The sequence below is a fragment of the Prevotella sp. BV3P1 genome (assembly GCF_000479005.1).
Lineage (GTDB): Bacteria > Bacteroidota > Bacteroidia > Bacteroidales > Bacteroidaceae > Prevotella.
On the sequence record NZ_AWXC01000028.1, the window covers coordinates 57,050 to 104,189 of the forward strand.

Here is a 47,140-nt window from a genome sequence, read left to right on the forward strand (position 1 = left end):
TGTTGACTGGAAGTATGCTAAACATGTCTTTGACAAGTATCCCAAGGCTAAGCGCTATAACGATTATCGTAAGATGTTCGACGAGATGCTTAAAAGTGCAGATGCTGTGATGTGTGCAACGGCCGACCATACACACGCCATTATTTGCGCCGATGCCATTACAGCAGGCAAACATGTATATGTAGAGAAGCCAATGACACTCTATCCTTACGAATCCCGCTTGCTGGCTGCGCTCGCAAAGAAATATAAGGTGGCAACCCAGATGGGTAACCAAGGTGCTTCCAGTAGTGGTGCTCGTCAGGCATTGAACTGGATTTGGAACGGTGAAATTGGTGAGGTAAGGCGCATTGAAGCCTTTACAAACCGTCCTATCTGGCCACAAGGAATGCCAACTCCTACAGAGAAGATGGCTATTCCTTCGACCATGAATTGGGATGCCTTTATCGGTCCGGCGCAATACCGTGATTTTAATGCTGCCTATACACCATGGAACTTCCGTGGATGGTGGGACTTTGGATCAGGAGCCTTAGGTGATATGGCTAACCATATCTTGCAGGTTGCCTTCAAGGGATTGAACCTTGGCGCGCCTTCTGAATTGATTGGCAGCTCAACCATGTTGATGACCGACTCTTGTCCGTCTGCAGAAAAGATTACTTATCGCTTTGCTGCCCGTGAAAACATGCCTAAATTGGCTCTCCCAGAGGTTGAGTTGGCATGGTATGACGGTGGTCTTATCCCACAATATCCAGATGGAATGCCTCAAGGCAAGAAGTTAAGAGCTGACGGCTGCTGTATCTTCTATGGTTCAAAAGATACGTTGGTTGCAGAGTGCTACGGTTATGATCCTTACTTGTTGTCTGGCAGAAAGCCGGTTGTACCAGAACTAAACCGTATTGTTAAGAACGATAATCACGAGCAAGACTGGATCAGAGCTTGTAAAGAAAGTCCAGAGAACCGTATTCCGTGCGAGTCAGATTTCAAGTTCGCGGCTCCTATGAACGAAGCAATTGTCTTGGGTTGTGCTGCTGTTCGTCTGCAAGACCTTGGCCAGTGGCTGAAGTATGATGCTAAGAACATGCGCTTCACCAACATCCCGGCAAATGCAACTTTGCGTAGTGTCATTGAGGATAAGTTTGAAATTCACGACGGTCATCCTACGTTCGACCGTACATATACCAATCCGGTTAATGCTAATGAATGGGCAGAGCGCCTCATCAAACCAGTATATCGCCAAGGTTGGAAACTTCCTGAAATGCCTAACGTATAAAAGAAATAGGATTAAACATGAAACAATTGTTATGTACTGTTGCATGTTGCTTTTTGGTGTTGAACGCTTCGGCGGCAACACCAAAATCAAACTATGCCAACAAAGGAGCGGTTACATTGTATTTCTCGCAAGGCTTTCAAGGCCCTGAGAAGTGGGAAAAGCATACTTTCAAGGTTGACAAAAAAGGTTTTATCAACATCTTTGACGGCAAAACGTTGAGGGGTTGGCGTGGCTATGGCAAGACATACGTGCCTTCACGCTGGGTTGTTGATAATGGTTCCATTCACTTTATCGGCAACGAGAGTCCTGAGTCTAAAGGCAAAGAAGGTGGCGACTTGGTGTTTGCACACAAGTTCAAGAACTTTGAATTGGACATGGAATGGAAGGTTGGAAAGGGTGCTAACTCTGGAATTTTCTACTTGGCACAAGAAACTGTCAATGAGAAGGGTGAGCTACAACCTATCTATATCTCCTGTCCCGAGTGCCAAGTTCTCGATAATGAGAACCATCCAGACGCAAAATTGGGCGTTGACGGCAATCGTAAATCTTCATCGCTTTACGACATGATTCCAGCTAAACCACAGAATGCAAAACCTTATGGACAGTGGAACCATGTAAAAATCCGTGTATTGAACGGTATAGTTACACATTTCCAAAACGGCGTTCAGGTATTGCAGTACAAATTGTGGACACCCGAATGGACCGAACTCTTGCAGAAGAGCAAGTTCAGTGAAAAGGCATGGCCCATTGCTTTCAGGTTCCTCAACGACTGTGGAGGTGCTAACCGTGAAGGATTGATTGGTATACAAGACCACGGAAACGATGTTTGGTTCCGTAACATTCGTGTGAAAGAATTATAATAACCAATTAAAATACAGAATGATGAAATACACATTATCAACATTAGCAATAGCTTCTTTGCTATTCATATCTTGCGGAAATAATAAAAAGTGTAATTGTGGATGTAAGCAATGTTGTGACAATGCCGACTCTACAGCTGTCGCTGCCGGTGCTTTAGACTTTAAAGTAGCTGACAAGCAGAACGTCGATTTGAGCAAATTCCCAGTAGACAAGGATGGCTTCATCACGTTGTTTGATGGCAAAACTTTGAATGGATGGCGCGGATATGGCAAGGATACGGCTCCTGCAAGCTGGAATGTAGAAGACGGTGCTATCCACTTGGTGGGTTCAGGCACAGGTGAAGCTCAGATGGAAGGCGGAGGTGATTTAATCTTCGCACATAAGTTCAAGAACTTCGAATTTGAGTTTGAATACAAAATATCAAAGGGAGGTAACTCTGGTGTGTTCTATTTAGCACAAGAAGTTACGACGAATGTTGATGGCAAGGACGAATATCTTCCTATCTGGCAGTCAGCTTCAGAATATCAAGTACTTGACAATGCCAACCACGAAGATGCCAAACTTGGTGTCGATGGCAATCGTCAGTCGGCTTCCTTGTATGACATGATTCCAGCCAAACCACAGAATGCGAAACCATTCGGTGAGTGGAATAAGGGTAAAATCACCGTTTTCAAGGGTACTGTTATCCACGCTCAGAATGGTAAAAACGTTGTGGAATACCACTTGTGGACACCAAAATGGAACGAAATGTTGAAGAACAGCAAGTTCAAAGAGGATGGTGAATTCCCCATTGCTTACAAGCTATTGAAGAATATGGGTGGTGACAAGCATGAAGGATATATCGGCTTCCAAGATCACGGAGACGATGTTTGGTATCGAAATATACGCATTAAGATTACAGACTAAATCAAGAACGACATGAAAAATAAGATAGTTTTATCACTTATTGCCTTGATGCTTCTTGGCAGTACGGCCACTTTCGCACAGCGACGCGGTAAAATGCAGCGTCGAGTGTTACCTCAGAAAGAAATGGCTCTACAGCTTTATTCCATTCGTGAGGTGCTCGGTGACGCCGATAAGTATGCCAAAAACCATGTTGACGTGTTCAAACGTCTTAAGGCTATGGGTTATACAGGTGTTGAAGCAGCTCACTATGGTGACGGTAAGTTCTATGGAGTGTCTCCCGAACAATATCGTAAAGATGTTGAGGCGGCAGGCCTCAAGCCCATTTCTTCACATGCTACTCGTGCATTGAGTGACCAAGAATTGAAGAATCATGATTTCACAGCAGCGTTGAAGTGGTGGGACGAGGCAATCAAAGCCCATAAGGCTGCGGGCATGAAGTATATCGTAACGCCTTGGGCATCTGTTCCAAAAACACTCAAAGATGCCCAGACACTTTGTGATTATCACAACGAAATTGGTAAAAAGTGTAGAGCTGCAGGTCTTCTTTATGGTTATCACAGCCATTCACACGAGTTCACCAAGGTGGAAGGACAAAATTGGTACGAGTACTTTGTGAGCCACACCAACCCTGAATATGTGTTCTTCCAAATGGACGTGTATTGGGCCATGATGGCGCAGCAAAGTCCTACGGAGTGGTTCCGAAAACATCCTGGACGTTTTAAGATGCTCCACATCAAAGACAAGTATGTGCTCGGAGAGAGTGGCATGGTAGGCTTTGACGGTATCTTTAAATACGCAGACAAGGCCGGTTTGCAAGATTTCGTTGTCGAAATGGAAGGAACTGAGGCTGGAATGAATATCATGGAGGGTGCCAGACTTTGCGCTCGATACATTCAAAAAGCCCCGTTTGTTAAGCGAACTTATACAAAGCAATAACCTAATTGGTTATGTATCCAATAAAATCCCGGGTTCAATGAAGAATCCGGGATTTATTTTTTATCTTTGCGTTTGTTCTTGTTTGCGGATGCTGACAAATGTTCTATCCTGCACATTCTTAACAAATGAAAAAACTATTACTCTTTTTTCCCGCCTTCCTATTTGTCTTAGGATTCTCCACTTCTTGCAAGTTTGCGCCTTCACAAGATTTGGGTGACACGGTAGCAGCCGAGGTCTTCGAGCCAATCGACACGGCCGTTTTGAAACAACAGCAAAAAGAAAAATGTCGAAAGCGAAAGACAGTGTGGACATCTTCATCATCGGTGAAGGCTCAACCCGTGACAAACTACAACTCATCTCTTATCCATCGCAACGCGATACCATGCTCTTTGGCAAGAAACGGCCTTTGAAGGTAATGGGTAGCGCAGACTACGGCCGGGTGGTTCGCATTGTTTTTGTGATGGGAAAAGACAGTACAAAACTTGTTAAGAAGGTAGAAGAAATTAAGATGGATACTGCTGTTGCCGCTCCGTGATTAGGTGTCGTTGTCTGGAAGAGATTCCAACAACAGTTCGATGAGGCGTGGCAAGGCATATTGGTCCAGATCACTTTTTTCCACCCAGATGTAGTCATCGGGCAATGTCGGTTGTTCATCGGTTTCCAACAGGTAAAAGTCAGCCTGCAGGATGCGGTGCGTCAGCACATGCTTCACACCTTTTTTCAGCAGCAATAGCTGTCCGTGGAAGTCGGGTAGTTCTTCGTTTTCATAGAGCAACGGTTCCCACAGGCCCTGCCAAATGTCACCGGCCGCTCGGCGATGAATGGCTGTTTTTCCTTGCCATCGCACATATACATATACTAATTGACGCGTCTTAATTTTCAAAGTCTTCAGTTTGATGGGCAGTTCTTCAACCTTTCCTGTCCGCAGAGCTACGCATGTTTCCGCCAAAGGACATATCAAGCATCGAGGCGATGTGGGTGTACACTGTATCGCTCCGAAGTCCATGATGGCCTGGTTGTAGGCCGATGGCTCAGCTACGGGCAACAACGACTGCGCCAAAGCGGCAAATTCTTTCTTGCCTTCGGTGGTGTTGATGGGGGTAGAGACGCCGTAATGCCGTGCCAACACCCGATATACGTTTCCATCAACTACCGCCACAGGCAGTCCGAAGGCTATCGAGCCAATGGCCGCAGCCGTATAGTCGCCCACGCCTTTCAGGGCCTTCAGCCCATCCATCGTGTTGGGAAAATGTCCCAACCCCACCACTTGTTTGGCGGCATGATGTAGGTTTCGTGCCCTGCTGTAGTAGCCCAATCCCTGCCATAGACGCAGCACCTCGTCCTCGGAAGCCGCTGCCAAATCTTCCACTTTCGGGAAACGAGCCATGAAACGCTCCCAGTAGGCCCAGCCTTGCTGTATGCGCGTCTGCTGCAAAATCACCTCACTAATCCAGATGGCGTATGGGTCGGTTGTCTCGCGCCATGGCATGCTGCGCCCGTTCTCGTTGAACCAGCGTAGCAAGGCCAGTGTGAAAGGGCTGCTCCCCATGTCGTTTTCTTTCTTCATTCGTTGGTGATTTTGCTTTTCGTGCTGTTGGTGTGGCTTGCAGAGCCACAGCTTAGTGACAGAAAAAGAGATTATCATCCCTACGCAGGATTGATAATCTCTTCTATGTTACATTACATGTGTAGGGTCTACTTCACGCGTGAGCCGTATTGTTGGTCAAGGTTGAAGATGGCCGTGTCGCCCATACGCGTGATACGGTCTACGATACTGCTGGCGGTAGCTTCTTCTTCCACCTGCTCGCGCACAAACTGCCAGAGGAAATCCTCGGTGGCCTTGTCGTTCTCTTTCACAGCCTTGTCAAGCAAGGTGTTAATCAGTTCGCTGATGTGGCATTCGTGCTTGTAGGCGTCTTCGAAGGCATCCAGCGGGCTGGTCCACGTTTGCTTTACCGCGGGTATCTGGTTGACGATGGCCTCACCGCCGCGCTTGATGATGTAGTTTGCCATCTGGAAGGCGTGGTCCATCTCCTCTTCCGATTGCCTTTTCATCCAGTTGGAGAAACCGTCAAAGCCCTCTTTCTCTAAGTAGAAAGACATGGAAAGATATAGATTGGCTGAAAAAATCTCTTCAACAATCTGATTGTTTAAAGCTTCTTGCAATGTGTTTGAAATCATATTCTTTAATTATTTAGTGAAACATTCTATATGCAAATTTACTAATAAAAATGCAGAAAAGCGTGTCTTTGGTATTATTTTTATTATTTTGTCATATTTGTAAACTATATTAACATCTGTTGTGCAATGCTTTCATGACAAGATTTGTGTAGCCACCCATTTATTCCGTCAAGATTATCAAGCTGACAGGGCTTGCCGGGTACTGCTTTTTTGCGTACCTTTGTGACATTCGTAGGCATCATGCCGCATACAGCCAAAGCAGAAAATTGATAATGGAACAGAACAGAGAATTGGAACTTGCGTGGGAATTTGTGGAACATACCGCCCAGTGCATCTTCCTCACGGGAAAGGCGGGAACAGGTAAAACCACATTCTTGAAGAAGGTCAAGGAGCGCAGCAACAAGCGTATGGTGGTGGTTGCGCCCACGGGTGTGGCTGCCATCAATGCCGGAGGCGTCACCATCCACTCATTCTTTCAGCTGCCGTTGTCACCCTTCGTGCCCAATGCCGTGGTGCAAAATCGATATGATTTTGGCAGGGAGAAGCGCAAAATCATCCGTACGCTCGACATGCTCGTCATCGATGAAATCAGTATGGTGCGCAGTGACCTGCTCGATGCCATTGACGCGGTGCTCAGAAGGTATCGTCAACGCGACCGACCGTTTGGCGGTGTGCAGCTGTTGATGATTGGCGACTTGCAACAGTTGACACCCGTCGTCACGCCTGCCGATGAGGAGTTGCTGCGCCCATACTATGACACGCCTTATTTCTTTGGCAGCCATGCCCTGCAACAAACGCCCTATGTCACCCTGCAGTTGCAAAAGGTGTACCGACAGCAGGATTCGGCTTTCTTGAACATCCTCAACCATTTGCGCGACAATCAGTTGACACAGCATGACCTTGACTTGCTCAACAGCCGCTGCGACCCAACGTTCCGTCCCCGGCAGGACGATGGATACATCCTGCTGACCACGCACAACAGCATGGCCGACAGCTACAACAACCGCGAGCTGAACAGCCTAATCACCAAAACTTATCAATACAAAGCCACCGTCGAAGGCAACTTCCCAGAGTACTCTTACCCCACCAGCGAGTCGCTCACCTTAAAAGTTGGCGCTCAGGTGATGTTCATCAAGAACGACGGTTCGTCGGAACGGCGGTATTACAACGGCCGCATCGGTCGTGTCGTGTATCTGGATGATGACCATGTCGAAGTGCTCTGCCCAGGCGATGAACAGTCTATCTTAGTGGAAAGACAGACGTGGGAGAACACCACCTACCAGATCAATGAGCAGACCAAGGAGATAGAACCCAAGGTACAAGGCACCTTCAGCCAATATCCCCTGCGCCTGGCATGGGCCATCACCATCCACAAGAGTCAGGGACTCACTTTCGATCATGCCATCATCGACGCCGCTTCGTCGTTTGCCTCAGGACAGGTGTATGTGGCTTTGAGCCGTTGTAGAAGTCTGGAAGGATTGGTCTTGGCGTCGCCCATCCCCGCGCGTGCGGTGATGAACGATGAACGTGTCGCGTCGTACATCCGCCAGCAGGAGGATGAGGCGCAGAGAAGCATCGAGCAATTGCCCCAGCTCAAGGATGAGTACGAGCGTCATCAGCTCATCGAACTCTTCAGTTTCTTAGACCTATGGCGGGCCGAAGACATGCTGTGCCGCCTGTTCATCGAGTTCTTTCACGCCTATCCAAAGCTCACGCTGATACACAAGTCTACCGTCAAGGCCTTGCAAGACAAGGTGAACGTCATCGCATACAGGTGGACTTCGCATATCGGCCGGTTGACGGCAGCGCAGCTGCGTGACCCTCAATTCCTGGAAAGAGTGGTGGCGGGAGCCGGCTATTTCCGCAAGACGTTGAAGCAGTATCTGGGTGATGTCCTTGAGCAGTCGCAGGATGTCACGTCGAACAACAAGCTGGCCGTGCGCCGTCTGAACACCTGTCTCGCTGATTTGCGCGAGCAGTATCTGGCCAAAACGTTCTTGCTCGGGTACGTCGTTCAAAACGGGTTTACCGCCCAAGGCTACCTCAAGGCCAAGCAAGAAGCACTCTTGGCGGCCATGGACGAGCTCACACCGCATGCCAAAAGCCGCTCGAAGGCGCAGAAGGCACCCAAAAAGAAGAAAGAGAAAACGAAAGACGTCACCTTCCGACTTTACAAGAGTGGCCTGTCGCCTGCTCAAATAGCGGCTGAACGGCAGCTGGCCGTCAGCACCATATACACGCATCTGGGCCATTTTGTCCGCCAAGGCGACATTGAGTTGCTGCAATTGATAGACGGGAAACACCTTCAAAACATCCGGCAGGTCATTGAGAAGGTGGGGCTCGACAACGGAAAGACGGCCATCAAGGCTCTCTGCGCGCCCGACGTTACGTTTGAAGAGATTAGCCTGGTGACGGCTGCGCTCTGCGGCAAATCGTAAAGACAGACTGTCGTGGCAGCCTGACGGCGGCAATACATCAACCGTGACAGCAACATGTTGAATGCTTTGCGATGTTGCCAGCAGCTTGATTCTCGGGTGAAAATGCGTTAAACGCCTTGCCGTTTCCATGAATAATCTCTACTTTTGTACCACTTAGAAAATAATCTTTTAAACACTTGGACAATGAAAAAGTACACACTCACACTCCTGTTTCTGGCAGTAACGCTATGCGTAAGTTCGCAACACCTGTTCGTAGGAACCTACAACATTCGCTATGACAATCCCGACGACCGCAAGGATGGCAACGCATGGCCCAAGCGATGCCAGGTGATATGCGACATGATGAATTTTGAGCAGCCCGACGTCTTCGGCACGCAAGAGGTGCTCGTGGGGCAGCTGCGCGATTTGAAACGGGGACTGGACGGATACGATTGCATCGGCGTGGGGCGCGATGATGGCAAAGAGGCTGGTGAGTATTCGGCCATTTTCTACAAGAAAGACAAACTCAAGCGTCTGGACAGCGGCAACTTCTGGTTGAATGAAACGCCGTACAAGCCCGCTTTGGGCTGGGACGCGGCCTGCATCCGCATCTGCACCTGGGGTAAGTTCAGGGACGTGAAGACCGGGTTGAAGTTTTATTTCTTCAATCTTCACATGGATCATGTGGGCGTGGTGGCCCGCAGGGAGGCCGCTAAACTGGTTGTAAGGAAAATCAAAGAGATTGCGGGCAGCAACGCGCCTGTCATTCTCACCGGCGACTTTAACGTTGATCAGCATGACGAGATTTACCAAATTTTCACCCGGTCGGGTCTCCTGAAGGATTCATACACCGCCGCCAGAATGCGCTTTGCCGAGAATGGAACGTTCCAGGGTTTCAACCCTTCCTTGATGACAGACAGTCGCATCGACCACGTTTTTGTTTCCAACAAGTTCCAAGTGAACCAATATGGCATTTTGACCAATGGCTATTGGACTGAGGGAAACAGCCGTGAGGTAAGCAAAGAAGGTGCTGCGCCACAGGAGTTGAACTTCCGTCAGTATGTACATCGCTTGCCTTCTGACCATTATCCGGTGATGGTCAAGTTGAATTATCAGAAGTAGAAGCCGTTTGCTGGGGTATCTGTCACTGTCCCGCACACGATGATAACCCAGGTTGATGGTTGTTTGGTACACTGCGTGAAAGTTCTGATAGTGTTGAATAATTTCAAAATTTTGAACTTTCGAAATAGACAAAATTCTTGCGCATTAGATGGTAATTTGATGCCTTAAAAAGGAAAAATTGAGCGGTAAGAGGGACAAAAGCATGCTTATTTCTTATTTTTTTGTATGCCTTATCCCTCCAACTAACGTGCCTTATCCCTCCAAAAGCATGTGAATTGGGCGGCAATAGGCATGCTTTTGTCGCAAAAATAGTTTTTTATTGAGAAATAAAAGGCTATAAATCCTATAACTCATTAGTTCATAAAGAGATGTGAAACTTGCTCATATTTCGCTTATTTGCAACCCATTTTCCTGTTGGTTGTAAATAAGCGAGTATTGAAGGCCTATGTAAAATATTTTCCTATTTGTTGATGTTTCACCCCAATGAAATATCTTTCTACTTTATTCTTTCATCGATTGGTGCATCGTGATGATGTCGTTGCAAAATCATTTCATTTGCCTACCTCTCAAAATATCGTAATCGAAGATACGATTTTGAACAGATTTATTCATATATTTGCAGAAACGTTTTACACCATAACCATTTAATAAGATGAAACACATATTCATTGTTCTGTTAGGATTGGCCGCATCATGTGGGAATGTAGCTTGGGCGCAAAAGCCTAATCAGTATAGTGCCAAACTAAAATTCTATAACCTGCCGAAAAACAAAATCTACCACAAAGGCTGGATAGACTACAACAAGAATGGCAAAAAAGATGTGTACGAAGATCCTACGGCCGGAATTGATGATCGCATTGACGATCTGATCAGTCAGATGACGCTTGAGGAAAAGACCTGCCAGATGGTGACTCTCTATGGTTACAAACGTGTGTTGCAAGACGATTTGCCCAACGAAAGCTGGAAACAAAAGTTGTGGAAAGATGGAATTGGTGCCATTGACGAACACCTCAATGGCTTTCAACAATGGGGCTTGCCGCCTTCAGACAATCCATGGGTGTGGCCTGCCTCAAAGCATGCATGGGCCATTAATGAGGTTCAGCGATTCTTTGTGGAACAAACGCGTCTTGGGATTCCTGTTGATTTCACCAATGAGGGCATCCGAGGCGTGGAGAGTTTCAAGGCTACCAACTTTCCTACGCAGTTGGGATTGGGTACGACATGGAACCGAAAGCTCATTCATCAGGTAGGCTATATCACAGGGCGTGAGGCTCGTTTGTTGGGCTATACCAATGTGTATGCTCCTATTTTGGACGTGGGACGCGACCAACGTTGGGGGCGTTATGAGGAGGTTTATGGGGAAAGTCCGTTTCTCGTAGCCGAGTTAGGCATACAGATGACACGAGGGTTACAAACCAATTATCAGGTAGCCTCTACAGCCAAGCACTTTGCTGCCTATAGCAATAACAAAGGAGCGCGTGAGGGTATGGCTCGCGTGGATCCGCAGATGTCACCCCGCGAGGTACAGAACATACACCTATACCCGTGGGGCAGGGTGGTGAGAGAAGCGGGATTGTTGGGAGCGATGAGCTCGTACAACGATTATGATGGGGTACCTATACAGGGTAGCTATCATTGGCTCACAGAGGTGTTGCGCCAACAGTTTGGCTTTAAAGGTTATGTGGTGTCCGACAGTGATGCGTTGGAATATCTCTTTTCGAAGCATCGCACCGCTGACAACATGAAGGAAGCCGTGTACAAAGCTGTCATGGCGGGTTTGAATGTGCGGTGTACATTCCGCTCACCCGATTCATTTGTTTTGCCATTGCGTGAGCTGGTCAAAGAGGGACGCATTCCTATGAAGGTGATAGATGAGCGGTTGAGAGATATTCTTCGGGTGAAATTCATGGTGGGTATCTTTGATCGTCCGTATCAAATGAATCTGCAAGCAGCCGACAAGGAAGTGGATGGGGAGAGTCATCAGCAAGTGGCGTTACAGGCATCACGCGAGAGCATTGTGCTATTGAAGAATCAAAACAACACGTTGCCCTTAAACAAGGCGTCCATTAAAAAGATAGCTGTATGTGGTCCTAATGCCAATGACGCAACGTATGCGCTTACCCATTATGGTCCGTTGGCTGTTGAGGTGACAACGGTCTTTGAAGGAATACGCAACAAGGTGGGAAGTGAGGTTGAGGTGACTTATACCAAAGGCTGTGATCTTGTGGATGCGCATTGGCCCGAATCAGAGTTGGTAGATTATCCCATGACGGCCGATGAGCAGAACGAGATTGACAAAGCTGTGGAACAGGTGAAGCAGAGTGATGTGGCTGTGGTGGTACTTGGTGGCAATTTGCGTACTTGTGGCGAAAACAAGTCACGCTCTTCATTGGAGTTGCCGGGCAGACAATTGCAACTATTAAAGGCCGTTCAGGCTACGGGAAAGACGGTGATATTGGTATTGATCAATGGCCGACCACTGTCTGTTAACTGGGCTGATAAGTTCGTTCCGGCCATTGTAGAGGCATGGTATCCTGGTTCTCAGGGCGGAATAGCTGTCGCCGATGTGCTGTTTGGTGACTACAATCCAGGTGGTAAGCTTACCGTTACTTTTCCAAAGACAGTGGGGCAGATTCCTTTCAACTTCCCTTCTAAGCCGGCTGCCTTGGTCGATGGTGGAAACAAGTTGGGGTTGCATGGCAATGCATCGCGCGCAAATGGTGCCCTCTATTATTTCGGACATGGTTTGAGTTACACGACTTTCAAATATTCGAACCTTCGGTTGTCAGCGCAAAACATCAGTCCTACCGACTCGGTATTGGTGAGCTGTGACATCACGAACACCGGTCAACGTGCCGGAGATGAAGTGGTACAACTTTATATTCAAGATGTGTTGAGCACGGTGACCACGTACGAGAAGAATCTCAGGGGCTTTGAACGTGTGCATCTCAAGCCAGGTGAAACACGCACCTTGTCGTTTGTCATCAAGCCAGAGCATTTGCAGCTCATCAATGAGCTGTATCAACATGTGGTTGAACCCGGTGATTTCAAGGTAATGATGGGTGCCTCGTCAGAGGATATACGACTGAAAGATACGTTTACCGTTACTACTCCTAATGCTTCAATGGTTGCCAAGAATCGTGCTCATCGCATGGAAGTAGTGGCTGTTCCCACAACTCCAACCGCCCAATATGCGGTGGATGGAAACACTTCTACTTACTGGCAGGGGCAGACTAACGCCTCTCTGACGGTATCTGTGCCAGCCTCTGAGAAATTAGGAAGTCTTACTATTGTGTTTGCGAAAGGCTGTTCACCTAATGCAGAATTCACGATTCAGCTATCGTCGGGTGGTGGTCAGTTCTTGGATGTCTTTACAGGAAAGGTTTCGGGACACGAACAAAAGCTGCAAATCAATCGGTCTGGCGTTAGTGATATTAGGGTACTTTGCCAGCAAGGCACGTTGAATATAGCCGAAATCAAAGTGGATAAGTAGCACGGGTGTGGGCGGATTGTCTGTCGTGTCCAATCGAACAGGATCTATGTTTCATGGAAAGTTGTCCATACATCTGATGCAAGAACCGTCCAAGATATGCTTTACAAATAAAAATGGCTGTTCGAAATAGATACGAACAGCCATTATTTTCTTGCAATCAAGAAGAGGTTTTACTCTGCTTCTTGCTCCAAGGCGCGATAGTTGATCAAGTCTTCGGCGCGGAAGTTCTTGATGAACGTGTAGTGCCCTGTATTCTCTTCTTCAGCATGACGCATGTAGACGTGTGCGCTCTTGCCGAACAATTCGGGTGAACGTGATGCATCATCAATGAGCAATACTGACATCAAGAGATTGGCTGTCATGTTATATAGGCGACGAGCCAAGAAGTCTTGCAGCTCCTGGTTGTCAGCCTCTTTCACCATGTTGACAGCTTCTTCGTACTGCTGGGCCAGCACTTTCAAGCGGTCGTGTAAAGGTTTCCATGCGTCTTCAACCTCATTGTCGAGCATTTCTTTCATGATGTTGAGGTAGGTACCATTCATGATGTAGCGTATGGCGGCTACCACTTGCAGCTGTGTCGTGCCCTCGTAGATAGAGAAAATGCGTGCGTCGCGGAACAAACGCTGGCACTTATAGGCCATGATGAAGCCCGAACCACCATGTATGCTGATGGCATCATAAGCGTTTTGGTTGGCATATTCGGAGTTCATGCCTTTGGCTAATGGCGTGAAAGCGTCAGCCAATCGGTTGTATTTCTTCATCTCCGCACGTTCTTCAGCACTCAGTTTTCGGTCGCGTTGGATGTCTTCCAATGCCTTATAGAGGTCAACGTAACGAGCCGTTTGATACAACAAGGAACGGCCTGCGTCGAGTTTGGCCTTCATGCGCGACAGCATGTCGTACACGGCGGGGAACTCAATGATGGCTTGTCCAAACTGTTGACGCTCTTTGGCGTATGCCAAAGCTTCGTTGTATGCCTCTTGTTCAACACCAACCGACTGTGCCGCAATGCCCAAACGAGCGCCATTCATCAGTGCCATGACGTACTTAATCAGTCCCATGCGCGTGCTTCCGCACAGTTCGGCTTTGGCATTCTTGTACACCAGCTCGCAGGTTGGCGAGCCATGGATACCCAATTTGTTCTCAATGTGGCGCACATCCACCCCGCCATTGCGTTTGTCGTAGATGAACATGGACAGTCCTCGGCCGTCTTTCGTACCCTCTTCCGACCGTGCCAGCACCAAATGGATGTCTGAGTCGCCATTGGTGATGAAGCGTTTCACGCCATTCAGTCGCCAACAGTCTTCTTTTTCATCATAAGTAGCCTTGAGCATCACGCGCTGAAGGTCAGAGCCTGCGTCGGGTTCGGTCAGGTCCATCGACATGGTGGCACCCTCACAAACGCGTGGGATATACTTTTCTCGCTGCTCGTCCGAGCCGAATTCATACAGCGTGTCGATGCACGATTGCAGCGACCAGATGTTCTGAAATCCTGCATCTGCTGCGGCTATCATCTCCGACATCATCGAGAAAGTGACGTTGGGCAAGTTCAGTCCGCCATAACGCCGTGGCATCGATACGCCCCACAGGCCTGCTTGCTGGGTTGCTTTGATGTTGTCAAGCGTTTTGCTGGCATACTTCATGCGCCCATTCTCAAGATGCGGACCTTCTTTGTCCACGTCTTCCGAGTTGGGTTCGATGATGTTTGCCGCCACGTCGCCCGTGATTTCGAGAATGCGTTTGTAATTCTCGATAGCATCATCGTAATTTACCGGAGCATCATCATAGTGCTCTTTGTCTTGATAGTTGCGCTCCTTGAGCTCAACAATTCGCTTCATCAACGGATGATCTAAATGAAATTTAATCTCCGGATGGTCAGTATAGTAATTGGACATAGTTTGATATTATTGTTTGAAGTTATCGGAAGTTATTCGGAGTTAGTTCGCTTCGCTCACAGGAGTTAACGGACATTACCTTTGCATGACGCTATGGCATTGTTGTTAAGTATTCCTTTGGCATACGCATTGATATACCAACTTGCTTTTTCTAAAATACTCATGAGTTCAGCATATTGCTCTTCGTTTATATATTCTAAATCTTTTGATAGAATGATATAATTTCTACATTCTTCCAAACTGCCTTGAGATGTATTCAAGAAGCGTAATTTATCTGCCTTTCCTATCTTTCGATATCCTTCTGCAATATTAGCAGTAATAGATACCGCAGCACGTTGAAACTGCGAAATCAAGCCAAAGCGTTCTATCTCAGGAAATGTTCTCGTCATTTTATAAACTTTGATTACAAATTGATGAGATATTTGCCAAGCTATGATATCTGTGAAATTTTTCGTCATCTCATGTGCGTTATTATATTCCAACAGGGTGACTAAGAGAACTAATGTCTGTTAACTCCCATGGCCGAAGGCCTATAACTCCGATATTACTCCTATTAACTCCCCCTAATCGTGGGGATTTATTTGCTGTTCTCCTTATAATATTTAATCATCTTGGGCACCACTTCCTCCACCGTTCCGGTGATGACATAGTCGGCCAGCTGGTTGATGGGGGCGTCGGCATCGGTGTTGATGGATATGATGATGCCCGCGTCTTGCATGCCGGCCACATGCTGAATCTGTCCGGAGATGCCGCAGGCGATGTACACCTTGGGATGCACCGTCACGCCCGTTTGACCAATCTGGCGGTCTTTCTCTATCCATCCGGCGTCAACGGCTGCGCGACTGGCGCCCACCTCACCGTGTAACACGTCGGCCAATTCGTATAGAAGGTCGAAAACCTCTTTGCTTCCTACGCCGTAGCCGCCTGCCACAACGATGGGCGCACCCTTTAGGTTGTGCTTGGCTTCCTCAACATGTCGTTCAAGTACCTTAACGACATACGATTCTGGACTGACGTATTCCGTTACCACGGGATACACCACCTCGCCTTTCGCCTCGCCCTCATAGAGCGCCTTCTTCATCACTCCCGAACGCACGGTCGCCATCTGTGGACGATGGTCGGGGTTGACGATGGTGGCCACGATGTTGCCGCCAAAGGCCGGTCTGATTTGATAAAGCAAATTGTCATAGTGCTTTTTGGCTTTACGGTCGTCGTAGTCGCCAATCTCCAGTTGCGTACAATCAGCCGTCAGTCCACTGGTGAGCGATGACGACACGCGCGGTCCCAGGTCGCGGCCGATTACCGTCGCACCCATCAGGCATATCTGCGGTTGCTCTGTCTGGAACAGTTTAACCATGATGTCCGTGTGTGGTGCCGACGTATAAGGATACAATCCTTCTCCGTCGAAGACAAACAATTTATCAACGCCATAAGGCAATATCTGGTTCTCTACGTTGCCCTTGATGCCCGTTCCCACTGCCAGCGCATGCAGCTCAACGCCCAGTTGGTTGGCCAGTGTGCGCCCTTTGGTGAGCAGCTCTTGAGATACTTCGGCAACGGTTGTGCCTTCTATCTCGCAATATACAAATACGTTGTTCATATACACATAAGTTTATTAGTTTTTGAGTTTATGAGTTTTTAAGTTCTCTAAGTACAAGAAACCTTAGCATGAGGCAATTTTGTTTTGCAACTTAAAAACTAAAAAACTGACAAACTTAAAAACTTACCCAATAATCTTTTCTTCAATCAACTCTTTCATCAGTGCTTTCACATCCTCATCAGATGAGGTAAGCGTTTTGCTCTCCTTGGCTTGGAACACGATGTTCTGCACCGACTTCACCTTCGTTGGCGAGCCCGAAAGACCACACTGCGCTGGGTCGCCGTCCACATCGGCCACCGACCATTGATTCAATGTGAGGTAAGGACGCTGCTCATAGAGTTCGGTCCATGCCTCATCGCCTTTCCGTTCCATCGGACAAGTGGCGTACTTGTGCTTCATCACCAGCTTGGCATGGCAAGGACGGCATGGGGCCGCACTTCCATTCACCGTGACAACCACGGGCAACGGAGCCTCTACTGTCTCGACACCGCCATCAATCAAGCGGCGAATGGTAGCCTTTCCGTTTTCTATCTTCAATATTTCTTCGGCGTAGGTCACCTGGTTGAGGCCTAATTTCTGAGCAACCTGCGGACCTACTTGTGCCGTGTCGCCATCGATAGCCTGGCGGCCTCCAATCACCAAGTCTACATGCCCAATCTTCTTGATGGCCGTGGCCAGCGCGTAAGACGTGGCCAGCGTGTCGGCTCCGGCAAACAAACGGTCGGTCAGCAGCCATCCGGTGTCGGCGCCGCGGAACAAACCTTGGCGGATGATTTCAGCTGCACGCGGTGGTCCCATGGTCAACACGCCCACGGTAGAACCTGGATTTTGCTCCTTGATGCGCAGCGCTTGCTCCAGCGCGTTCAAGTCTTCGGGATTAAATATGGCGGGCAGTGCGGCTCGATTCACCGTGCCTTGCTCAGTCATGGCATCCTTTCCGACGTTTCTTGTGTCAGGTACTTGTTTGGCAAGTACAACGATTTTCAGTTTCATAGAATGTATTCTGTGTTATAATATAATGGTCGTTAACAGATTCCTTTTAGGACTTTTGTCTGCTCGCAAATGTACTAACTTTTTGGTTCTTACCCAAAAAAAGGGTGCATAAATGCACAATCAGGATTCGGTTTCACATTCCTTATGCATCAAGGGCGAAACATGATAAATCAAGCCGCTATTTGCATGATTTCCAATAGCAATGACTTTGTGTGCCAAACTCATTGACTTTGATGCCCAAACTCATTGACTTTGACTGCCAAAGTCAATGAGTTTGGATTGGAAAGTCACGGCCAAGGGGAACGTAACAAGTAGAAAAACAAGATAAACGCCTCATTATGAATGAGATAAAACCATAGAAAGACATCGCAAACCGCTTTGTAAGGATGCCCCACTTGCGTGTTTTCAAGGGACGTGATGACATGGTTGCCGGTAGCTCTTCACGGCAAAGAAATGGGACGCAGCAAGCTCAGGATGGGCCATGACGTATGAAATGAAACAGCGGCAGACGCAGATAAATATTCTGAAAAATAGGGCGGAGAATATTCGGCGCTTCATATTTTATTCGTTAACTTTGCATGACTATGATAGACAGAGCCACCGTTGAACGGATAAAAGACACGGCCAACATCGTGGATGTGGTGAGTGAGTTTGTGACACTTCGCAAGAGTGGCGCCAACTACAAGGGTCTTTGTCCGTTCCATAACGAGAAAACACCCTCGTTCATCGTTTCACCTGCCCGCGGTACCTGCCATTGTTTCGGGTGCGGAAAGGGTGGAAACGCCATCGGGTTTATCATGGAACACGAGCAGATGAATTATCCCGAGGCCCTGCGTTGGCTGGCTCGCAAGTATCATATTGAAATCCGTGAACGCGAGATGACGGATGAGGAACGTCGCGAACAGAGCGAGCGCGAGTCGATGTTCATCGTCAACGAGTGGGCAGCGGGCTATTTCAGCGACTTGTTGCACAACCATCCGGACGGACAAGCCATTGGCATGCAGTATTTTCGTAGTCGTGGTTTTCGCGACGACATCATCCGAAAGTTCCAATTGGGGTACGACTTGCCCGACCGCACGCTGCTGTCACGGACGGCCATTGGCAAGGGTTATCAGGAAGAGTTCTTGTTGAAGACGGGCATTTGTTATAAAACCGACCGTGGTGACTTAATCGACCGGTACAGCGGGCGGGTCATCTTTCCGTGGATAGGGCTCAATGGCAAGGTGGTAGGTTTTGGCGGTAGGGTGCTCGACTCGCGCACCAAGGGAGTTAATCAGAAATATGTCAACTCGCCGGCATCCGAGATTTACCAAAAAGACCGTGAGCTGTACGGCATCTACCAGGCCAAGAAGGCCATCGCGAAAGAAGACTGGGTGTACATGGTGGAGGGCTATACCGACGTAATCTCCATGCACCAGTGCGGCGTAGAGAACGTGGTAGCCAACTCGGGAACGGCACTCAGCATGCATCAGATTCACATTCTGCACCGATTCACGTCCAACATCACCTTATTATATGATGGTGACGCCGCCGGCATCCATGCGGCTTTCCGCGGAATGGACATGCTCTTGAGTGAGGGCATGAATGTGAAGATACTGCTTTTGCCTGACGGTGACGACCCTGACAGCTTTGCGAGAAAACATTCGGCCGATGACTTCAAGGCATACATCGACAAGCATCAAGTTGACTTTATACAGTTCAAGACCGACATGATGGTGAGCAACGTCATCGACCCTTTTAAGCGTTCTGAGGGCATCAACTCCATCATCAGCAGCATTGCCGTGGTACCCAATCAGATTCTGCGTGATACTTATGTGCAGGATTGCGCGCGCAGAATTGGGATGAGTGAGCAGACTTTGATTAACACCATGAATCGATACATCCGCGAAAATCGAGGTGCCAGAACCACAGAGCAGCAAAGAGCGGCCATGCAGGCGGCGCAATCCGCGCCCGTTTCCCACCCCACACCGTCTGCAAAGCCCATGGCACAGGCTTCGAAGGTAGAACTGATGCTCATCCAACTGGTGATTAGAAAGGGCGAACAGCTGATTTACGAGGGCGTGGAAGATGATAATCACAACGTCGTAAACTTCACCGTGGCTCAATATATCGACTACATCTTGAATGGTGACCAGCTGCAATTGGGCAACGAACTCTACAGGCGCATTCTGTCAGAGGCTGTCAGTCACAGCGGAGAAGAAGGCTTTGTGGCTGAACAATACTTCGTGCATCATGACGATATTGAAATCAGCAAACTGGCCAGCAAGTTGAGCATGGATGCTTATCAGGTGATGGAAACACAAAAACCAGCATCTGAAACGAAATATATTGACGAGGAACAATTGGCGAGAGAGGCGCAAGAGGCTCTCCGAAACCATACCATTCACTTGGTGATGGACTACCGCATGGACTATGTTGAACAGCGGTTGAAAGACCTGATGCGCGAGATAGCGGAGGCGTCGAACGACGCTGAACGCATGCAACAGCTCATGCTGGAATATAAAGACATGCACCAAATACGCAATGCCTTGGCCAAACAGTTGGGCAACAACATCATCGTGTAACACCGTAAATGACACGCTGGTGCGACTTTGTCGTGCCAACCGACCGACAAATCGGACTTGCCTGCAGCATAAACAATACTATGGTTTACCTTCATTGGACGCTTATCTTGATCTATTTGATCATCATTATCGGCACCATTGTCACCGTCTTGTTGGACAACCGACAGCCGTCGAAGACAATGGCGTGGTTGCTCGTGCTCATTTTCTTACCTATCGTGGGCATCATTCTTTATTTCTTCTTCGGCCAAAACACGCGCAAGCAGCGTATGATGAGCCAGCGAAGCATCGACCAACTCACCAAGCGTTCGATGTTGGAGTTTGCCGAACAGAAAGATTTGATGCTGCCCGAACGGTATCAACCGCTGATACAGCTGTTCGCCAATCAAAACATGTCGTTGCCATTCAAGGACAACGAGGTGGAAATCTATACCGAAGGGGCCGACTTCTTCCTGGGGTTACTCAAGGCGATAGGCAGTGCCAAACATCACATACACATCGACACGTACATTATTGAAGAAGACCCACTGTCACAGTTGATTGCCGATGCCTTGATAGACAAGGCGCGGGAGGGTGTTGAGGTGCGACTGATTTACGACTATGTGGGTTGTTGGAAGGTTCCAGGCAGGTATTTTGAGCGGCTTCGCAACGCCGGTGTTGATGTGCGTTCTTTCATGCCAGTGCACTTTCCGGCATTCACTGGCAAGGTAAACTACCGTAATCACCGCAAGCTGGCCGTTGTAGATGGGCAGATAGGTTTTATCGGTGGCATGAACATTGCCATGCGCTACATACGCGGTTCGGCCAAACAGCCATGGAGAGATACGCACATGAAGGTGCGCGGGGGAGCCGTGTACGCCATACAGCGTGCCTTTTTGGTAGATTGGTATTTCGTGGATAGGACGCTCATCAGCAGTCAAAAGTATTATCCACCCTTTGAACAACCCATTACAAACAATTGTCTTGCACAGGTTGTGACCAGCAGTCCTATCTCGCCTTGGCCTGAAATGATGCAGGGATATGTGCGCATTTTGCTCGAAGCTCGCCGTTATGTCTACATGGAAACGCCTTATTTCCTACCCACGGAACCCGTGCTTTTCGCCATTCGCACAGCGGCCTTGGCGGGCGTTGACGTGCGCTTGATGCTGCCAAGGCATGGGGACGTGAAGTTAGTTGAATGGGCCAGCAGGTCGTATATCCCTATCATGATTGAGGCGGGCGTGAAGGTTTATTTCTACAAAGCGGGGTTCAATCATTCTAAACTCTTGGTGGCTGATGACAGTTTGTGTACATGTGGATCCACTAACATCGACTTCCGTAGCTTTGAAAACAACTTCGAAGCTAACATTTTCTTTTATGATGAGGAACTGGCTTTGCGCATGAAGCAGGTCTTTTTGACCGATCAAGAATCGTGTGTGCTTATCGACAGGCTGGCAGATTTCATGCGTAGGCCGTTCTTAAACAGGCTTTGGGAGTCGCTGGTACGTCTGCTTGCTCCGCTTCTATAATGCCGCTTCCCTTCGTAAGCGATTACATGTCTTTGGATTGGAATATGGTGAAGTTGACGCTGCCGTAGTGTCTGTGCTCGACATATTGCGGCAATGTACTGAAATCATTCTTCTTTCCGTGTTCGAATACGAACACGCCGTTTGGCTTCAGCAGCTCATATTGCAGAACAAGCGCGGGAATCTTCTCCAGTTCGGGTAAGGTGTATGGAGGGTCAGCGAAGATGAAATCGAACCGTTGGTGGCAATTTTTCAAGAAACGAAACACGTCCCCTCGAATCAAAACGTTCTTCTCTGTTCCTAATTTTTGCATGCAATGGCGAATCAAGTTGGCATGGTCGCGGTCGGCCTCCACGCTCACTACCTGCTCACACCCACGCGACAACAGTTCCATAGAGATGCTTCCGGTGCCTGCAAAGAGGTCTAAAGCCATGGCTCCTTCAAAGTCAATGTAGCCGTTCAGCACGTTGAAAATGCTCTCTTTAGCATAGTCTGTCGTGGGTCTGGCTTTGAACGTGTGGGGTATGTCGAAGTGTCTTCCCTTGTATAAGCCTGTGATGATGCGCATTATTTTCCTTTCAAAAAGAGGGTGATGAGGTCGAATGTGATTCCTTTGATGTTGATGATGGGAGCACGATTGAACTCTGCTGCGGGATTGATGTAATACACTTTTTGCAAATAGCGGCGCAGGTTGTCGGTCAACCATTCGCGTTCGGGAACGTCGCCCGCTACATGCAGCTCGTCTTTCTCGGTGTCCAAAGCCAGCAATTTCCATGCGTACAGCAGAAAGTAGATGGCATCTTGCGCGCTTGCCGCATTGAATGTGTTGCAGAACTTGAAGCGGTTGTGTTGAAAACAGAACACGTCTACCTTCTTATCATGAAAGTATGCGTACAGTTTTTGGTACGCTCCCGTGAAACTTCGCTTATGTAGATAGCTCCAAACCGGCTGCAACATGGGGTGGAAGCGCACGTCGTTGAAGTGGTCTGTGATAACCAATTTCAGGTCTTTGTTCATGGAAAACACGGCCACTGCGTTGAGATTGGGCAGAATGGCGTGCAACACCGTGCTGTCGTCATGCCCGATGAAGGTGTGATGGTAAAGTAGTTCGATGGCACTTTCATCAAATTCGTCAATGGGAATCATCAGAACGGGCGAGTCGACCATCACCTGTGCCCGCTGGTAGCCATACGAGAGCAGGTCACTTTCTTCAAAGGCTTCGCGTAAGTTGGCAGCCAACGAAATACCACTCTTAAGGATATAAGGCTCGAAAGCCAATTGGCTCTCCGTGGAATTGTCTATCACGGAGAAACTCAAGGAGTGCTGACTGACCCTGAAAGTCAGCCTGGCCCTCTTTCGTTGTATGTCATTCCCAATTTCCGGCATTGTCGTTTGATGTGTTGAGATCTCCGATCTTCAGTCCGGGAAAGCGTCCCGCCGCGTTCTCGTCGTCAATCAGTTGTTGGATGGCTTGTTTGTCTAATCCCTGTAAAAAGTCAGCATGATAGGCCCTGCATTCCATCAATGGCAGCTGTCGCCCCGACTTAGTGAGCTGCATGGCGGTTTCTATCTCGAACTGCTTGTGGTTGGTATGCGGAACAAACCGCAGGGAGTCGGTCAGCAAGCCCCGACGTATCAGGCTATCGAAGCTGGCGGTATAGCCTCCCGTGGCCATGCGGTATTTCTCTTCGGCCATGCGTATTTGCACCAAATGGCGCTTCACTTCTGTTTCCCGTTCAGTCTGTTGCTGCTTGAAGTGGATGGGACCGTAGATGCTCAAGATGCACAAGATGGCCAGAATCAAGACGCAGCAGGTTAAAAGATAATTATGCTTTACTTTGACTTTCATGACCGATTTTTGTTGTATCTTTGTGCGTATGGCGAACCATCTTACACTTGCAAAAGTACAAAATAGTTTCCAATAAACCGACAAATCGGTAAATTTCTCATTCTATCTCTTTCTGAACACATGATCACAGACGAACTCATCTTCCAAATCAAACGACAATTCGCACTCGAACCTACAGCCGAACAGGCCGATGCTCTACGCACCTTTGCCTGTTTCATGATGGATGACGACCCACACGCGGTGATGATTTTACGGGGGAGCGCAGGCACTGGGAAGACCTCTTTGGCTGCGGCTATCGTGCGAACCATGGTGACACTGGGTCAAAAGGTGATGCTCTTGGCCCCTACCGGACGCGCCGCAAAGGTGTTTGCCATGAACAGCACGCATCCTGCTTACACCATTCATCACCAGATATACCGACAGAAAACATTCGAGGGTGATGGTGGTGTGTTCAATCTCAACTACAACCGCCATGCCGACACGATGTTCATGATTGACGAATGTTCGATGATTTCCAACCGCGGCATGCCCGACTCGTCGTTCGGAAGCGGGTGCCTGTTAGACGATTTGGTGCAGTTTGTCTACGGTGGGCGCAACTGTAAGATGATGCTCATCGGTGATCAGGCGCAGCTGCCGCCTGTCGGTGAAACCGAATCTCCGGCTCTGAACGCCGACTTCTTACAAGGGTATGGACTGAAAACTTACGAGTGTACGCTCAGTGAGGTGTTGCGACAGAGCCGACAGAGCGGCATACTGTACAATGCAACGCTCATCAGGCAGATGATCACCCGTGACGAGTTGACCGAATTACCCCAGATACATTTCCATGGATTCGCTGACATCAAGATGGTGCCGGGCGATGAATTGATTGAGACGCTCAATGACAGTTACACGGAAGTGGGCATGGACGAAACCATCGTTGTAACGAGAAGTAACAAGCGAGCCAACATCTATAACCGTGGCATCCGTAACACCATCCTGGACAGAGAGGAGGAACTAAGCTCCGGTGATTGGCTCATGGTGGTGCGGAACAATTATTTTTGGTCGCAACAAGCCACCGAATCGCCGGTGAACGATGTGCCGCTTGCGAATAATGCTGCGGCCTCTTCGGCCATGCGAGAGGCGGAAAAAGAAGGGAATGGCACCAACGGTATCTCCTTTTTGGCCAACGGAGACCGTGCCTTGGTGCAGCGGGTGAGGAACGTGCGCGAAGTGTATGGCTTTCGTTTTGCTGATGTCTGGCTGCAATTCCCCGACTACGACCAATACGAATTGCAAGCAACGGTCGTGCTGGACAGTCTTAATACGGAGGCGCCGGCGCTGACGCAAGCGCAAAACGAGCGATTGTTTCAGGAGGTGATGGCCGACTATGCCGACATTCCCTTGAAGCGGGAACGGCTCAAAAAGATGAGACAGGACAAGTTGTTGAACGCCATTCAGGTGAAATATGCGTACGCCATCACCTGTCATAAGGCGCAAGGTGGGCAGTGGGCGCATGTCTATCTGGATCAGGGATATATGACCGACGACATGCTCACGCCCGACTATGTGCATTGGTTGTACACCGCTTTCACCCGAGCCACCGAGCGTTTGTATTTGGTTAATTGGCCTAAAACGCAAACGCACGATGAGGATGATTGAGCGGGAGCGGCCATCAAAAACCACCCACAGCCCCGCTTATTGCCTTTTGTAGACCACGGGATCGTCCGTGACATCGTCACTTCCTACGCTCACTTGTGTCATGAGCCCCTTCTCCTCGTCCACTTTTAAAACAACGACATACGCTGGCTGGTGTCCTTTGGCGGGCATCGTGATTCTCAATACCGGCTTTTGATATGTGTAGGTGGCGGTTTGTGTCACCTCTTGTCGGTGCTGTCGTCTGTTTGTCTCTACGCTGTTTCCTTTTTCGTATCTCTCTTCACTGCCCGAAGTGACAAACACCTCGCGGGCGGATGCGAACGCCAAACTTCCCCAGTGCTTTACATATTTGGAATGACTGGATGGCACTAAGCGTTCGTAACTCCATTTTGTATTTATCAACTTGTTTGCTGTTAGGCTCTCAAAATCTTTGTCCTGCTTGTCGCATGATGCGAGCGTGAAAACCATCGCACAAAGCGTCAACGTTATCGATAACAATCTTTTATTCATCTTCTTACTTGTTTTATGGTTTAAAATGAAGGTGCAAAGATAGGACAAAAAAGATATTTTTCAAGCTGATTGGCTGCAAAAAAGTAGTCATTTTGCAAGAAATGGTACTGCTTGAAGCCCATAACGTGTGCCTGAGTGCTGTTGGATGAATAGTCAAACAGTGTGTTTATGCGCATCATAGCACATGCAATCTCACTGACAGATTTATGTGAATTTTCTTGACAACGAACATCTTCATATTTTTAGAATTTACGAACAACCGGGCATCTTGTTGCAAATATGCTTAAAATGAGAAAGTTTTATAAGTGGTTATGGCATAATGTATTACGTTAATCTCTATCCGCTGCACGCCTGTTTTCGCCGTCTTTATCTGTGAAATGCATTGAGTTAAGGGTGCAATATGTATGCTTTTGCGCAGTAAACCCATGTTCATTGCGTGCCAATGGGGTGCTTTTAGCAGTGCAAAGTCAATGCTTTATGGTAAAAATTTGATTTTTCTTGCCAACTCAACTCCTGTCTTGCATCCTGTTTGCCTATCGTTTTTTTCTATATTGAAAGTTTTTATGTGCCGTTTTTGGGGCGATAATTGGTAAAAATACATAACAACCTTGGCGGCATCCTATTTGCATTGTTTGAATGGATAGGTTGGCCATGCGTGCACAAAAGCATGAAAAATAGTTCACGCTTCATGGTTTTTTGCATACCTTTGTGGTGCAAATCACATTCACTTACGGATGAAAGCGGAGGACAGCATGGCTGATCACCCTCTTTTCACACACAATTATTTTTCATTCATGAAGCTCTGGGGCATTCTTTTTCTGGTGGTTCCCTTGCTGGGAAGTGCTTATTGTGAGAAAGCCTACGGTGCCTCGCTGAACGGCTGGGCGCAGTGGCGTTTCGCAATAAATGGTCTTGGTATTTGGGGAGGAAAGTTCAGAATTGGCACCCAATCCGAATATCTGGCAGCAGCTTTGACGTCAACCACTTCAGTAAATTGTTGTCAACATGAATGATACGGTTGTGATTGATGAGGCCTGGTTGCATGCGTCTTTTGACACTTTCAACCGCTTGTATTTTGACAATGCGTTGCCCCGTCCCCGACTCTCGTTATCGCAGTCGCGCACAAGGCTCGGCAGCATGTCGTGCAAGCATAAGCTTACCTGGAAAGGATACAGGCCTTGCCGTTATGCCATTCACGTCAGTACCTATTATAATCAGACCGAACGGCAATATCAGAACGTGCTGTTGCACGAGATGATTCATTATTATATCGCCTACAAAGGCATTGTGGACACCTCGCCACATGGTAAAGTTTTTCGTCAGATGATGAAAAACTTGAATGAAAAGTATGGTTGGGAAATCAGCGTCAGCTCTCGGATGAGTGAGGCAAAGTCCGCCTCCGTGCAATCATCAGCCACGCCTCGGCTCATCCTCTTGCTTGAGGTACAGGGACGGGGGCATTTCGTTTCGGTGGTCAACCCCAAGTATGCGTCTGCGATGGAACACGAGCTGCAACGGCTGTCAGAAGTGAAACAGCACGCATGGTACCTGTCTTCAGATGCTTATTTTGACGGCTTTCCGGTGGTAAGGAGCCTTCGGGGCAGGAGGATAACGGTGGAAATGCGAAACGAACTCATTGCTAAACTCACACCTCTGAAGGATGTTTGATTTGTTTTGTCATTTCTCTTTTCGTGTTACTCACGAAGTTCGTAACACACACCGTGGTTGTGTTTGGTTCGTTGTTCTTTCATTGAAAATAAGAAAACAGACCCATCCCGCACCGATTGTTCGGTGATAAGGATGGGTCTGTTCTATGTGTTATGAGGGATTATCTCTTGACAATCTTCAACACAGCAGGAGTCTTGTCGCACATCCCCCTTACGATGTACATGCCCGCTGGCAGTGCTTGGAGGGATAGGCGAGCGTTGGGATGCTTTTGTATCATCACTTTTGTACCAAAGGTATCAGTCTTGCATGTTGATAAAGCACCTCAAGTCTTGACTTATTTCTTTAACATTTCCTCAACAGCCCGTTTCAACTGTTGGTCGTTGCCATTGATATAATCCTCTGGAGTGTTGTAAACTTCGATGTCAGGATTGAGTTGTGTGTTCTCTCCAAAGTTGCCTCGCATGTCCCGGCAGCCTACCTGTGGGATGCCAAAGACCATGGTGTTGTCGATGAGTGTTTCCCACCAAACGGCGGTCATAGTACCAGCAACTGGCGTACCAATCAGTTTTCCAATGCCCAACTCCTTGTACACGAACGGGAATCCATGACCATTGCTGTAGTCATCTTCGCACACCATGACGCACGAAGGCTTGGTCCATTTGTTCCAAGGGTCTTTTCCAATGAACTGTCCACGTGGGACAAAGCTCTGATATTGCTTGCCTGAGAGCAGCGTACACAAGTCATCGTGCAGCCAGCCGCCACCGTTGTGACGCTCATCTACAATCACAGCTTCACGATTTCTGTTCTTATCGCTCAGCAATTCATGAAATACAGTACGGAAACTCTCGCTATCCATGGCTTTGACGTGTACGTATGCCAACCGTCCATGCGACAGACTGTCTACCAATTGGCGGTTCCTGTCCACCCATCGTCTGTACAGCAGTTCGTCTTGATAGCCCTTGCTAATGGCCTTCACCGTTACGTCGAAACGCTTTTTAGTGGTGGGATTGTACACCGATACCCTGACATTGCGACCCGACTTTCCGTCCAACATATAGTAGTAGTCTTTGTCTTTCAATATCGGTTCACCGTCTATCTTCTCAATGATGCAGCCTTTGGTAACCCCTGTTTTCTTCACTGAGAAAGGTCCACGATTGATAATTTCCTCGACTTTCAGTCCATCTCCATCGTAAGTTTGGTCGTAGAACAAACCCAAGGTGGCTGTACTAAGGTTGGCACCACCGCCAAAATAGCGGGCACCCGTGTGAGATGCGTTCAGTTCGCCCAACATTTCGCTGAGCATGTCGCTGAAGTCATAATTGTTGTTGATATAAGGTAAGAACCGTGCATAACTCTTTTTGTAGCCTTCCCAATCGACACCGTGCAGGTCGACCTTATAAAATTTATCCTTCACCTGCTGCCAAATGTGGTTGAACATGTACTCCCTTTCTTGATAAGGCTTGTAGTTGAAACGTGCTTCAAAGTCAACATTTTTCGACGAGTTGCTGCCTATATCTATTTTCTTGATGCCTCCTCCAGAGCACAGGTACAGATTCTTGAAGTCTTTGTCCGCCAGCATTCCGCCGCCTCCAACACCTTTCAACACAATTTTTGTACTCTTATCTTGTAGATCATGCTTCCATAAGTCGAACCCACCTTCAAATGCAGCCTGATAATAGAGGGCGTTTCCGTCGTTGCTCAGCACGGCATCACCCAATCGGCATGAGTTGACAGTGAGCCTAAGCACACGGTCGCGACAGTTGTTCAAGTCCAGTTTGATAGGCTCTTCCTTCTTTTCTTTCTTCTTCACCGTTACGTCTACCGTCTTTGGCTCTTCGGCTTTTTTCTTCTCCTTCTCTGCTTCGTCGAGGAGGCTCTTTTCCTCTTTCGTCATCTTGAACTTCTCATATTCGTCCAAGTCGAAGAACATGATGTACACATCGTCTTCCGTTCCCCAACTACCGTGGCTGCGATAGCCTGCTCGGTCACTTTGGAAAATGATGGCTTTTCCGCCTAATACCCATTTTCCATTACCGGCATTGTAACCACTTTGCGTGAGGTTATAAATGGGCTTTTTACCTTCTGCGTCAATCAAGGCAATGTCTTGGTTGTTCCATCCTCCTGTTCCGATATAATTGGAGATGAGCCACTTGCTGTCTGGACTCCATTCAAACCAAATATCTCCGTCGCTATAAGAGTAAACATATTTACCGTCCATCACGGTTCTTACTTTCTTGCTCTTTACATCAAGCACCTTGAGCGTACCTCTGTTCTCAAAGAAGGCAATACTTTTCCCATCGGGACTGTATTGCGGTTGGAAAGAGGTATAAGCCGAATGGATAAGGCGTTCTTCCTGTAAGTCGGTGGCATACGCAAACTGTTTCTCCGCTTTGTTCTTCATGGTGGTTTGGTAAATCTGCCACAACCCTTCTCGTTCTGATGCGTAGACAATCGCCAGTCCGTCGGGAGAGAATTCAATCGAACGCTCTTGTTCGGGTGTATCAGTGATTTGTTTGGTGGTTTTATATTCGATGTTGGTTACATACACGTCACCATGCAGTACGAATCCTATTTCCTTCCCGTTAGGGGAAAGAGCAATCTCTGTCGCTCCCCATGTCTTTATCTGTCGACTCAAGTCGATGTCATTACGGTCGGCAGTAATGCTCACATTTACTTTTTGTGGTGCAGCCGACCCCATTTGGGTGTATATCTCACCGTCGTAACTGTAACAAATCCGCCCATTTTGTGCCACTGATAGATAGCGCACGGGGTGTTTGGTGTGGTGAGTAATTTGTGTTTTGTCAGCTCCCGAAATGCCTCGTTTGTACACATTGAAGGTTCCGTCTTCCTCACTTAGGTAGTAAAAAGAGGTGCCATCGGGTGCCCAGCGTGGTGTACGATCCTCCCCATTGAAGGTAGTAAGTTTGCTAAACTTACCATTTTGATTGAGCCATATATCCCTTGTGATAGGCGAGCGGTGATGTTTGCGGAAGGCATCTTCGTATCCTTTCTTGTCATGATACAATATCTCACCCTTTTGGTTGATGCTCAAGTCCTCCATGTTCACAACAGAGAAGAGCTTTGGGCGGTCGCCTTTCAAGTTTACTTCGTACACCTGTGGGAACTGACTGCTGGCAAAAAAGATAGATTTTGCTGTTGGCATGATAGCTGCACAGAACAGGATGTGTTCGTTGTCACGCCATGCAATGGGAGTTTCGTTGGTGCTTCGGGTGGTCAACCGCTTGGGTTCGCCACCGAATTTGTCCATTACGAAGATATCTAAGCTACCTTCACGGCTCGATGCGAAAGCAATTTTCTTGCCGTCAGGGCTCCAAATGGGGTAGGAATCGTATGCTGCATTCGAGGTGAGTTGTCGTGCCTGACCGCCCGAAGCGGGTACGGTGAATACGTCGCCTTTGTACGAAAACGCAACGGTTTGCCCATCGGGAGAGATCGAAGTATGTTTCATCCACAATGGATTGGTTTGGGCTGCCACAGATAGAGATAGTGTGAGGGCAGCCAGTATGAGTGTTTTTTTCATAAATGTAGGTTTTTTATTGTTTTAGATGTCTTCTCTTTTAAGCTATTGTTAGTCCCATTTGGATTTGCCACATAGTTTCCGCATCCGATTGACCATCGCCTCTTTGATGCGTTTGAAATTTCCTTTATGCAAGTTGATGAACAGCTCTTCTATCGATCGTCCTATCTTGAGCCAAGGATGTCCCCAGCCCATGATGCGGAACATGCGGTGCTTGTAGCCCACGTTCTCAATGACATATCGTGGGTGTTTCAGCGGAAACGACAGTTCGTGGCGTTGCATGGTGAAGATTCCTCGAATGGCTTTGGGCAAGTCGTCGTTGCTCCCACTGAGATGAACACCGTCTTCGGTAGCTCCAGCATTGCTAATCATGTTCACTCGGGGAACGATGCAGAGCTGCGAATGGAAGAAGATGGCTGCATGAAAAATCGTTTCGTAATAAGCTTTCCCCACCGAACGGTGATACTCGCAAAACTCAATAAAGTCGTTTTGGTATTTCCTTTCTTTAATAAGGGCTTCCAACTGCTGCCGATTGTACTTGTCGTCAAGGAACGAATAAGTAGCGTCCCATTTGTCAACTACCCGTTTCCACGATGCCCAACCACTGATGCTAAAGGTAGTGGTGAAAAAATAATCATCGGGAATCCCCTGTGTTTCTTCATCGTAATTCATGCCCGCAATCATGCCGATGCGCTCATCATGTGCATATCTGTCAAGCAATTCTTTGCAAAAAGGGAAGAACGAGAGGGCAGGCACGTTGTCATCTTCCAAGACAATGCACTTGTCTTCATGGGTGAATGCCCACTTTTGGGAGAGATATTCGGAAGGGTCGCAGCCCCTGTTCACCTCTTGGTAGTTGCGATGTACCTCACATTCCCAGTCAATCTGCTCATCATCGAGCAGCTTTCGGCACGCTTCCATGCGTGGCAAGTCGCTGTCGTTGCGTGGTCCATCCTGATACAGATACAACTTGCTGGGGCGAGCCAGTTTGATTTGTTCAAACAAGTTGCCCAGTTCCTTGGGACGGTTAAAGAAGAGTATCAGTACCGCCACGTCTGTTTTTGCAGGCTGTTTCATGTCCTATCAATGTTTGTTGGTTTCGTTATTGTATATTTCAATGCTGCCTGTATGAGGCTTCAGTTGGCTTAAATCGGGCAGCTTCATATAGTCGCCATAAATGTGTCGCAACATGCGATCGCTGTCATGAGGAGCCATGAACGGACGATTTTCAAACACAAGGGTTGTCAATGGGAATATATCCTCTTCATATCGGGGATTGTGAAACGGAATACCAAGTCCGCTGGTGATGGTCTTTGCGCCAGTGATGCGATTCACCAAGCGCAATAATGGGTAGATAAATCTTACATTCCACGCATACAGTCGTTTCACTTTTTTCATGCACTCCTCGTCGTTTCCCTTGTAGGTACGCATGAGTTTATACGCATGACCGAAGGAAAGTTCCGAGAGTTTGTGTGTCCACATGTGTTGCTTCTCCAAAGGAAAGATGTCTATATAGATGCCACGATGCTTAAAAAAGCGGTCGTAGTTGGGCTTCTCTTCGATATAGGAACAACGGTCGCGCACCTTTGCGTAATGGTAACAATAATTTGGGTCGGTACTATGGGCTTGCAATGCCAAATCTTCGGGCAGTTCGTGAGGCAGAATTTCCAAAAGTCGCTCGTAGTCCGAGCGCATCATCTCAATGTCCAAGTCATCATCCCAGGGGATGAAGCCGCCATGTCGAACAGCACCTATCAATGTTCCACTGCTGAGCCAATACCGAATGTTGTGGCGTTGGCATATCTTATCAACCTCAACAAGGATGTGCAGCATGCGCATCTGTTGGCGGCGTAGCAACGAGCCGTCAGGATTGAAGCGTTGGCGCAGTTCCTCGTGTGGTATGAGTGGTGTGTTCATGACTGCTGTTTTATTTTGACAATTGTCGCATCCCCCATTCATAAACCTTTTCGATATGTGGAACCTCTACACCGTGTTGATGCGCCAATCGGTGAATGATAGCCAGTCCATAGGGGAAGTCTTCTGTGAAATACCTACTGGAAAAATCAGGTTGATAACCTCCTTCAACGGCTTTCATGGGTGCAGGTATGCCTTGAAAGGCAGTAATGGACGACAGTTTTTTGCTTAAACTATGTGCATCCGTACTCTCGTAATAGTCGAGAACAGTGGGTATTGCGCCCTGCTTTACCTTTAATTTACTCAATAGAGTTTGAAGTTCTTCATCCATTTGGATGTATAATTGTGCGGCTTCATCGGTCCAATCGGTGTAGAAAAGTGGCACCTCTTTATATACAATCTCCTTGTGCCAAGTGTGCCATAGCTCGTACAGACGAGCGGTGTGCAACAGCGGATTGCTATTTGTCAAACTCGCTTCGTAATAGTTATCTAACAGACTGATGGGGGTATGCAACATTTCTTGCAATGTTTCCCTTAATGCTTCGGTAGCCTCGCCACCTCGTTCAATTGCTAAATTGAGTTGAGGCTTATAGCCCAACAGCGATGCTCGATGTCCATATTGAGTGGTTCGGGCAATGAAAGGTACGCGCTGAAAGCCAAAAAGAGGAGTGGTTTCGGGCAAGATGTCCAACGCTTCAAAGAAGAATCCCGTACTCGATACGATGCTTCCCACAGGTACGTGGGGCGACAGGTACTTACTTATTTGCTCCAGTGTGTCGTGCAGTGCATATCCTGGGAGGCACAGCAAAACCAACTCTGCCGAAGGTATTACTTCTTTGGCATGCGTACTGATGTGGCATAACTCTCCCTTTAACACCTCTCCATTGGGGGTGTCAATGAGCAAATGATGCGTCCACCGTTCGGGATGTCGTGTCAACAAACTCACCTCATGAGTAGGCTGTGCAGCCAAGAAGCCAGCCACCACATGCCCTAAGTTACCTCCTCCGCAAATACATATTTTCATTTATATGGTTTCGTTTTGTAGGTTGAGCAATGCTGTGATTAGTTGGTCGTTGTCCGCTTGGTTGCGGATAGAGATGCGAATATAGTTCAATCCTTTGAGTGATGTCTTGCTGTTGCAATCTTTTATCATGATGTCAAAGCGTGCCAATAGTTGTTTGGTCAGCTCGGCTGCGGTATAAGGCGGTTTTACCTCACAACAAAAGTAGTTGGCTTGGCTTGGTAGAACACGCAAAAAGTGTATCTCCTTCAAGCGTAGGGCAAAGCGATTGCGCTCGTCAATGAATTGCTGACACGCCTTTTCGTATTGTGCTTGATATTTATTGTATATCTGCATGAAGAACTCGGCAAACGAGTTGATGTTCCATATTGACACGTCTTTCTTGATGCGAGCAATGGTTTCTCGTTGTGAGGTAGCCAAGATTCCCAACCGAAGTCCAGGGACGCCGTACGATTTTGAAATACTTTTCATGACCAACAGGTTGGGATAGGCTTCCAATGTCTCATCATAGAGAAGTGAGTTGTGTAGAAAGTCATCACTAAAGTCAACAAACGACTCGTCAACCACTAACTGTATATTTCGCTCCTTGCACCATGCTGCCAGCCTTACAACGTCGGCTTTGGGTATGAAGTTGCCCGAGGGATTGTCCGGATTGATGAGCAACAGCATGTCTATGGACTTGTCTTTGTAGAAATTCATCAAGTCGTTGGCAGTATATTGCAGCGTGTCCAAGGGCGGAACAAACGATACTATCTGCTCTTTTTGCAGTCGATGCGGATATTCCTCAAAGGTGGGGAACACCATGCCCACCTTGCCTTTAACGTTCTCCATAAGGCTCTTGATGAGTTCTGCTGCTCCGTTGCCCACCACCATGTATGCTTGTTTAATGCCAAAACACTTGCCTGCCAACAGCGAGTTAACGTACATACCCGATGGATATTCGGTCAACAGGGTGTCAAAGTTGGCTTTCATCTCGGCTTTCATCTGCTCACAAGGAAAGTATGGGTTTACCAAATAGCAGTAGTCCAGCATCTTTGGAAAACGCCAGTGCCCGCCATAGCGATAGTTATACCGCTTGAGCATCTCGTCGTCTTTAGCAAAAATGGTTTCTGCAATGTCCAAGTCTTGCACGTCGTCTATCTCGTACCACTTCTCATTGCCAATGTCAAGTGCCTTGAGGTTGGTTTTGTCCAAGAGTGTAATCACGCGCAACACCTGTTCGTAATATTCGTTATTTCCCAAAGCCTTGCAGTAGGCATCGAGAAAAGGAACGTACTGATTTTTAGAAAATTCCTTGCTAAACTTGTAAATGTTGACGGTTTTATAATACGATGCCACTTCGTTGTAGTTGAAAGCCTTTTTAGGAATAAAGTTCACGATGTTGCCATCTTGGTCAATGCGCACCATGGTACCGTCCATCCATGTCTCGTATTTTGCCACCAGTGCAATGTTGGGACGCTCGTTATCTACCAGCATCTTGAACAACCGGTCAGAGAAGATAAGGTCTGACTCTATTAAAATGGTGTCATCTTCCTGCATCTGCTCCTTTACCAGCGACAACGAGTAAATGTTATTGGTGCGGTCGTAAATGGGATTGTTAACAAACTCTATTTTCAGTTTGTCGTCGTATCTGTGGTCAAGATATTTTATAAGTTTTTGTCCCTTGTATCCCACTACAATGATAACCCGTTGTAGGTTGAGCTGCGATAGTTGGGTAAGTACCCTGTCAATGAGTTTTACTCCGTTCACGGGTACCATACATTTGGTGTTCTCCTTGGTGTAGCTTCCTAAACGACGCCCCATTCCGGCGGCTAATATAATGGCTTGCATGTGTTAAAATTCTGCTTTGATTTTCAATAATGAGCAAATATACATAAAAATATGGATTTAGGGGATGTCCTTAGTGCTTTTTCTTCCATTTAGAAAGAATGGCTGTTTGGCATTCGCGGAGTATCTCTGCTTTGGCAACGCGCATGATGACGTAATACAAAACAGCTGCCATTATCACTCTGACGACTAATAATGGGAGCAGATGAGTGATGCTCAACGTGGCATAGTAGGTCACAACCATCACCACAGATGCGCTGACTGCAAAGGGCAACACATCCTTAAAAAACTGCGGAAGCGTGTATCCCGTGGACTTTCTCACGAAGTAGAACCACACAAAAAGCCAACTCACGTTGAGGCATACATAGGCAATAACCATGTTGCGGATGCCGTAGGGCCACAGCAATAGCATGAGGAGGATTTGCAATGCGCCCAAGGCAACGGTGCAACCAAGGTAGATATTGGCTTTTCCCTTGCTGATAATGAGGTTCGACATCAGTGTGATGAGGGGGAAGATAGCCCCACTCACGCACAACAGCCGAAGGAGTTGGGCACTGGGAAGCCATTTTTCGGTAATGGTAAGCACGATGAATTCGCGCGATACCAGTCCCAATCCCAACAAGAGAGGGAAACTGATAAATGCCGAAAAGCGCATCATCTTGCGAAAAGCGTGCAGCTGTCGGTCGGCCTCGCTCTTCAGTTCAACGAGTACAGGTTGTGCTACTTGGTTCACTATGCTCTGCACCAACTGAAATCCCTTGCTGTCCCATTGGTAGGCTTGGTTGTATTGTCCCACGTCGTGTTTGGTGTATAACCTGCCCAACAGAATGTTCAGCACGTTGTTGTTGACTTGGGTAATGAGCGTGGTGAGTAGGATTTTGAATGAGAACTTGAACATTCGTCTCACGGGAGCAAACGAAATGTGGTGTACGGAGGGTCGCCAAGGCGAATAATGCCAATAGAGGAGGGTACACAGCAGGATGTACACCAAACTTTGAGTGGCTAATGACCAATAACGAAAACCGCCCCACGCCATCAGTACTCCCGTGATGCTCGACAGCAATACGGCAACGATGTTGGCTTTGGCTTGCTGCTTGGCGTGTAAGTTCTTGAACAACCATGCCGATTGGGCGGTGCCAAACGAGGCGAAGAGGATGCCTAAAAAACTGTATCGGCACAAGGATGTCAGGGCTGGCGTGTCGTAGAAAGAGGCTATCAGAGGAGCGGATAGGAACAAAAGGATGTACAAGGTGCCGCCAACCAAGATGTTGAACCAAAATACAGCGTTGTAGTCATCGTGGGTAGGGGATTTCATATTGGTGATGGCTACCGTGAACCCACTGTTTTGAAGGGCAATGGCAACCAACTGAAAAATGGCTATCATCGCCATCATGCCATAGTCTTCGTCGGACAGGATACGACCCAGCATGATGCCAAACACCACGCCTACCAATTGCAGGGTGATGTTGCTCATCGCCCCCCAAAATATACCTTTTGCCGTTTTCTCTTTGAGTGTCTCTGTCATCCGCAGGGAATTTGTTTACAAAAGTACTTGTTTTTAGGCAGAAGTACAAGTTTTTTTCTTTTATAAGGTCTTGTCGTCACACTTCTTTCATTTGTTTTGAACAGGTTGTTTAGTTGTAAGAATATGATTTATGTTGCAACGGAGTTTCACGGAATTTCACTGCATATCCGTGTCATTCCGTGTCATTCCGATGCAATGAAAAAATCGTCTTAAAAAAACCGAAATATATTGACAATCGCTCTCTAAATACGAGCATATTTGTAACGAGATGGATACTTGCTCGCAAATACGCGAAAAATGGGAATGGTTGATAATCAGCGTGTTATAAAAATAGGGACGTCATTTAGTCGAAAAAACAATGCGAAATGGCCGCAAAAACCATGATTTTGCGTAGGAAAAACAAAGGGTTAGGCATGTTATTGCATTGATATTGGCCAGTTAACTCAATGGGTTAACCAATCAAAGTCATGCTTATAGCCCAATTAAGGCTACGGAACATCCAAAATATCCCCTATATTTTTTCTATTTGTGAGGTTCCAGAAGTGTTAAAATTAGGGAAGAAAAACGAACAAAAAAGGAATTTGATTTATATGACAAAAAATCTTTTTCATTCTTTATGTTTCTTATTGAAAGTTGTTTTTCTTCATAAAACCTACGAAGTTTCCGTCTAAGTATTCCAGACGAAACATGTAGTTACCTTATCGTTCAGAAGTAAATGTAATCTGGTTGATAAACTCTGTGAACACACAAGCTGAAAGAACTGAGAATAAGTGTTGATGAATAAAAAGGGGTAGGACAACGGAATTACTTCCTGTTATCCTACCCCCGTTTGTCAAATAATGAGGATATGTCTACAGTATGTTAATTGCAGGTTTAGTACCAACCTGGATTTTGTTTCAGATTGGCGTTCATTTCAAGTTCCTTTTGAGGAATAGGCCATAAGATGGAATAATCGCCTTGGAAAGTGTTTGTGTAACGCTTTGTACCCCATATCTCGGTCATACCATTGCCCTTGTTGAACTTTTTGTCCTTCCAAATACCCCAACGGAGCTCGTGCCAGAACATGCGATTTTCGCCTGCAAGTTCCCATCCGTACTCATCTTGTATGCGTGTGCGCAGATTGTCAGTACCTGTTACGGATGTAGGTTTGCCTGCAGTCATGGTGAGCGGAGCCACTCCAGCTCGATTGCGTACTTGGTTCAGTACATTCACGGCCTCATCGGTCTTTCCTTGCTCGTTGAGAGCTTCGGCAAGTCCAAGCAATGCCTCAGCATAGCGGAATACTGGGATGTCAATAGGTGAACGCCCTTGGTCCTTGAGGCTTGCACCTACCCACACGAACTTACGCCATAGGTAGTAGAAGCGGTCGTTGGTATCGGTGCGAAGGTCGTAGGGCTCAGCACCATCTGAACCTCGATATGGCCAGCGCAGGGTGTATTTGATGTCCTGACCGGTACATCCTCCTATATAGTGAGAGTAAGGCAGAATGAAGTTTTGTGCCATACGTGGGTCACGGTCGTTATAAACTTTCGCCAACCGTTCCTCGTTACCATCAGGCAGATATTTGCTCATGTCGATGCCATCAGCTTCATATTTCTTCTGGAAAGCCTTGATTTCTTCATCGGTCAAGCCGTTGCGCAGGTAAAATACCACGCGTGCTCCCGGCTTCATTTTCGTGTATCCCGGAAGAATATCGTCAATGTTAAACTTACTTCCGTCAGCCTTTTGGTAGGAGTCTACAAAGTAGGGGTTTGGAATGTAGTTGTTCCATGAGTATCCCTTAGAGTTACGATTACCGTAAGTCCAGCTGAAGAAGTTGCCACAGCTTTCGTCTTCGGTGTATTGGTATTGTAAGATGTACTCGTCGTTTTTCTCGTTTTCAACCGTGAACATCGGTCCATAGCTGTTGAAAAGCTTATAGCCTATGCTTCCAAGCTTTTTGAAGTCGGCTTCAGCTTTTGCCCATTCTTTCTGCCAGAGATATACCTGTCCTCGTAAGAAATAGGCAGCTCCCTTGGTCATGCGTCCCCAGTTGGCATCATTTGTCGCGTTCTTGTCTGGGAGACTTGGGTTGTTGATGGCATTGGTGCAGTCGTCAATTATCTGTTTCCAAACTTCATCAGCCGTTGAACGTGCTTTGGTGCAGTTGGTGTTGTCATAAACATGTTCATAGATGGGTACGCCACGATAGAGTACGTTCAGACGGTAATAGTGCCATCCGCGTGCGATGAGCGCTTCACCCTTGGCTTTCTCTTTTTCCTGATCCGTCATATCGGGAACCTGGTCTATATGGTCAATGACATCGTTGCAGCGGTAGATGGTTTCATACATCTTCCTCCACATGTCCGCATAGATGCCGCTTGATGCTGTAGAAGATCCCATGAGCAACGGAGCATTACCGTTTACCCAGTTCATGTCCTCGTCTTCTATTTCAGTAAAAGCATCTGTCATGTTGCATGTGAGCCATGGGTTGTCACGGTACTCGTAAGTCATGTGTTCATAGATGCCGTTGACTACACGTTCTGCAAGATTTTTGGAAGTCCAAATTACAGATGAAGCAACCTGGTCGGTAGGTGTGGTGTCGAGGAAATCTTGGCTACAGCTAGCAAGAATCAGTCCACTAGCTATAAAAGCCATTCTGGACCATTTGTTGAATATGTTATTGTTCATAAAATTTCTCCTTGTTTTGATGATTAAAAGCTTACGTTAATACCAAATGCGAACTGTCTCATGGTTGCATATCCAGCACCTGCACGCATCTCAGGATCCATTCCCTTGAATGGGGTGATGGTGAAGAGGTTTTCGCCAGATAGGTATAGGCGTACATTTTGAGCGTAGAACTTATTGGTGATTGACTTCGGGATGGTGTAACCGAATGTCAAGTTGCGGAGTTTGATAAACTTACAGTCGTATAGGTAGAGATTGCTAGGCAAGTTGTCACTCTGGCTTGGGTTCTGAAGCGTCAGACGTGGGGTAGCGGAAGTAAGGTTGGTATTGGCCGCATTCGGATTTTCTGGATCGTAGAAATAGTGGTTATAGGCTTGTTCCTTAGGCAACTGTAGGCCATAAACGGCGCAACTTGAATTTTGTCCTATCTCACGCCAGTAAGTTTTGAAACCTGTAGCACCTGCCCAATTCATAGACAAGTCGAATCCCTTCCATTGGACAGAGGCCTGCAGACCGAAGTTGACTTTCGGATCGTAAGATACCCCATAGAAGTCTCTGTCGTTGGAGTCACCATACACGCCATCATCGTTGTTATCTGCGAAGATGTAGTCGCCGTACCAGATGCCGTTCTTTGCAATATTTCTATTAGGCAGGAAAGTATATCCCGCATCTACCATCGCACGCAGCCATTTCATATCCTGTTCTGTACGTATCATTCCGTCTTTTGGTCCGCCGTCTTTATTGACGGAGCCATCTGAATTGAAATAAGAGCCGTTTCCAGAATAAGTATGATACATGTAGAACTCACCAATCTGGTGTCCCTCTACGATGCGGTTATCACCACCAGTTGAAACTTCACCGAGGTTGCTTTTATACACCTTTTTGCCTGTTTCATCGGTTATCCAACCACGCTCAAGAGCTCCTTTGTATTTAGTTACGCGGTTGCGGTTGAAGGTTACGTTACCTGATATGCTGTAGGATACTTCACCAATGTGGTCACGCCAACCCAGTGTAACTTCAAGTCCTCGGTTGCTTACCTCGGCAAGGTTCTCATAAGGTGATTCTTTGTCCCCTAATGTAAGATAGATGTCAGGCCGGAAGAGAATGCCCGAAGTTAGCTTGTCGTAGTAGTCAATCGTACCCGTCAGTCGGTTGTTGAGTGTAGAGAAATCAAGTCCGATGTTGAAAGTAGACGTTTTTTCCCATGTGATGTTGTTGTTAGGCAGAGTGCCCATGTAGAGAGCTCCGACCTTTGTCCCGTTCATGATGGTGTAGCGTTGTGAGTAATTGGTAGTATATGCGTAGTCGCCAACAGAGTTGTTTCCCAACTGTCCCCACGAGGCTCTAAGCTTCAAGTTCTGGAATGAGCCAAGGATTGAATTCTTTGCGAATGCTTCCTCTGAGATGCGCCATCCAGCAGATACTGATGGGAAGAATCCCCATCGATTGCCTGCTGCAAATTTGGATGAGCCATCATAGCGGAAGTTGGCTTCAAAAAGATATCTTGAGTCGTATGCGTAATTTACTCGGCCGAACCAAGAGCGGAAGCGATTTTGCGTGTCGGCGCCGTAGATATAACCCATTGTGGTAACCGTGCTGAGGTCGGTAATCTTTGCATCAATGATACCTTGTTTACGTACATCAGAGTTGCTTGCGTAATACTTGCCTTCCTCAAAACCAACGAGTGCCGATACATCATGCTTTTCGTCAAAAGTCTTTCCCCATGCCAAGGTATTGGTCCATTTCCAATTATAGTACTGGTTGTTATAGATATATACATTCATGGAGTTGAGCGGACCGGCAAAGTTGACATACTTTCCGCGGCTGAAGCTGTAAGCATCATGCCCAATGCTACTATATTTGTGGCGTGTTTGGTAGTAGTCATAACCGAACAGTGTTTTGAGAGTAAAGTTTTTGAGAAACTTTACCTGAGCGTGTGTCGTTGCATAGAAATGGTTGAACTTGTAGTAGGAATCGCCCTGTCCATTCAGGTTGAGTAATGGATTGCCTGCTGCCGTATCTTCTTCTGGTGCTTCTACGCCACCGTATTTGCCATCGTAATAAGGATACATGCCTGGAACAGCTTTAAGGAATGACCATTTGGTGAGGTTGTTGACATCGTTGCGGTCTTGGTCGGTATGGTTACCCCATGCATGAGCTCCTATTTGCAGCCAATCTGTCACGTCGCTTTTGAGGTTAAGGTTAAGGAAGTATTTCTTGACACCAGAGTTTACGATGATACCTGGGTTGTCAAGATAAGTCATAGAGATGTTGTAATTGGAGCGTTTTTCGCTGCCGAGAATCGATACAGAATGCTCTTGCATGAGTTTCGTCTGGTAAATCTCGTCCATCCAGTCCGTGTTAGGATAAGCAACATAGTTAGGATATCCTGTTTCTGCCACTCCATTTGGATTTTTCTCTGCTTCGCGCCATTTCTGGATTGTTGTTTCAGAATAGATAGCGTTGTTGTTTGTGTTTGCAGCGGCCTCATTGATAAATTCCATGTAGTCAGCATAATTGCTCACGAATCGTACCAAACGAGACGGTGTATTAAATGAAAATTTGCCAGAGTAGTTCACTTGTGTCTTACCTCCTTCACCAGACTTTGTAGTGACGAGAATGACACCGTTGGCACCGCGGTTACCATAGATGGCACAACTTGCAGCATCTTTCAGCACGGAGATGGTCGCAATGTCGTTGGGGTTTACATCGGAAAGGTTTTGTTCCATACCATCGACTAACACAAGCGGTGATGTGTTGTTGAGAGTTCCATTGCCACGAATCTGGATGCCAAAACCTTCTGAGTTAGGACGACCCGACGACTGAATAACCTGCAAACCTGCAGACATACCAGCCAATGCTCCTGTAGCTGTTGTCACAGGACGCGAATGTTCTTTAGTAAAATCAACGGAAGCTACCGCACCTGTTAGGTTTACCTTTTTCTGTGTTCCGTATCCTACTACTACAACCTCTTCCAGTTCTTTATTTGAAGCCTTGAGGACAATGTTCATGTTGGGCTGCGGAGTAACCACCTGTTTTTGGAATCCCACATAAGATATTTCAAGGCTTTTGCCTGTTGAACGTAATGTGAAGTTGCCATCGACATCGGTTACTGTTCCGTTGCCGGTTCCTTGTTCCTTCACGCTGACTCCAATAAGAGGTTCGCCACTATCGTCAACGATATGCCCCTTTACCACTTTGTTGTTTTGCTGCAGAACGGCAGTCTGTACCTTGTTTGCGTTTATTTCGGGATTTGGATTTGCAAAAGTGGGAATCACACAGAAGGCCATCACGCACATTAGTTCTGCAATTTTTCTTAAATTAGGTTTTTCTGAAAAGTTTTTCATACTTTAAAAGTTAAGTGAGATAATCGTGTTTTATCTGCAAAGTTCTTCTCTCAGGTTAAGGTAAGAAGAGAAAAGCCGTTTGTTAGGCCTTTTCAATCAAAGGATTTTCATGTCTTTCTGTTCATAGCGTAAAATTAATAGAATGTAACTGATTGTTTTGTTATGCCCATGTTGTACAAAATATGTACTGATTCATGGACTATCGTGTCGACCACAAAGGTATAACAAATCATAAATTATAGTAGTAAAAGTTGTTGTTGTTTAACTCTAATTATGTAAATGTTTGTAAATGTTAACGTTTTAAAAGATAGCTAATATCCTTGCTGAAAATGCTTGAATACCAGTAAATCAATAAAGTTAACACTAAGAATTAAAGCATGGAGAGGTGTTATTAATTGCAAATAGCTATAGGTGTAGGTAGAATAATTATAGTGTTTATTTGGACTTTGTCAAAACGTTATTTTGAAAAGTTGTTGCGAATGTAATTAAGCGAAGGATTAACTATCACAGATGGATTAGGAATGCTACTCACCAATTTACAGTATGGAGGTGAGTGGGCTACTGGTGTCTTTTATTTTTTTTTCGCAGCCGGCTTTTGGTAGACCTTACGGCTTGTTCTGAGCAGCAGAATGCCTTTGCTTTCTCGCTGTCGGCCATGCCATTGCGTTCCATGATGCAGAAAAATGTTTCTTTGGGTGTCAGTGCCAGTGACTGGTTGTTGAGCAGTTCAGCCAGTTCGGCATCGATATTGGACATGATGCTGGCCACGGCAACCTGCTCTTTCTTACCAAACTGGCTGATGTTACCATTATGTAGGATGGCATCAAGCACGTCGATGCCCAGCTTGATCTGTGCCACCGACTCATAATTGCGGTCTTCCTGCATGGCTGGGGGTAGCTTGCGTTTCAGTTGCTCCAACTCTTTTAGCCGGCTGTCCATCGCCTGTTTCATCTCTTCTATCGTGAGGTTTTTGGCCGAAAGCCGTGTGTGCAGTTCGTCCTTGATGTCGGCTATTTGCTCTTGGAATCGTTTGTATAGCAGGTGATTGCGTCGGTAGTACCAGTAGGAGAGGGCAAACAGTAGCAGCATGAGGGCGATGATGACGACTGAGTAGCGGTATCGTTGGCGGGCACGGTCTAATTGTAGCACGGCGTTGTCGTAATCGTTTTGCACCTTGATGATGTCAGTGTGCGTCTTCTCCGAGTAAAGCGAGTCGTCGAGTGCTTTGAGGCGCAGCATTGATTCGTATGCCTTGCGGTAGTCGCCGTGTGTCTCGTGCAAGTGCGTTTCGGCGAGCAGTCGGTTGTACGCCATGGTAGAGTTGTTTCTTTTCGACATCATCGACATGACGAGCCTTACCTTCTCAGGCTGGTTTTGTCGAGTGTAGATTTGGCTGAGTAGCGTGAGTGCGTTGCCAAGGGCCGACGAGTCTTGTGCCAGCATGAACGCTTGGTAGGCGTGATGCTCGGCTGATGCAAGCGAATCGCGCAGCAGATCGTAATGAGCCAGGTGCTTTTGGATGACCGACTGCTGCCCTCTGCCAACCTTGTGGTAATACAGCATGGCTGTTTTGGTGGCGTTGCGGGCGCTGTCGGGCAGCTCCATATTGAAAAATGTATTGGCCTTGTTCACCAGAACGTCGACGATGTGTTCGGGCTTTCCATACGTCATGGCATATTTTAGGGCGCGGTTCTGGTATTGCAGGGCCAGTTCGTTGGCACCGCTGTTCTCATTGATCCACCCAATATATTGGTAGATATGGAAGATGGTTTTGGCACTGTCGAGCGCAGGAATCAGTCGCTCGGCTTGCTTCAGTTGCACCATGGCAGCCTTTAAGTTGTGTTGGTCGATATACTGCAGGGCGCTGTCAATGTAGGTGCGGGCTTGCTGCTCGGGTGCGGGAAGGGCGCTTTTTTGGCTGCTCGGGTTGCATGCGCCGAGTAGAAGTGTGGCAGAAAGCAGCATCACGAATATCTTTTGCATACGGCTGTGTTTTGGTCTTTTTTGTTCAGGGCAAAGATATAAAAAACAATTCATATTCGTTCTTTGATGTGTCAAAAGAGATGTTGGCGGTATTTTAAATACCTGACGGTCAGAAGTTTGTATTTTCTATGTGTGTCAATGACTGTCTGACTATTGACAAGAGCAGTCTGAAGTTGTATCTTTGTCTGCGAAAGCTATATGCAAATCTGAAGTACAGTTCGCACCTGTCTTTGGTTTCCTCGGTCATAGACGGTGCGGATGTACTTTTTGAAAGGATGGAACAATGTTTAAAAAAGATAAGATATGAAGAAATATGGTATTTTGTTGGTTATGTTTTGCTTCGTTGTTTTTCAGATGACGTGGTCGCAAAGTCACAAGAAAAGCTTGCCACGACCAGATGGAAACATATGTTGGTCTGTCATTGACGACATACCTGTTTATCCTGGTGGAACAGTTGCCTTGCGCCAATGGGTGATTGATTCTGTGGCTCCCGGGCTGAACAGTCTTAAAAGCTCGGCAGAAGGAAAGTTGTTGATCTCGTTTGTCGTTCTGGAAAATGGCGCTTGTGACAGTTTTAAAGTGGTAAAATCGGTGGCTCCCGAGATTGATACCTTATTTTTAAACGGACTGAAAAAGAAGCGGAGGTGGACCCATGGTAAGTTCAAAGGCAAGGCTATGCCTGTAAAATTTAACCTTCCTATCACGATTAAGAGGGAGCGTGAGAATGAAAAAAATACTGTTCCCAAAACTAAAGAATAAATATGATGAAGAGAAGAAGTGTGTTGTTATTTTGGCTCATGATGGCTGTTTGGGCGGCAATGTCGGCACAGTGTGTGGGCTCATCGAAGTATGTTGAACCGTCGGATAAGATATTTTCCGATCCCGAGGTGATGCCTGTTTATCCTGGAGGGCAAAAAGCGTTGATGGCATTTGTGAGCGATAGGGTGATTCCTAAGCTGATGAAGGTCGACTCTACGTTAACGGGAACCATGGTGGTGAGTTTTGTTATCGATAAAAAAGGTCGTTGCAAAGATTTCAAAGTGTATCGTTCGAAAGACCCAAGGTTTGATAAAATCATTATTAGAGAAATGAAACACATGAAGCGTTGGAAACCTTGCATGCTACTGGGTAGACCAGTCAGTATGCGTTATAACGTGCCAATCAGAATGAAAGTGAAGCAAACATGTAGGGTGAAGCGCATGGAAAACCCTTGTCCTGCATGTCCGTAACGCTGATACTGAGTTGGATGAAAAGTCTTAAACAGCTGACATAATGGCTTGGTTTTTGGACTAAACAATGGAATGTATGTCATAATGACACAATTTCTTCGCTGGTACGCTCCTTGCAACAATGGTTAGTGAACTCGAAAGAGCAAATAAAAATAAACAATATAAAAATAGGAGGAAATGTTTATGTTACCAGTAAGAAACAGAAATTCATGGTTACCAAGTGTGTTTGATGACTTTTTTGATACAGGTCTTGCACCAAGATTGAACAGCACAGCACCCGCCATCAACGTCATTGCTCATGACGGTGAGTATGTGGTAGAGTTGGCTGCACCCGGCTTGAAGAAAGATGATTTTGTCGTGAATATCGATAACGACGGAAATTTGACTATCAAGATGGAAAAGAAGGTGGAGAACAAAGAAGAGGACAAGAAGGCTCACTACTTGCGTAGAGAGTTTAGTTACTCAAGCTTTGAGCAGACCCTGATTTTGCCAGATGACGTAGACAAAGAGAAAATTTGCGCAAAAATGTCGGATGGCGTCTTGACGGTTACCTTGCCGAAACGTGAGGAAATTGTACAGACATTAGGCAAGCAAATCACCGTTGAGTAATCATTACTTTGATATTTAGATAGAGAAAGCCCCGCAATCTAAACGGATTGTGGGGCTTTTGCGTGGATGAAAATTGGG

The 47,140-nt window shown here is 47.0% G+C and carries 36 protein-coding genes (1 of these 36 only partly in view); 16 read left to right on the top strand and 20 right to left on the bottom strand.

Annotated features, from left to right (window positions below; genetic code table 11):
* The 5 genes from HMPREF1254_RS05575 to HMPREF1254_RS12310 form a co-directional block, all read left to right on the top strand.
* Positions 1 to 1,267: the 3' portion of a Gfo/Idh/MocA family oxidoreductase gene (locus HMPREF1254_RS05575; protein ID WP_023057649.1), read on the top strand. The gene continues 218 nt to the left of window position 1, outside the view; only the last 1,267 of its 1,485 coding nucleotides appear in the window; its start codon lies beyond the left edge, outside the window; it ends in the stop codon at positions 1,265 to 1,267.
* A 17-nt stretch (positions 1,268 to 1,284) separates the two neighbouring features.
* The gene (locus HMPREF1254_RS05580) at positions 1,285 to 2,127 is read left to right on the top strand and encodes a 3-keto-disaccharide hydrolase (RefSeq protein ID WP_023057710.1); all 843 of its coding nucleotides are present in this window, start codon (positions 1,285 to 1,287) and stop codon (positions 2,125 to 2,127) included.
* Positions 2,128 to 2,149: 22 nt separating this feature from the next.
* Positions 2,150 to 3,034 (top strand): 3-keto-disaccharide hydrolase, encoded by an 885-nt coding sequence (locus HMPREF1254_RS05585; RefSeq protein WP_036874883.1) that lies wholly within the window; start codon positions 2,150 to 2,152, stop codon positions 3,032 to 3,034.
* A 12-nt stretch (positions 3,035 to 3,046) separates the two neighbouring features.
* The gene (locus tag HMPREF1254_RS05590; RefSeq protein WP_023057718.1) at positions 3,047 to 3,970 is read left to right on the top strand and encodes a sugar phosphate isomerase/epimerase family protein; all 924 of its coding nucleotides are present in this window, start codon (positions 3,047 to 3,049) and stop codon (positions 3,968 to 3,970) included.
* Between the two features lie 283 nt (positions 3,971 to 4,253).
* The gene (locus HMPREF1254_RS12310; protein WP_023057654.1) at positions 4,254 to 4,505 is read left to right on the top strand and encodes a hypothetical protein; all 252 of its coding nucleotides are present in this window, start codon (positions 4,254 to 4,256) and stop codon (positions 4,503 to 4,505) included.
* Here HMPREF1254_RS12310 and mutY read toward each other — a convergent pair whose 3' ends face one another.
* Positions 4,506 to 5,537, bottom strand: coding sequence for an A/G-specific adenine glycosylase (gene mutY / locus HMPREF1254_RS05600; RefSeq protein WP_231385812.1), 1,032 nt, complete (start codon positions 5,535 to 5,537; stop codon positions 4,506 to 4,508). It lies immediately after the preceding gene.
* Between the two features lie 128 nt (positions 5,538 to 5,665).
* Positions 5,666 to 6,151 (bottom strand): ferritin, encoded by a 486-nt coding sequence (locus HMPREF1254_RS05605; RefSeq protein ID WP_023057676.1) that lies wholly within the window; start codon positions 6,149 to 6,151, stop codon positions 5,666 to 5,668.
* 272 nt (positions 6,152 to 6,423) lie between these two features.
* Between HMPREF1254_RS05605 and HMPREF1254_RS05610 the strand changes: the two genes are divergently transcribed.
* The 3 genes from HMPREF1254_RS05610 (at position 6,424) to HMPREF1254_RS05620 (ending at position 13,183) form a co-directional block, all read left to right on the top strand.
* Positions 6,424 to 8,589, top strand: a complete 2,166-nt coding sequence (locus HMPREF1254_RS05610; protein WP_023057694.1) for a helix-turn-helix domain-containing protein — start codon at positions 6,424 to 6,426, stop codon at positions 8,587 to 8,589.
* Between the two features lie 183 nt (positions 8,590 to 8,772).
* On the top strand, positions 8,773 to 9,690 hold the full coding sequence (locus tag HMPREF1254_RS05615; RefSeq protein ID WP_023057692.1) for an endonuclease/exonuclease/phosphatase family protein: 918 nt from the start codon (positions 8,773 to 8,775) through the stop codon (positions 9,688 to 9,690).
* A gap of 652 nt (positions 9,691 to 10,342) precedes the next feature.
* Positions 10,343 to 13,183 carry a beta-glucosidase gene (locus HMPREF1254_RS05620; RefSeq protein ID WP_023057623.1) on the top strand — a complete coding sequence of 947 codons (2,841 nt, stop codon included), beginning with the start codon at positions 10,343 to 10,345 and terminating at the stop codon, positions 13,181 to 13,183.
* Positions 13,184 to 13,353: 170 nt separating this feature from the next.
* On the opposite strand, the gene HMPREF1254_RS05625 is transcribed toward HMPREF1254_RS05620, so the two are convergent.
* The 4 genes from HMPREF1254_RS05625 to HMPREF1254_RS05640 form a co-directional block, all read right to left on the bottom strand.
* Positions 13,354 to 15,078, bottom strand: coding sequence for an acyl-CoA dehydrogenase family protein (locus tag HMPREF1254_RS05625; RefSeq protein ID WP_023057688.1), 1,725 nt, complete (start codon positions 15,076 to 15,078; stop codon positions 13,354 to 13,356).
* Positions 15,079 to 15,143: 65 nt separating this feature from the next.
* Positions 15,144 to 15,536, bottom strand: a complete 393-nt coding sequence (locus HMPREF1254_RS05630) for a four helix bundle protein (RefSeq protein WP_036879420.1) — start codon at positions 15,534 to 15,536, stop codon at positions 15,144 to 15,146.
* A 119-nt stretch (positions 15,537 to 15,655) separates the two neighbouring features.
* Positions 15,656 to 16,678, bottom strand: a complete 1,023-nt coding sequence (locus HMPREF1254_RS05635; RefSeq protein ID WP_023057708.1) for an electron transfer flavoprotein subunit alpha/FixB family protein — start codon at positions 16,676 to 16,678, stop codon at positions 15,656 to 15,658.
* Between the two features lie 123 nt (positions 16,679 to 16,801).
* Positions 16,802 to 17,671: an electron transfer flavoprotein subunit beta/FixA family protein gene (locus HMPREF1254_RS05640; RefSeq protein WP_023057703.1), complete on the bottom strand. Its 870-nt coding sequence runs from the start codon at positions 17,669 to 17,671 to the stop codon at positions 16,802 to 16,804.
* 584 nt (positions 17,672 to 18,255) lie between these two features.
* Here HMPREF1254_RS05640 and dnaG point away from each other — a divergent pair.
* Both dnaG and cls read left to right on the top strand, forming a co-directional pair.
* The gene (gene dnaG / locus HMPREF1254_RS05645; protein ID WP_023057712.1) at positions 18,256 to 20,235 is read left to right on the top strand and encodes a DNA primase; all 1,980 of its coding nucleotides are present in this window, start codon (positions 18,256 to 18,258) and stop codon (positions 20,233 to 20,235) included.
* An 80-nt stretch (positions 20,236 to 20,315) separates the two neighbouring features.
* Entirely contained in the window at positions 20,316 to 21,740 is a 1,425-nt protein-coding gene (gene cls / locus HMPREF1254_RS05650) for a cardiolipin synthase (RefSeq protein WP_036879417.1), read from the top strand.
* Positions 21,741 to 21,762: 22 nt separating this feature from the next.
* On the opposite strand, the gene rsmD is transcribed toward cls, so the two are convergent.
* The 3 genes from rsmD to HMPREF1254_RS05665 are packed head-to-tail and all read right to left on the bottom strand — an operon-like array spanning position 21,763 to position 23,586.
* Positions 21,763 to 22,305: a 16S rRNA (guanine(966)-N(2))-methyltransferase RsmD gene (gene rsmD, locus HMPREF1254_RS05655; RefSeq protein WP_023057661.1), complete on the bottom strand. Its 543-nt coding sequence runs from the start codon at positions 22,303 to 22,305 to the stop codon at positions 21,763 to 21,765.
* Positions 22,305 to 23,123, bottom strand: coding sequence for a DUF3822 family protein (locus HMPREF1254_RS05660; RefSeq protein WP_036879415.1), 819 nt, complete (start codon positions 23,121 to 23,123; stop codon positions 22,305 to 22,307). Before HMPREF1254_RS05660 ends, rsmD begins: the two co-directional genes overlap by 1 nt.
* The gene (locus tag HMPREF1254_RS05665) at positions 23,104 to 23,586 is read right to left on the bottom strand and encodes a hypothetical protein (RefSeq protein WP_023057682.1); all 483 of its coding nucleotides are present in this window, start codon (positions 23,584 to 23,586) and stop codon (positions 23,104 to 23,106) included. The genes HMPREF1254_RS05660 and HMPREF1254_RS05665 overlap by 20 nt, the downstream gene beginning before the upstream one ends.
* Before the next feature lie 120 nt (positions 23,587 to 23,706).
* On the opposite strand from HMPREF1254_RS05665, the gene HMPREF1254_RS05670 reads away from it, so the two are divergent.
* Positions 23,707 to 25,227, top strand: a complete 1,521-nt coding sequence (locus HMPREF1254_RS05670; RefSeq protein ID WP_023057716.1) for an ATP-dependent DNA helicase — start codon at positions 23,707 to 23,709, stop codon at positions 25,225 to 25,227.
* A 36-nt stretch (positions 25,228 to 25,263) separates the two neighbouring features.
* On the opposite strand, the gene HMPREF1254_RS05675 is transcribed toward HMPREF1254_RS05670, so the two are convergent.
* Positions 25,264 to 25,734, bottom strand: a complete 471-nt coding sequence (locus HMPREF1254_RS05675; protein WP_023057707.1) for a hypothetical protein — start codon at positions 25,732 to 25,734, stop codon at positions 25,264 to 25,266.
* Between the two features lie 752 nt (positions 25,735 to 26,486).
* On the opposite strand from HMPREF1254_RS05675, the gene HMPREF1254_RS05680 reads away from it, so the two are divergent.
* Entirely contained in the window at positions 26,487 to 26,747 is a 261-nt protein-coding gene (locus HMPREF1254_RS05680) for a hypothetical protein (RefSeq protein WP_196806292.1), read from the top strand.
* Positions 26,740 to 27,402 (top strand): SprT-like domain-containing protein, encoded by a 663-nt coding sequence (locus tag HMPREF1254_RS05685; protein ID WP_023057648.1) that lies wholly within the window; start codon positions 26,740 to 26,742, stop codon positions 27,400 to 27,402. The genes HMPREF1254_RS05680 and HMPREF1254_RS05685 overlap by 8 nt, the downstream gene beginning before the upstream one ends.
* Positions 27,403 to 27,562: 160 nt before the next feature.
* Here HMPREF1254_RS05685 and HMPREF1254_RS12155 read toward each other — a convergent pair whose 3' ends face one another.
* The 10 genes from HMPREF1254_RS12155 to HMPREF1254_RS05730 form a co-directional block, all read right to left on the bottom strand.
* Complete coding sequence (locus tag HMPREF1254_RS12155; RefSeq protein ID WP_197053250.1) at positions 27,563 to 27,679, bottom strand: T9SS type A sorting domain-containing protein; 117 nt, start codon at positions 27,677 to 27,679, stop codon at positions 27,563 to 27,565.
* Between the two features lie 57 nt (positions 27,680 to 27,736).
* Complete coding sequence (locus HMPREF1254_RS05690) at positions 27,737 to 30,943, bottom strand: S41 family peptidase (RefSeq protein WP_023057687.1); 3,207 nt, start codon at positions 30,941 to 30,943, stop codon at positions 27,737 to 27,739.
* A 48-nt stretch (positions 30,944 to 30,991) separates the two neighbouring features.
* Positions 30,992 to 32,017, bottom strand: a complete 1,026-nt coding sequence (locus HMPREF1254_RS05695) for a hypothetical protein (protein ID WP_023057681.1) — start codon at positions 32,015 to 32,017, stop codon at positions 30,992 to 30,994.
* Positions 32,018 to 32,023: 6 nt separating this feature from the next.
* Positions 32,024 to 32,857 (bottom strand): LicD family protein, encoded by an 834-nt coding sequence (locus HMPREF1254_RS05700; RefSeq protein WP_023057643.1) that lies wholly within the window; start codon positions 32,855 to 32,857, stop codon positions 32,024 to 32,026.
* A 10-nt stretch (positions 32,858 to 32,867) separates the two neighbouring features.
* Positions 32,868 to 33,878, bottom strand: coding sequence for an NAD/NADP octopine/nopaline dehydrogenase family protein (locus tag HMPREF1254_RS05705; protein ID WP_023057635.1), 1,011 nt, complete (start codon positions 33,876 to 33,878; stop codon positions 32,868 to 32,870).
* The gene (locus HMPREF1254_RS05710) at positions 33,879 to 35,705 is read right to left on the bottom strand and encodes an aminotransferase class I/II-fold pyridoxal phosphate-dependent enzyme (RefSeq protein ID WP_023057645.1); all 1,827 of its coding nucleotides are present in this window, start codon (positions 35,703 to 35,705) and stop codon (positions 33,879 to 33,881) included.
* Positions 35,706 to 35,775: 70 nt separating this feature from the next.
* On the bottom strand, positions 35,776 to 37,227 hold the full coding sequence (locus HMPREF1254_RS05715) for a lipopolysaccharide biosynthesis protein (protein ID WP_023057655.1): 1,452 nt from the start codon (positions 37,225 to 37,227) through the stop codon (positions 35,776 to 35,778).
* An 873-nt stretch (positions 37,228 to 38,100) separates the two neighbouring features.
* Positions 38,101 to 39,864, bottom strand: a complete 1,764-nt coding sequence (locus HMPREF1254_RS05720; protein WP_231385813.1) for a RagB/SusD family nutrient uptake outer membrane protein — start codon at positions 39,862 to 39,864, stop codon at positions 38,101 to 38,103.
* Positions 39,865 to 39,920: 56 nt separating this feature from the next.
* Entirely contained in the window at positions 39,921 to 43,241 is a 3,321-nt protein-coding gene (locus tag HMPREF1254_RS05725) for a SusC/RagA family TonB-linked outer membrane protein (protein ID WP_023057647.1), read from the bottom strand.
* Between the two features lie 558 nt (positions 43,242 to 43,799).
* Positions 43,800 to 45,224, bottom strand: coding sequence for a hypothetical protein (locus tag HMPREF1254_RS05730; RefSeq protein ID WP_023057689.1), 1,425 nt, complete (start codon positions 45,222 to 45,224; stop codon positions 43,800 to 43,802).
* 303 nt (positions 45,225 to 45,527) lie between these two features.
* On the opposite strand from HMPREF1254_RS05730, the gene HMPREF1254_RS05735 reads away from it, so the two are divergent.
* The 3 genes from HMPREF1254_RS05735 (at position 45,528) to HMPREF1254_RS05745 (ending at position 47,062) form a co-directional block, all read left to right on the top strand.
* On the top strand, positions 45,528 to 45,983 hold the full coding sequence (locus HMPREF1254_RS05735; protein WP_023057683.1) for a hypothetical protein: 456 nt from the start codon (positions 45,528 to 45,530) through the stop codon (positions 45,981 to 45,983).
* 2 nt (positions 45,984 to 45,985) lie between these two features.
* Positions 45,986 to 46,453: an energy transducer TonB gene (locus HMPREF1254_RS05740; protein WP_051331287.1), complete on the top strand. Its 468-nt coding sequence runs from the start codon at positions 45,986 to 45,988 to the stop codon at positions 46,451 to 46,453.
* A gap of 177 nt (positions 46,454 to 46,630) precedes the next feature.
* Positions 46,631 to 47,062, top strand: a complete 432-nt coding sequence (locus HMPREF1254_RS05745) for an Hsp20/alpha crystallin family protein (RefSeq protein ID WP_023057684.1) — start codon at positions 46,631 to 46,633, stop codon at positions 47,060 to 47,062.
* The last annotated feature ends 78 nt before the right edge of the window (positions 47,063 to 47,140 follow it).

Excerpts from the sequence above, each read along its gene's own strand:
- HMPREF1254_RS05580 (WP_023057710.1), top strand. The coding sequence starts at position 1,285 with ATGAAACAATTGTTATGTACTGTTGCATGTTGCTTTTTGGTGTTGAAC.
- HMPREF1254_RS05585 (WP_036874883.1), top strand. The coding sequence starts at position 2,150 with ATGAAATACACATTATCAACATTAGCAATAGCTTCTTTGCTATTCATA.
- HMPREF1254_RS05590 (WP_023057718.1), top strand. The coding sequence starts at position 3,047 with ATGAAAAATAAGATAGTTTTATCACTTATTGCCTTGATGCTTCTTGGC.
- HMPREF1254_RS12310 (WP_023057654.1), top strand. The coding sequence starts at position 4,254 with ATGTCGAAAGCGAAAGACAGTGTGGACATCTTCATCATCGGTGAAGGC.
- mutY (WP_231385812.1), bottom strand. The coding sequence starts at position 5,537 with ATGAAGAAAGAAAACGACATGGGGAGCAGCCCTTTCACACTGGCCTTG.
- HMPREF1254_RS05605 (WP_023057676.1), bottom strand. The coding sequence starts at position 6,151 with ATGATTTCAAACACATTGCAAGAAGCTTTAAACAATCAGATTGTTGAA.
- HMPREF1254_RS05610 (WP_023057694.1), top strand. The coding sequence starts at position 6,424 with ATGGAACAGAACAGAGAATTGGAACTTGCGTGGGAATTTGTGGAACAT.
- HMPREF1254_RS05615 (WP_023057692.1), top strand. The coding sequence starts at position 8,773 with ATGAAAAAGTACACACTCACACTCCTGTTTCTGGCAGTAACGCTATGC.
- HMPREF1254_RS05620 (WP_023057623.1), top strand. The coding sequence starts at position 10,343 with ATGAAACACATATTCATTGTTCTGTTAGGATTGGCCGCATCATGTGGG.
- HMPREF1254_RS05625 (WP_023057688.1), bottom strand. The coding sequence starts at position 15,078 with ATGTCCAATTACTATACTGACCATCCGGAGATTAAATTTCATTTAGAT.
- HMPREF1254_RS05630 (WP_036879420.1), bottom strand. The coding sequence starts at position 15,536 with ATGACGAAAAATTTCACAGATATCATAGCTTGGCAAATATCTCATCAA.
- HMPREF1254_RS05635 (WP_023057708.1), bottom strand. The coding sequence starts at position 16,678 with ATGAACAACGTATTTGTATATTGCGAGATAGAAGGCACAACCGTTGCC.
- HMPREF1254_RS05640 (WP_023057703.1), bottom strand. The coding sequence starts at position 17,671 with ATGAAACTGAAAATCGTTGTACTTGCCAAACAAGTACCTGACACAAGA.
- dnaG (WP_023057712.1), top strand. The coding sequence starts at position 18,256 with ATGATAGACAGAGCCACCGTTGAACGGATAAAAGACACGGCCAACATC.
- cls (WP_036879417.1), top strand. The coding sequence starts at position 20,316 with ATGGTTTACCTTCATTGGACGCTTATCTTGATCTATTTGATCATCATT.
- rsmD (WP_023057661.1), bottom strand. The coding sequence starts at position 22,305 with ATGCGCATCATCACAGGCTTATACAAGGGAAGACACTTCGACATACCC.
- HMPREF1254_RS05660 (WP_036879415.1), bottom strand. The coding sequence starts at position 23,123 with ATGCCGGAAATTGGGAATGACATACAACGAAAGAGGGCCAGGCTGACT.
- HMPREF1254_RS05665 (WP_023057682.1), bottom strand. The coding sequence starts at position 23,586 with ATGAAAGTCAAAGTAAAGCATAATTATCTTTTAACCTGCTGCGTCTTG.
- HMPREF1254_RS05670 (WP_023057716.1), top strand. The coding sequence starts at position 23,707 with ATGATCACAGACGAACTCATCTTCCAAATCAAACGACAATTCGCACTC.
- HMPREF1254_RS05675 (WP_023057707.1), bottom strand. The coding sequence starts at position 25,734 with ATGAATAAAAGATTGTTATCGATAACGTTGACGCTTTGTGCGATGGTT.
- HMPREF1254_RS05680 (WP_196806292.1), top strand. The coding sequence starts at position 26,487 with ATGGCTGATCACCCTCTTTTCACACACAATTATTTTTCATTCATGAAG.
- HMPREF1254_RS05685 (WP_023057648.1), top strand. The coding sequence starts at position 26,740 with ATGAATGATACGGTTGTGATTGATGAGGCCTGGTTGCATGCGTCTTTT.
- HMPREF1254_RS12155 (WP_197053250.1), bottom strand. The coding sequence starts at position 27,679 with ATGATACAAAAGCATCCCAACGCTCGCCTATCCCTCCAAGCACTGCCA.
- HMPREF1254_RS05690 (WP_023057687.1), bottom strand. The coding sequence starts at position 30,943 with ATGAAAAAAACACTCATACTGGCTGCCCTCACACTATCTCTATCTGTG.
- HMPREF1254_RS05695 (WP_023057681.1), bottom strand. The coding sequence starts at position 32,017 with ATGAAACAGCCTGCAAAAACAGACGTGGCGGTACTGATACTCTTCTTT.
- HMPREF1254_RS05700 (WP_023057643.1), bottom strand. The coding sequence starts at position 32,857 with ATGAACACACCACTCATACCACACGAGGAACTGCGCCAACGCTTCAAT.
- HMPREF1254_RS05705 (WP_023057635.1), bottom strand. The coding sequence starts at position 33,878 with ATGAAAATATGTATTTGCGGAGGAGGTAACTTAGGGCATGTGGTGGCT.
- HMPREF1254_RS05710 (WP_023057645.1), bottom strand. The coding sequence starts at position 35,705 with ATGCAAGCCATTATATTAGCCGCCGGAATGGGGCGTCGTTTAGGAAGC.
- HMPREF1254_RS05715 (WP_023057655.1), bottom strand. The coding sequence starts at position 37,227 with ATGACAGAGACACTCAAAGAGAAAACGGCAAAAGGTATATTTTGGGGG.
- HMPREF1254_RS05720 (WP_231385813.1), bottom strand. The coding sequence starts at position 39,864 with ATGGCTTTTATAGCTAGTGGACTGATTCTTGCTAGCTGTAGCCAAGAT.
- HMPREF1254_RS05725 (WP_023057647.1), bottom strand. The coding sequence starts at position 43,241 with ATGAAAAACTTTTCAGAAAAACCTAATTTAAGAAAAATTGCAGAACTA.
- HMPREF1254_RS05730 (WP_023057689.1), bottom strand. The coding sequence starts at position 45,224 with ATGCAAAAGATATTCGTGATGCTGCTTTCTGCCACACTTCTACTCGGC.
- HMPREF1254_RS05735 (WP_023057683.1), top strand. The coding sequence starts at position 45,528 with ATGAAGAAATATGGTATTTTGTTGGTTATGTTTTGCTTCGTTGTTTTT.
- HMPREF1254_RS05740 (WP_051331287.1), top strand. The coding sequence starts at position 45,986 with ATGATGAAGAGAAGAAGTGTGTTGTTATTTTGGCTCATGATGGCTGTT.
- HMPREF1254_RS05745 (WP_023057684.1), top strand. The coding sequence starts at position 46,631 with ATGTTTATGTTACCAGTAAGAAACAGAAATTCATGGTTACCAAGTGTG.